42 protein-coding genes are annotated in these 53,642 nt (G+C 61.6%); 13 read left to right on the top strand and 29 right to left on the bottom strand.

The features are described 5' to 3' along the window. Positions 1–112: 112 nt before the first annotated feature. The 6 genes from GR183_RS12080 to GR183_RS12105 all read right to left on the bottom strand — a co-directional run bounded on the left by GR183_RS12080 (position 113) and on the right by GR183_RS12105 (position 5,693). Entirely contained in the window at positions 113–556 is a 444-nt protein-coding gene (locus GR183_RS12080; RefSeq protein ID WP_244313724.1) for a RidA family protein, read from the bottom strand. A gap of 46 nt (positions 557–602) precedes the next feature. Beyond that, positions 603–2,243: a benzoate-CoA ligase family protein gene (locus GR183_RS12085; RefSeq protein ID WP_160775906.1), complete on the bottom strand. Its 1,641-nt coding sequence runs from the start codon at positions 2,241–2,243 to the stop codon at positions 603–605. Between the two features lie 65 nt (positions 2,244–2,308). Continuing rightward, the gene (locus GR183_RS12090; protein ID WP_160775907.1) at positions 2,309–3,508 is read right to left on the bottom strand and encodes an acyl-CoA dehydrogenase family protein; all 1,200 of its coding nucleotides are present in this window, start codon (positions 3,506–3,508) and stop codon (positions 2,309–2,311) included. 1 nt (position 3,509) lies between these two features. Then, the gene (locus tag GR183_RS12095; RefSeq protein WP_160775908.1) at positions 3,510–4,370 is read right to left on the bottom strand and encodes an enoyl-CoA hydratase family protein; all 861 of its coding nucleotides are present in this window, start codon (positions 4,368–4,370) and stop codon (positions 3,510–3,512) included. After that, complete coding sequence (locus GR183_RS12100) at positions 4,367–4,900, bottom strand: MarR family winged helix-turn-helix transcriptional regulator (RefSeq protein WP_160775909.1); 534 nt, start codon at positions 4,898–4,900, stop codon at positions 4,367–4,369. Before GR183_RS12100 ends, GR183_RS12095 begins: the two co-directional genes overlap by 4 nt. 22 nt (positions 4,901–4,922) lie before the next feature. Further along, positions 4,923–5,693 (bottom strand): SDR family NAD(P)-dependent oxidoreductase, encoded by a 771-nt coding sequence (locus tag GR183_RS12105; protein WP_160775910.1) that lies wholly within the window; start codon positions 5,691–5,693, stop codon positions 4,923–4,925. A gap of 121 nt (positions 5,694–5,814) precedes the next feature. Here GR183_RS12105 and GR183_RS12110 point away from each other — a divergent pair, with 121 nt between their 5' ends. Further along, positions 5,815–8,154: a bifunctional salicylyl-CoA 5-hydroxylase/oxidoreductase gene (locus tag GR183_RS12110; protein WP_160775911.1), complete on the top strand. Its 2,340-nt coding sequence runs from the start codon at positions 5,815–5,817 to the stop codon at positions 8,152–8,154. 57 nt (positions 8,155–8,211) lie between these two features. Here the strand turns inward: GR183_RS12110 and GR183_RS12115 are convergent, their stop codons facing one another. Continuing rightward, on the bottom strand, positions 8,212–8,763 hold the full coding sequence (locus tag GR183_RS12115; RefSeq protein ID WP_160775912.1) for a hypothetical protein: 552 nt from the start codon (positions 8,761–8,763) through the stop codon (positions 8,212–8,214). Next, positions 8,753–9,061 (bottom strand): hypothetical protein, encoded by a 309-nt coding sequence (locus tag GR183_RS12120; RefSeq protein WP_160775913.1) that lies wholly within the window; start codon positions 9,059–9,061, stop codon positions 8,753–8,755. Before GR183_RS12120 ends, GR183_RS12115 begins: the two co-directional genes overlap by 11 nt. A 150-nt stretch (positions 9,062–9,211) precedes the next feature. Here GR183_RS12120 and GR183_RS12125 point away from each other — a divergent pair, with 150 nt between their 5' ends. Next, the gene (locus GR183_RS12125) at positions 9,212–9,691 is read left to right on the top strand and encodes a DUF1203 domain-containing protein (protein ID WP_160775914.1); all 480 of its coding nucleotides are present in this window, start codon (positions 9,212–9,214) and stop codon (positions 9,689–9,691) included. Positions 9,692–10,234: 543 nt separating this feature from the next. After that, positions 10,235–10,714 (top strand): GNAT family N-acetyltransferase, encoded by a 480-nt coding sequence (locus GR183_RS12130; protein WP_160775915.1) that lies wholly within the window; start codon positions 10,235–10,237, stop codon positions 10,712–10,714. Positions 10,715–10,979: 265 nt separating this feature from the next. Here GR183_RS12130 and ilvD read toward each other — a convergent pair whose 3' ends face one another. The 6 genes from ilvD to GR183_RS12160 all read right to left on the bottom strand — a co-directional run bounded on the left by ilvD (position 10,980) and on the right by GR183_RS12160 (position 17,709). Beyond that, positions 10,980–12,821, bottom strand: coding sequence for a dihydroxy-acid dehydratase (ilvD, locus tag GR183_RS12135; protein WP_160775916.1), 1,842 nt, complete (start codon positions 12,819–12,821; stop codon positions 10,980–10,982). Positions 12,822–13,082: 261 nt separating this feature from the next. After that, the gene (locus tag GR183_RS12140; protein WP_160775917.1) at positions 13,083–13,793 is read right to left on the bottom strand and encodes an ABC transporter ATP-binding protein; all 711 of its coding nucleotides are present in this window, start codon (positions 13,791–13,793) and stop codon (positions 13,083–13,085) included. Beyond that, the gene (locus tag GR183_RS12145; protein ID WP_160775918.1) at positions 13,790–14,542 is read right to left on the bottom strand and encodes an ABC transporter ATP-binding protein; all 753 of its coding nucleotides are present in this window, start codon (positions 14,540–14,542) and stop codon (positions 13,790–13,792) included. Before GR183_RS12145 ends, GR183_RS12140 begins: the two co-directional genes overlap by 4 nt. Continuing rightward, a complete protein-coding gene (locus GR183_RS12150) occupies positions 14,535–15,515 on the bottom strand; it encodes a branched-chain amino acid ABC transporter permease (protein ID WP_160775919.1) in 981 nt (326 codons plus the stop codon). Before GR183_RS12150 ends, GR183_RS12145 begins: the two co-directional genes overlap by 8 nt. Position 15,516: 1 nt before the next feature. Continuing rightward, positions 15,517–16,434 (bottom strand): branched-chain amino acid ABC transporter permease, encoded by a 918-nt coding sequence (locus tag GR183_RS12155; RefSeq protein ID WP_160775943.1) that lies wholly within the window; start codon positions 16,432–16,434, stop codon positions 15,517–15,519. Positions 16,435–16,548: 114 nt separating this feature from the next. Next, positions 16,549–17,709: an ABC transporter substrate-binding protein gene (locus GR183_RS12160; protein WP_160775920.1), complete on the bottom strand. Its 1,161-nt coding sequence runs from the start codon at positions 17,707–17,709 to the stop codon at positions 16,549–16,551. A gap of 318 nt (positions 17,710–18,027) precedes the next feature. Here GR183_RS12160 and GR183_RS12165 point away from each other — a divergent pair, with 318 nt between their 5' ends. Continuing rightward, positions 18,028–18,537, top strand: a complete 510-nt coding sequence (locus tag GR183_RS12165; RefSeq protein ID WP_160775921.1) for a hypothetical protein — start codon at positions 18,028–18,030, stop codon at positions 18,535–18,537. Here the strand turns inward: GR183_RS12165 and GR183_RS12170 are convergent. The 6 genes from GR183_RS12170 to GR183_RS12195 form a co-directional block, all read right to left on the bottom strand. Continuing rightward, positions 18,501–19,265, bottom strand: a complete 765-nt coding sequence (locus tag GR183_RS12170) for a DUF1194 domain-containing protein (RefSeq protein WP_160775922.1) — start codon at positions 19,263–19,265, stop codon at positions 18,501–18,503. The two genes, GR183_RS12165 and GR183_RS12170, sit on opposite strands and share 37 nt — an antisense overlap. Positions 19,266–19,507: 242 nt before the next feature. Continuing rightward, positions 19,508–20,275, bottom strand: coding sequence for a 3-hydroxyacyl-CoA dehydrogenase (locus tag GR183_RS12175; RefSeq protein WP_160775923.1), 768 nt, complete (start codon positions 20,273–20,275; stop codon positions 19,508–19,510). Between the two features lie 217 nt (positions 20,276–20,492). Continuing rightward, positions 20,493–21,902, bottom strand: a complete 1,410-nt coding sequence (locus GR183_RS12180) for an adenylate/guanylate cyclase domain-containing protein (protein ID WP_208999841.1) — start codon at positions 21,900–21,902, stop codon at positions 20,493–20,495. A 280-nt stretch (positions 21,903–22,182) separates the two neighbouring features. Further along, positions 22,183–23,007 carry an MBL fold metallo-hydrolase gene (locus GR183_RS12185; protein WP_312846825.1) on the bottom strand — a complete coding sequence of 275 codons (825 nt, stop codon included), beginning with the start codon at positions 23,005–23,007 and terminating at the stop codon, positions 22,183–22,185. A gap of 40 nt (positions 23,008–23,047) precedes the next feature. Beyond that, positions 23,048–23,506 (bottom strand): cyclic nucleotide-binding domain-containing protein, encoded by a 459-nt coding sequence (locus GR183_RS12190; RefSeq protein WP_160775924.1) that lies wholly within the window; start codon positions 23,504–23,506, stop codon positions 23,048–23,050. Positions 23,507–23,575: 69 nt separating this feature from the next. Next, positions 23,576–26,182, bottom strand: coding sequence for an ATP-binding cassette domain-containing protein (locus GR183_RS12195; protein WP_160775925.1), 2,607 nt, complete (start codon positions 26,180–26,182; stop codon positions 23,576–23,578). 380 nt (positions 26,183–26,562) lie between these two features. Between GR183_RS12195 and GR183_RS12200 the strand changes: the two genes are divergently transcribed. The 6 genes from GR183_RS12200 (at position 26,563) to GR183_RS12225 (ending at position 32,587) form a co-directional block, all read left to right on the top strand. Continuing rightward, positions 26,563–27,729 carry a glycosyltransferase family protein gene (locus GR183_RS12200; protein ID WP_376765766.1) on the top strand — a complete coding sequence of 389 codons (1,167 nt, stop codon included), beginning with the start codon at positions 26,563–26,565 and terminating at the stop codon, positions 27,727–27,729. 94 nt (positions 27,730–27,823) lie between these two features. Next, complete coding sequence (locus GR183_RS12205) at positions 27,824–29,047, top strand: glycosyltransferase family 4 protein (RefSeq protein ID WP_160775927.1); 1,224 nt, start codon at positions 27,824–27,826, stop codon at positions 29,045–29,047. Positions 29,048–29,052: 5 nt separating this feature from the next. Then, entirely contained in the window at positions 29,053–30,174 is a 1,122-nt protein-coding gene (locus GR183_RS12210; protein WP_160775946.1) for a glycosyltransferase family 4 protein, read from the top strand. After that, complete coding sequence (locus tag GR183_RS12215; RefSeq protein WP_160775928.1) at positions 30,171–31,325, top strand: glycosyltransferase family protein; 1,155 nt, start codon at positions 30,171–30,173, stop codon at positions 31,323–31,325. Before GR183_RS12210 ends, GR183_RS12215 begins: the two co-directional genes overlap by 4 nt. Beyond that, positions 31,322–32,107 (top strand): polysaccharide deacetylase family protein, encoded by a 786-nt coding sequence (locus GR183_RS12220; RefSeq protein WP_160775929.1) that lies wholly within the window; start codon positions 31,322–31,324, stop codon positions 32,105–32,107. The genes GR183_RS12215 and GR183_RS12220 overlap by 4 nt, the downstream gene beginning before the upstream one ends. 90 nt (positions 32,108–32,197) lie before the next feature. Next, entirely contained in the window at positions 32,198–32,587 is a 390-nt protein-coding gene (locus tag GR183_RS12225) for a YkvA family protein (RefSeq protein ID WP_160775930.1), read from the top strand. Positions 32,588–32,653: 66 nt separating this feature from the next. On the opposite strand, the gene GR183_RS12230 is transcribed toward GR183_RS12225, so the two are convergent. The 6 genes from GR183_RS12230 to GR183_RS12255 all read right to left on the bottom strand — a co-directional run bounded on the left by GR183_RS12230 (position 32,654) and on the right by GR183_RS12255 (position 41,904). Further along, positions 32,654–33,244, bottom strand: coding sequence for a class I SAM-dependent methyltransferase (locus GR183_RS12230; RefSeq protein ID WP_160775931.1), 591 nt, complete (start codon positions 33,242–33,244; stop codon positions 32,654–32,656). A gap of 29 nt (positions 33,245–33,273) precedes the next feature. After that, complete coding sequence (locus GR183_RS12235) at positions 33,274–34,467, bottom strand: ABC transporter permease (RefSeq protein WP_160775932.1); 1,194 nt, start codon at positions 34,465–34,467, stop codon at positions 33,274–33,276. After that, positions 34,464–35,489: an ABC transporter permease gene (locus tag GR183_RS12240; RefSeq protein WP_160775933.1), complete on the bottom strand. Its 1,026-nt coding sequence runs from the start codon at positions 35,487–35,489 to the stop codon at positions 34,464–34,466. The genes GR183_RS12235 and GR183_RS12240 overlap by 4 nt, the downstream gene beginning before the upstream one ends. Before the next feature lie 325 nt (positions 35,490–35,814). Next, positions 35,815–37,713 carry an ABC transporter substrate-binding protein gene (locus GR183_RS12245; RefSeq protein WP_160775934.1) on the bottom strand — a complete coding sequence of 633 codons (1,899 nt, stop codon included), beginning with the start codon at positions 37,711–37,713 and terminating at the stop codon, positions 35,815–35,817. Further along, positions 37,710–39,605, bottom strand: coding sequence for an ABC transporter ATP-binding protein (locus GR183_RS12250; protein ID WP_160775935.1), 1,896 nt, complete (start codon positions 39,603–39,605; stop codon positions 37,710–37,712). Before GR183_RS12250 ends, GR183_RS12245 begins: the two co-directional genes overlap by 4 nt. A gap of 394 nt (positions 39,606–39,999) precedes the next feature. Then, positions 40,000–41,904, bottom strand: a complete 1,905-nt coding sequence (locus tag GR183_RS12255) for an adenylate/guanylate cyclase domain-containing protein (protein ID WP_160775936.1) — start codon at positions 41,902–41,904, stop codon at positions 40,000–40,002. A 171-nt stretch (positions 41,905–42,075) separates the two neighbouring features. Here GR183_RS12255 and GR183_RS12260 point away from each other — a divergent pair, with 171 nt between their 5' ends. From GR183_RS12260 to GR183_RS12270, 3 genes are all read left to right on the top strand, one after another. Beyond that, complete coding sequence (locus GR183_RS12260; RefSeq protein ID WP_160775937.1) at positions 42,076–42,897, top strand: alpha/beta hydrolase; 822 nt, start codon at positions 42,076–42,078, stop codon at positions 42,895–42,897. A 143-nt stretch (positions 42,898–43,040) separates the two neighbouring features. Next, entirely contained in the window at positions 43,041–45,686 is a 2,646-nt protein-coding gene (gene pepN / locus GR183_RS12265; protein WP_160775938.1) for an aminopeptidase N, read from the top strand. A gap of 188 nt (positions 45,687–45,874) precedes the next feature. Beyond that, positions 45,875–48,241, top strand: a complete 2,367-nt coding sequence (locus tag GR183_RS12270) for an ATP-binding protein (RefSeq protein WP_160775939.1) — start codon at positions 45,875–45,877, stop codon at positions 48,239–48,241. Positions 48,242–48,331: 90 nt separating this feature from the next. Here the strand turns inward: GR183_RS12270 and GR183_RS12275 are convergent, their stop codons facing one another. The 3 genes from GR183_RS12275 to GR183_RS12285 are packed head-to-tail and all read right to left on the bottom strand — an operon-like array spanning position 48,332 to position 53,346. Then, positions 48,332–51,271: a bifunctional [glutamine synthetase] adenylyltransferase/[glutamine synthetase]-adenylyl-L-tyrosine phosphorylase gene (locus GR183_RS12275; RefSeq protein ID WP_160775940.1), complete on the bottom strand. Its 2,940-nt coding sequence runs from the start codon at positions 51,269–51,271 to the stop codon at positions 48,332–48,334. Further along, positions 51,261–52,682 (bottom strand): sensor histidine kinase, encoded by a 1,422-nt coding sequence (locus GR183_RS12280; RefSeq protein ID WP_160775941.1) that lies wholly within the window; start codon positions 52,680–52,682, stop codon positions 51,261–51,263. Before GR183_RS12280 ends, GR183_RS12275 begins: the two co-directional genes overlap by 11 nt. Continuing rightward, the gene (locus GR183_RS12285; RefSeq protein ID WP_160775942.1) at positions 52,666–53,346 is read right to left on the bottom strand and encodes a response regulator transcription factor; all 681 of its coding nucleotides are present in this window, start codon (positions 53,344–53,346) and stop codon (positions 52,666–52,668) included. The genes GR183_RS12280 and GR183_RS12285 overlap by 17 nt, the downstream gene beginning before the upstream one ends. Positions 53,347–53,642 lie beyond the last annotated feature (296 nt).

A 53,642-nucleotide genomic window follows, 5' to 3' on the forward strand; every position in this document is an offset into this window, starting at 1 on the left:
GGGGAGACCAAAACAAAAACCCAGCCAATAAAAAAAACCCCCCCCCCCCGGGGGGGGGAGGGGGGGCGGCAAGCGGCGGGGGGGGGGGGGGAAGTCAACTTCCTCTACCACCTTACCCCTTCGGGATGATCGCCGTTCCCTCGATCTCCACCTTCGCTTCCGGCTCGACGAGCGAGAGTACCTGCACCACCGCCATTGACGGGAAGTGCCGCCCGAGCACGGAGCGGTAGGCCGGCCCGAGGTCCTTCAGCGAATTGCGGTAGGCCTCGATGTCGGTGACGTACCACGTCAGCCGTCCGATATGTTCAGCCCGTCCGCCGGCCGCCTCCACCACCTTGACGACGTTTTCCAGCGTCTGGCGCACCTGCTCGATGAAGTCGGGTGAGAACACGCCGTCAGGCGTCCAGCCCACCTGCCCTCCGGTGAGCACGATCCGCCCCTCGCCCGCCATGCCGTTGGCGTATCCTCTGGGCTTCGGCCATCCTTCGGGAAGAAGCGTTTCAAGGCCGCTCGATGCGCCAGAATCCTTATCGGTGGAAATCTCGGTCACGCTCAAGGCGGTCACTCCCTTAAAAACATCTGCATCTTGTGAAACCACAGCGTCAGGACGCGGCGCGGTCGCCCGCCTCATCCGCTGCGATCGTGCGAAGCGCGAAGCGCTGCAGCTTGCCGGTTTCGGTGCGTGGAAGCCGGTCGACGAACTCCACCGCGCGCGGGTACTTGTAGGGCGCAAGCTCCGCCTTGGCGAAATCCTGCAATTCCTTGACGAGCGCGGCATCCCCGGTGTTGCCCGGTTTCAGCACGATGTAGGCTTTCACGATCTGCCCCCGGTCGGGATCGGGCTTGCCGACCACGCCGCATTCCGCCACCGCCGGGTGGGTCAGCAGCGCGCCTTCCACCTCGGGCCCGGCGATGTTGTAGCCCGATGAGATGATCATGTCGTCGGAGCGCGCCTGATACCAGAAGTAGCCGTCTTCGTCGCGGATGTAGGTGTCGCCGGTGACGTTCCAGCCGTTTTCAACGTATTTTTTCTGCCGCTCGTCCGCGAGATAGCGGCAGCCTGTCGGCCCGCGCACGGCAAGGCGGCCGGGCGTGCCGTCCGGCACGTCGTTGCCGTTCTCGTCGATCACTCTCGCCTCGTATCCGGGCACCGGCTTGCCGGTGGAGCCGGGGCGGATTTCCTCTTCCCGGGCCGCGATGAAGATATGCAGCATCTCGGTCGCGCCGATGCCGTCCATGATCGAGATGCCGGTCGCCGCCTTCCATTCCTCGAAGGTCGCCTTTGGCAGCGCTTCGCCGGCGGAAACGCATTTGCGCAGCGAAGAGATATCCGCCCCGTTGAGCTTCTGCAGGATCGCGCGGTAGGCCGTGGGTGCGGTGAAGACCACCGATGGCTTGTAGAAGGGAATCGCCTCCAGCAGGTCGTCGGGTCCGGCGCGTTCCAGCAGAATGGCCGTCGCGCCCGCGCGGAAGGGGAAGAGCACCAGCCCGCCAAGGCCGAAGGTGAAGGCGAGCGGCGGCGAGCCGATGAAGACGTCGCTCGGCTGCGGCTTCAGCACTTCTTTCGAGTAGCAGTCGCAGATCGCCAGCATGTCGCGGTGGAAATGCATTGTCGCCTTTGGCTCGCCCGTCGTGCCGGACGTGAAGCCGAGCAGGCAGACATCGTCCGTGGCCGTGTCGCATGCCGCGAAGTCTTCGGGCTTTTCAGCCATCTGCGCTTCAAGCGAGTCCGGCTCGCCGCTTCCCGAATAGATCACGGTTTTCAGGAAACCGGACTGGGCAAGCGTCTTTTCCATGTCTTCGGCAAGGCGGTGGTCGCAGACGGCGAGATCGATCTCGGCCTTTCGCGCGATCACGACAAGCTCCTTCGCGCGCAGGAGCGGCATGGTCGCGACCACGATGCCGCCGGCCTTCAGCACCGCGAAATAGACGGCCACCATCATCGGCGAGTTGGGAAAGCGCAGAAGAACCCGGTTGCCGGGCTTCAGGCCATGGTCCTCGCTCAGCACATGCGCGATGCGGTTGATCGTGTGCGCGAGCTCCGTGTAGGTCCAGCGCACGTCCTTCGAGATCACCGCATATTTGCCGCCGCGCCCTTCCACGATGTTGCGGTCGACCAGTTCGACGGCGCAGTTCATCCTCTCCGGATAGCCCAGCCGGTCGAGATTGATGAAGTCCGGCCATTGGTCCTTGGGCGGCAGGTTGTCGGCTGCGAATGTATCCACATGCGCTGATTTCGCCATCACTGAACCCCTCGATATTCCTGTCGTGCGGGCACCCGGGTCTGGGAGGACGGATGCCCGGCTGTTCATTCCGCCGCGATCTTCTTCGCTTTTCTCGCCGCGTGCTCGGCGACCGCCTGACGCGCGATCACCACCTTCTGGATTTCAGATGCGCCCTCGTAGATCCGAAGCGCCCTGATCTCGCGGTAGAGCGCTTCCGGCTTGGAGCCGATGGTCACCCCCTTGCCGCCGTGAAGCTGCACGGCGCTATCGATCACTTCCTGTGCGTTTTCGGTCGCGACGAGCTTGGCAAGCGCTGCCTCGCGCGTGACCCGTTCGGCCCCCTGGTCCTTCGTCCAGGCGGCGCGGTAGACCAGCAGAGCCGCCGCATCCACCTTGGCCACCATGTCGGCGAGCGTCGCTTGCGTCATTTGCAGGTCGGAAAGCGGCGCGTTGAAAAGCGTGCGCGTCATCGTGTGGCAGATCGTCTCGTCGAGGGCCGAGCGTGCGAAACCGAGCGCGGCCGCCCCGACCGTTGAGCGGAAGATGTCGAGCGTCGCCATCGCCACCTTGAAGCCCTCGCCCCCCTTGCCAAGCTGATGGGAAGCCGGCACGCGAACGTTCTTGAAGGAAAGCGTCGCCAGCGGATGCGGGGCGATCGTGTCGATCCGCTCCTTCACGGTCAGCCCCGGCGTATCGGCATCGACGACGAAGGCGGTCAGCCCACGCGCGCCCGGCGCCTCGCCCGTTCGCGCGAAGACGACGTAGTGATCGGCAATCCCGCCGTTCGAGATCCAGGTTTTCTCGCCGTCGATGACGACGTGGTCCGGCCCGTCGGGCTCCGCCGTCGTCGCGAGGGCGGCGACGTCAGATCCCGCTTCGGGTTCCGACAGCGCGAAGGCGGCGATCTTCTCTCCCCGCCCGACAGGCGGCAGGTAGTGCGCCTTCAATTCGTCCGAGCCGTAAAGCGAGATCGACCCGGTGCCGAGGCCCTGCATGGCGAAAGCGAAATCGGCAAGCCCGTCGAAGCGGGCAAGCGTTTCGCGGACAATGCAGAGCGAACGCACGTCGAGGGTGTCGCTCTCGCCGCCGTAAGCAGCGGGGATGGCGTGTTTCAGGATGCCCGCCTGCCCCATTGCCTCCACAAGCCTGCGACAGCTCCCGTCGATATCGTGGTGACTGACGAGCCCGCCGACATTCTCGCGTGCCCAGAGTTCGACGGCCGCCGCCAGCACCCGGTGGCGCTCTTCGAAAAACGGCCAGTTGAGGAAGCTGTTGTCGATCATCTCAGTTCCCCTCGAAGACCGGCGTCTCTTTATTGGCGAAAGCTTCGAAAGCGCGCCGGTAGTCCTCCGTCTTCATGCAAACGGCCTGCGCCAGTGCTTCGGCCTCGATGGCCTGGTCGATAGACATGTCCCATTCCATATGCATCATGCGCTTGGTCATGGCGTTGCCGAACGTGGGCCCCGCCGAAAGCTCCTCGGCCAGTTTTGTCGCCTCGCCCAGCACCGCTTCCGTCTCAACAAGCCGGTTGAAGAAGCCCCAGCGTTCCGCCTCCTCGCCCTTCATCACGCGACCGGTGTAAAGCAGTTCCGACGCCCGTCCCTGGCCGATGATCCGGGGCAGGATCGCGCAGGCACCCATGTCGCATCCGGCAAGGCCCACCTTGTTGAAGAGAAAGGCGACCTTGGCGTTCGCGGTGCCGATGCGCATGTCGGACGCCATGGCGATGATCGCGCCCGCTCCCACGCATATGCCATCGATCGCGGCGATGATCGGCTGCGGGCAGGCGCGCATCGCCTTCACCAGTTCGCCCGTCATCGTCGTGAACTGCAAAAGCCCCGGCATGTCGCGGGATAACAGCGGCTGGATGATCTCGAACACGTCTCCGCCGGAGCAGAAGTTGCCGCCAGCTCCGGTAATCACGATGGTCTTCACCTCGTCGTCGAACTGCAGCGCGCGGAAGAGGTCGCGCAACTCGGCGTAGGAGGAGAACGTCAGCGGGTTCTTGCGCTCGGGCCGGTTCAGCGTCACGGTCGCCGTCTTGCCCTTCACCTCCAGCAGGAAGTGGCGCGGCGTGTAGTTTCTGACCGGCAGCGTGATGTCGTAGCTTTCCCGGGCGCCTGAAAGGCCAGCCTGCTCGCTCATTCCTCGTTTCCTTGCTCGTCGCTTTGTTCCATCGCCCGGCGCACGGATGCTTTCGTGCGTCCCAGCAGGCGCATGAGTTCGCCCATGTCGCCGTCGTCCAGTTGATTGAAAAAATCGCCGATCCAGTCGCCGTGGGCTTCCGCCATGGTGGCGAAGCTTTCGTGGCCCTTCGCCGTCAGCTTGACGAGGGAGGAGCGCCGGTCGGCGGGTGCTGCGTGGCGTTCCAGAAGCCCGTCCTGCACCAGCCGGTCGACAAGGCCGGTGACGTTTCCGGCGGAAACCATCATTCGCCGTGAAAGCTCGCCGAGCGTCATTCCGTCAGGCGCCTTTTCAAGCTGCGCCATCAGGTCGAAGCGCGGCAGCGTGACGTTGAAGCGCTCGCGCAGCCGCGAGCGGATTTCGGCTTCGATCAGGTTCGTGCAGGTCAGCAACCTCAGCCACAGCCTGAGTTCGTCCTTGTGGTCGCCATGGCCGTGGGTGCGCGTTTCCGCGTCGATTGCGATTGCCTCGGCTACGTCCCGCTCGCTCATGCTCACCTCGATCAAGCTCGACTCACATCACTTCGCCGCCAGCAATCGCGATCGACTGGCCGGTCACGCTGCGCGCGCCTTCGCCTGCCAGCCACGCGACCGTGTCGGCGATCTCTTCCGGCTCGATCAGCCGCTTCTGCGGGTTGTCGCGCACCATTTCCGAAATCACCTCCGCCTCCGCGCGACCGGTCTTTTCCACGATGCGTTCAACGCTTGCCCGCAGGAGATCGGTATCGGCGAAACCGGGGCAGATGGCGTTCACCGTCACGCCCTTTTCGGCGGTCTCGAGCGCCATTGCGCGCGTCAGTCCAACGACCGCGTGTTTCGCCGCCACATAGGCGGACACGTAGCGGTATCCCTTCAGCCCGGCGGTCGAGGCGATATTGATGATCCGCCCATAGCCTTCGGCGATCATGCCCGGCAACACGGCCTGCGACGCGGTTACAACGCTTTCCAGGTTGACGCTCAGCATCCGCTGGAAAAGGTCCGGCGGCGCTTTCAGGAAAGGCGCGCTTTCCGCCGCCCCAGCGTTATTGACGAGGATCGCCACCCCCCCATGCACGTCCTCCGCCTCGGAGATAGCCGCTCGAAGCGCATCGCGGTCGGTCACATCTGCGGAGACGAAGCCATGCGCGCCGATCTCGTGCGAGACCTGCTCCAGCCGCGTCTGGTTGCGGCCGAGGATCGTTACCGTCGCGCCCTCGCCAACCAGGCGTTTGGCGATCGAAACGCCGATCCCGCGCGAACCGCCGGTGACCAGCGCATGGTGTCCGTGAAGGGGTAAAGCGGCCACGTGTTTTTCCCACCGTTGCGTCACGAATTATTTTAAGCTTAAAATATCTCGCAGAAGGACGCAAGCGCACCGAGGCCGGCAAAACGGATTGCCGGCCCGGAACAGGCAGGAGGTAAGGCCGATGCGGATCGAAGTGATCGGGGGCGGACCGGCGGGGCTCTATTTCGCCATTCTCATGAAAAAGCAGCGGCCGAACGCCCGCATCCGGGTGATCGAGCGCAACCGCCCGGATGACACCTTCGGCTTCGGCGTGGTCTTTTCCGACCAGACGCTCGACACGTTCGAGGAGTATGATCTTCCCAGCTACAAGGCGATTACCGAGAATTTCGCCTATTGGGACGACATCGAAATCCACTTCAAGGGTTCGCTTCACCGGATCGGCGGCAACGGCTTTTGCGGCTGTTCCCGGCGCACGCTTCTCCTGCTCCTGCAGGACCGCGCCCGCGAACTCGGCATCGAGATGGATTTCGAGACCGAGATCAAGAGCCTCGACGAACTGGCGGGCGCCGACCTCATCGTCGCAGCCGACGGCATCAACTCCTTCGTGCGCGAGCAGAATCGCGAGCATTTCCAGCCGCAGGTCGACCTTCGCCCCAACAAGTTCACCTGGATGGGCTCCACCAAGCCGCTAGACGCCTTCACGTTCTACTTCAAGGAGACCGAGCACGGCATTTTCATCGCCCACACTTACCAGTATGAGCCCGGCCGCTCGACCTGGGTGCTGGAAACCGATCCCGAAACCTTCGACAAGGCCGGCCTCGGCGACATGTCGGAGGAAGAATCGGCCCGTTTCCTCGAAGGTGTCTTCGCCGAGGAACTCGACGGTCATCCGCTAATGATCAACCGTTCGCTCTGGCGTCAGTTCCCGATGATCCGCAACAAGCGCTGGACCATGGACAACGTCGTGCTTCTGGGCGACGCGAAGTCGACGGCGCATTTCTCCATCGGCTCGGGCACGAAGCTCGCGATGGAGGATGCAATCGCCCTTTACGAAAGCTTCCGCCGCAAGGATACGGTCGAGGCCGCCCTTGCCGATTTCGAGGCGACGCGCCGCGAGGACGTGGAGAAAACCCAGCACGCGGCGGATGTTTCGCTCGTCTGGTTCGAGCACGTGAAGCGCTACTGGCCGATGGATCCGGTCACCTTCTCCTTCGGCGTGATGACGCGTTCAAAGGCGATCACCTATGACAATCTGGAGCTTCGCGCACCGGAGTTCGTGAAGGAGGCAAGCCAGGTCTTCGCCAAATCCGTGCGCGCCCAGGGCTTCGATGTGGATGTCGAAAACCCCGCGCCGCCCGCCTTCCAGCCGTTCAGGATGCGCGGAATGACGGTTGAAAACCGCTTCGTCGTCTCGCCCATGTGCATGTATTCCGCCAAGGAAGGCATGCCGACCGATTTCCACTTCGTCCATTACGGCGCACGCGCCGTTGGCGGGGCCGGCATCATCTTCACCGAAATGACCTGCGTTGCGCCGGACGCCCGCATCACCCACGGCTGCACCGGGCTTTGGAACGACGAGCAACAGGCCGCCTGGACGCGGATCGTCGATTTCGTTCATGCGAATTCGAAGGCGAAGATCTGCCTCCAGCTCGGCCACGCGGGCCGCAAGGGCGCCTCGAAGCTGATGTGGGAAGGCATGGACCAGCCTTTGCCGGAAGGTGAGGCATGGCCGATTATCTCCGCCTCGGCGGTTTCCTATTATCCCGAAAGCCAGGTGCCGCGCGAAATGACGCGCGAGGACATGGACCGGGTGAAAAGCGAATTTATTGCCGCCGCGAAGCGCGGCATAGACTGTGGCTTCGACATGCTGGAACTTCACTCGGCCCACGGATATCTGCTGGCGAGCTTCCTGTCGCCTGTCACCAACAAGCGGACGGACGAATACGGCGGGTCGATCGAAAACCGCCTGCGCTATCCGCTGGAGGTTTTCAAGGCGCTGCGCGAGGTTTGGCCGAACGACAAGCCTATGTCGGTCCGCATTTCCGCGACCGACTGGATCGAGGGCGGGATTACCGGCGACGATGCGGTGAAGATCGCCGAAGCCTTTGCCGATGCGGGTGCCGACCTTGTCGATTGTTCCACCGGCCAGACGGCACCGGAAAGCGCGCCGGTTTACGGGCGCATGTTCCAGACGCCTTACGCCGACCAGATCAGGAACGAAGGCGGGCTCGCCACAATGGCGGTCGGCGCGATCACATCCGCCGATCAGGCGAACACGATCCTGGCGGCAGGCCGTGCGGATCTTATCGCGCTCGGACGTCCGCATCTGGCCGATCCCTCCTTCACGCTGCGTGCGGCGGGCGAATACGGCGTCAGCGGCATCTTCGCCCCGGTCCAATACGAACCCGGCAAGGCGCAGCTCCTCCGGAATGCCGAGCGCGACCGCGAGGAGCTGATCGAGCTGAAGCTGAAGGCCAAGCCCAAGACCCACAATCCGGCCATGCGCGAAGCGGCGGAGTAACGACATTGAAAACCCCGCTGAAGCGGGGTTTTCTGAAATACGACCATTTCGATATATCTAGATGACGGCCACGCCATCCGGAAAGTGTGGCTCATCCCCTCTGCCGAATTTGGAGAGGCGATCCGCAATTAAGGCTCGCCTCTTTTCGTCGGACGCCAAATTGACGATGCTAATCTCCACGTCGAGACATCCATTCGGCCACCGCGTAAACATTGCAGCGATACCACTGGTAATGGCCTTGTTGAAGTTATCCGCCAGATCGGGCCTTCGCGATGCAACCTCTTTGAACTGAGCGTACCATTTCGGGCCTTCAGTTTCGTTTCTTGCGTCGATATCCAGGAGTTTGCGCTTAAACGCTTGGGATTTTTCCTCCGAGGAAATCGCTTCAGTCAGGAACGCCAATGCCCTTAATGCCTCGACTGGCACTTCTTCATCGTCAACGATCGCATTGACCGCATCATAGTGGGCTTCAAGAACGAGCTTAGCCGCCCTGAGTTCATGCGCTCTCTTGTGCAGCGCCAATCTGCGGTTTCGTATTATCGCCCCAAACGCCAGCCCTGCACTGGCCATAGTGATAAACCAAAGCAAGTCCGTCGATTCAATCGGCATCACTCGCCACCTTTCCGGCAATTCTCCGTTGCATGCGCTTCAGCGTCTCTCGCCCCTCTTGGGCTTCTACGCTCTCAACGTTCAATTCGGCCATTCGCCGGTCATGGGCCTCTTTCGACTTCATGCGTGTATTATATATGACGTATACGCATAGTGGAAATCCGCCTGCAAGAACGCCGTTAACGCCACTCGACAGCAAGGCTGCCCCGACGAGCAGGCAGGTCGCTCCAAAAACCGCTTCGGGGTGTCCCTTCAACGCTGTGAAGATTGACTTCCATACGCCGGCAAAGTCCTCCATTAAGACATCCTGAAACAAATAAAGCCAGTTTTTTCGCCTTCAGATTGCAGGAGAAATAATCCACCCGTCAACCTCCGCTCGCAAATCGGGTCGCGACGCCCTGTTCCACCCGATACTGGCTGTTTCCATCGAAAAACGAAGGAGACGCCCATGACGAAGATCCGCTTTCAGGCATTGCCGAGCGAAATCGCCCGCCACTACCGCGAGGGAGGCAAGGATGCCAACGGACATGTGCCGGAAAAAGGCGTATCGGACGGTCAGGCGCCCTGCCGCCATTGCCTGAAGGAAATCGCGGACGGAAAGCCGATGCTCATCCTCTCGCACCGCCCGTTTGACGAGGCACAACCCTATGCGGAGGTCGGGCCGATCTTCCTCTGCGCGGAAAACTGCGAGCGCCATCCTGACGCGGAAGATACGCCGGACATGTTCCTCGGCTGGGAGCATCTGAACGTTCGCGGCTACGGTGCCGACAACCGCATCGTCTACGGCACCGGCAGGATCGTGCCGACGGCGGACGTCTCCAAATACGCGGAGGAACTGCTGGAAAAGCCCGAAATCGCCTACGTCCACCTGCGCTCGGCATCCAACAACTGCTATCAGGCGCGGATCGAGCGGGACGCGGCGGACTGAACGGCCTTGCCGTCAGCAATATGCCACCAAATGCAATTGGGAAAATCCCATCTCAGACGTATTGTCCGGGCTAGACCCACTGCTGTTCGGTAAAGATATCTCATTGGGGCTTTTTTGCATGGCACTCGCCCACACTCCGCCGTCGCGCCCGCCTTGAGCGGGCGTCCAATCACGGTGCAACAGGCAAGAGCGGCATTGATTACAGTAGATGACTACCGCTAACTGCTTGATATTTCAATGCATTTGGCAATGTGGAATAGGCCCCGGATCAAGTCCGAGGCGACTCCGGGTATGAGGCATGGAGATTACCAATGTCCGGCGCCGTGTGCGCCGGATTCGGATATCATTGACCTTGCAGCGTGTCTTGTTCCAGAAATGATCCCAAATCGGCCAACCTTTCAACAGGCTCGCCAACAGCGAGCAATTTTAACTGGACAAGAGTGGGGCTAGACCCGGGCAACCATGTTAGATTTCATCCAGTGCTCGCTGATCAAGCCGCACTGGAAAAATCGTAATTTAAAGTCGTGAGTTACCCTCCAAACAATGAGCAAATCTTCAGCTGCCAATCTGAAATTCCGCATTGAGAACCTTGCAAACTACCCACAATTCATTCCCGTCGTTGCAAAATGGCTTTACGACGAGTGGGGGTATCGGCGTGAGGGCGCAAGCTTAGAGACATCAATTGAGCGCGTGTCTCAGCGATGCAATCTGCACGGCGTGCCAGTAATTTGGATCGCAATTTCTGCAACCGGCGTTCCGATCGCGACAATAAGCATTGTCGAAAAGGAAGATCCAACGGATGAGCCTGGCCCCTGGGTATCCAGCCTTTATACGGTTTACGTCGCACGAGGGCGAGGCTGCGGAGGCGCCCTTCTAAGTCACCTTGAGGAGTATGCTGCGGCTAAAGGATGTGCGCGCCTTCTCCTAACGGCGGCAACTCCCGATTTCTATGCAAAGCGTGGATGGCAAGAGACGGGCCGCATTAAGGGCGGTGAGCCGATCATGCAAAAGCGCATATCCTGAAGTCGACCGCGAACGTAAGCACGCTGATTGGACACTAGAGCATATTCCGTTCAGATTGAACCGATCTGAACGGCAAGAATATTCTCAAGGTATTGATTCTGGAGCGATTTCTTATCCTACAGGTGATTCCACCTGAAGGGAAAGCGCTCTAGATAAGCTTGTCATCCCCGCGAAAGCAGGGATCTCCCGTCATGCACGTCGAGATTCCCGCCTACGCGGGGCTTGTCCCCGTGGAGACGGGGAATGATAAGTGATCCGCCTTCCCTCAGTCCACCTTGCGGACAGCGCCCTTGGCCGCCGACGTCGTCAGCTTGGCGTAGGCCTTGAGCGCCGCCGTCACCTTGCGCGTGCGCTGCTCGGTCGGTTTCCAGGCCTGATCGCCCTTCGCTTCCATCGCCGCGCGGCGCTTTGCCAGTTCCTCGTCGGAGATGGCAAGGTTGATCGTCCGGTTCGGGATATCGATCTCGATCGTGTCGCCTTCCTCGACAAGTCCGATCGCCCCGCCTTCAGCCGCTTCCGGGGAAGCGTGGCCGATGGAAAGCCCCGAGGTGCCGCCGGAAAACCGCCCGTCGGTGACGAGCGCGCAGGCCGCGCCCAGCTTCTTCGATTTCAGGTAGCTTGTCGGATAGAGCATTTCCTGCATGCCCGGCCCGCCGCGCGGACCCTCGTAGCGGATGACGACTACATCACCCGCCTGAACCTGATTGCCGAGGATGCCGCGCACGGCCGAATCCTGGCTTTCGAAGACCTTCGCCTTGCCCGTAAACTTCAGGATCGAGTCGTCGACGCCCGCCGTCTTCACGATGCAGCCTTCCTCGGCGATATTGCCGAAGAGAACGGCAAGCCCGCCGTCCTGGCTGAAGGCGTGTTCCTTGGAGCGGATGACGCCCCTCTCGCGGTCGTCGTCCACGCTGTCGTAGCGGCAATCCTGCGAAAAGGCGACCTGCGTCGGAATACCGCCCGGCCCCGCCCGGTAGAAGTTGATCGCCGTATCCGAATTCGTGCGCTTGATGTCCCAGCGGTCGAGCGCATCGCTCATGGTTTCGGAATGAACCGTCGGCAGCGACGTGTCGATCAGCCCGGCCCGGTCCAGTTCGCCGAGGATACCCATGATGCCGCCGGCGCGGTGCACGTCTTCCATGTGAACGTTCGCGACCGAGGGCGCCACCTTGCAGAGCACCGGTACGTTGCGCGACAGCTTGTCGATGTCGCTCATGTCGAAATCGATTTCGCCTTCCTGTGCGGCAGCGAGAAGATGCAGCACCGTGTTCGTCGAGCCGCCCATGGCGATGTCGAGCGTCATGGCATTCGCGAAAGCCTGGCGGTTGGCGATAGCGCGCGGCAGCACGCTCTCGTCGTCCTGCTCGTAATGGCGCTTGGCGAGATCGACGATCAGGTGCCCCGCCTCGATGAAGAGCCGCTTGCGGTCGCCGTGGGTCGCCAGCGTCGATCCGTTGCCGGGAAGCGCAAGGCCCAGCGCCTCCGTCAGGCAGTTCATGGAGTTCGCCGTGAACATGCCGGAGCACGAACCGCAGGTCGGGCAGGCGGAGCGTTCGATCGTCTGCACGTCCTCGTCGGACACGCTGTCGTCGGCGGCTGCCACCATGGCGTCGACGAGGTCGAGCGCCTTTTCCTTGCCGGCAAGCTTCACCTTGCCCGCTTCCATCGGCCCGCCGGAAACGAAGACGGCGGGAATGTTGAGTCGCATCGCGGCCATCAGCATGCCGGGCGTGATCTTGTCGCAGTTGGAAATGCACACCATCGCGTCGGCGCAATGGGCGTTGACCATATATTCCACGCTGTCGGCGATGATCTCGCGCGAAGGCAGCGAATAGAGCATGCCATCGTGGCCCATGGCGATGCCGTCATCGACGGCGATGGTGTTGAATTCCTTGGCGATGCCGCCCGCCGCCTCGATCTCGCGCGCGACCATCTGGCCAAGGTCCTTCAGGTGCACATGCCCCGGCACGAACTGGGTGAAGGAGTTCACCACGGCGATGATCGGCTTGCCGAAATCGCCGTCCTTCACGCCCGTCGCGCGCCAAAGTCCGCGCGCACCGGCCATGTTGCGGCCATGGGTGGTGGTTCTGGAGCGATAAGGGGGCATGACGAAACCTCGGTATTTCTCTGCAAGCCGGCGAAAATCGACACCGGCCTTCGTGACCCGGTGTTTTGTCAGTTTTTTAGTGCGGGGGAAAGGGCGGAAAAGGCCGAAACGGTTCGCCGGGGGTCGTATTGACGATGGTGTTTATTGCCAAGATCCCCCTGTCATCCCCGCGAAGGCGGGGATCTCCCGCCGCTTTCCGTGGCCATACCGCGCGAGATGCCCGCCTCCGCGGGCATGACAAACACTAGTGTAGGCGCTCCCTCAAACGCTCAAATACCTCTCAAGCACGCCCCGGTCGGCCTTCAGCGCATCCGTGTCGCCGGTCCACACCACCTGCCCCTTCTCCACCACCACATGGCGGTTGGCGAGCGTTTCCAGCGCATCGATGTTCTTGTCGATGACGAGGATCGACTGTCCCTCCCCCTTCAGCCGGTCGAGGCAGGCCCAGATTTCGGCGCGGATCAGCGGGGCGAGCCCCTCCGTCGCCTCATCCAGGATCAGAAGCTTCGGGTTGGTCATCAGCGCCCGGCCGATGGCAAGCATCTGCTGTTCGCCGCCTGAAAGCTGATTGCCGAGGTTTTTCCGCCGCTCCTTCAGCCTTGGAAAGAACTCGTAGACCCGCTCAAGCGTCCAGCCCGGCTTCGCGTTCCGCCGGTTGGCGCTGGTGGCGATCAGGTTCTCCTCCACGCTGAGGGTCGGGAAGATCTGCCGCCCTTCCGGCACCAGCCCGATGCCCGCCTGCGCGATCCTGTAGGGCGGCGCGTTGGTCAGGTCCTCGCCGGAGAAGACCACCTTGCCGCCTTCCAGCTTCAAAAGCCCCATGATGGTGCGGATCGTCGTCGTCTTGCCCATGCCGTTGCGGCCCATGAGCGTGACGACCTCGCCCTCGCCGACCGCGAAACGCATGCCGTAAAGCACCTGCGCCTCACCGTAGCCCGCCTCAAGACCGGAGACTTCCAGAAGCGCGCTCATGCCGCCTCCTCGCCGAGATAGGCTTCGCGCACCTTCGGGTCGTTGCGGATTTCCTCGGGCGTTCCCGTCGCCACCACCGCGCCGTAGACAAGCACGGATATCCGGTCGGCAAGCGCGAAGACCGCGCTCATGTCGTGCTCGACAAGCATCATCGCGTAGCGGCCCTTCAGCCTGTTGAGGATTTCGACCAGCCGGTCGGTTTCCTCGCGTCCCGTGCCCGCCATCGGCTCGTCGAGGAGCAGCAGCTTCGGCTCGCTTGCGAGCGCAATGGCGATTTCGAGCGAGCGTTTTTCCCCGTGCGACAGCGCGCCCGCATGAACGTCCGCCCGGTTGCCGAGGCCAAGGTCGGTCAGGTAACGCCCGGCTTCCGCGTTCAGCGCTTCGTCCTTCGAGACGTTCTTCAGGAAATGGAACGAATGCCCCTGCCGCGCCTGAATGGCGAGCGCGACATTCTCTCGTGCGGTGAATTCGGGCAGGATCGTGGTGATCTGGAAGGAGCGGGCAAGGCCCGCCCTCGCGCGCTTGTCCATCGAAAGCTGCGTGACGTCGTGCCCGGCGAAGACGATCCGCCCTTTATCCGGGCGAAGCGAGCCCGAGATCTGGCCGATCAGCGTCGTCTTGCCCGCCCCGTTCGGCCCGATGACGGCGTGGATCTCGCCGGGCAGCACGTCGAGCGAGACCTTGTCGGTCACCCTTAGTGCGCCGAAGTTCTTTTCAAGCCCGTCAAGCGTCAGGATAGGCTCACTCATGGCGCTTGCCTCCCGGAATGAGGCCCATCAGCCCGCCGCGCGCGAACAGCACGACGAGGATCAGGAACGGGCCGAAGATGAGCCGCCAATGCTCGGTGACATGCGACAGCACCTCTTCCAGCACCAGATAGCCGGTCGCCCCCAGAACGGCACCGGCGAACGAGCCGAGCCCGCCAAGAACCACCATGAATATAAGGTCGCCCGAGCGGTGCCAGGTCATGTATGCGGGCGAGACGAACTCCGCCGCATTGGCGAGAAGCGCGCCGGAAATGCCGGCCAGCATGCCGGCGATCACGAATGCGACAAGGCGATAGGTGTAAGGCTCGATGCCGATCGCCTGCAGCCGCATCTCGCTTTGCCGCGCGCCTTGCAGCACCCGCCCGAAACGCGAATTGACGAGCGTCGCGCACAGCCACCACGCGCCCGCGAGAAAGGCGAGCACCACGTAGTAGAAGGTCGTGCGGTCGGAAAGCACGCTGGAGCCGAACACCTCCGTTCGCCCCCAGATCGTCAGCCCGTCGTCGCCGCCATAGGCCGAAAGCGAGGTCGCGGTGAAAAACGCCATTTGCCCGAAGGCGAGCGTGATCATGATGAAATAGACGCCGCGCGTCTTCAGGCTGATCGCGCCTGTGACCGCCGCAAAGAGCCCGCAAACGAGCAGCGTCACCGGCAGGCTTATGTAAAACTCCCAGATGCCGTTTTCGGCGAGGATGCCGACGCAATAGGCCCCGAGCCCGATATAGGCGGCGTGCCCGAAGCTTACCATCGCTCCGAAGCCGAGGATCAGCGCCAGGCTGACGGCGGCGATCGCGAAGATCATCACCCGGATCGCGAAGAAGACGAGGAAACTGTCGTCGAGCGCCATGGCAAGCGGCGGAAGAAGAGCGAATGCGGCGAGAATGATCGCCGGCAAAACGCGCGCTCGGAAAATCGGCGTCGCCACAGCTTGCTTGTCGGATGCTACTGCCGTCATATCAGCCCGCCCTCGCCGGGAAGAGGCCGCTCGGCCGGAAGAAGAGAACGGCCGCCATCAGGATATAGATCAGCATGGAGGCAACGGCGGGGCCGACGTCGTTGGCCGCGGCGGGCGGGAAGAGCAGTCGCGCGATGTCGGTCGCAAGCGAACGCCCGATGGTGTCGACGAGCCCCACGATAAGCGCCGCCATGAACGCGCCACGGATCGAGCCGATGCCGCCAATCACGATGACGACGAAAGCGAGGATCAGCAGGTTGTCGCCCATGCCCGGTTCCACCGCCAAAATGGGCGCCGCCATGATGCCGGCGAAACCGGCCAGCATCGCGCCGAAGCCGAAGACGAACATGAAGAGCCTGCGGATGTTGACGCCGAGGGCGGAGACCATCTGCGCGTTCGTCGCGCCCGCCCGCACCAGCATGCCGACGCGCGTCCAGCTTACGAGCACATAGAGAAGTGCGGCGACCGCCAGGCCGGAGACGATCAGCGCGATGCGGAAGACGGGATAGAGCAAGCCGTCGCTGATCGGGATCGAGCCGGACAGGATTTCCGGGACCGGCAGCGTCAGCGGCGATGAACCCCAGATCACCTTCACACCTTCGTTCAGGAACAGGATCACGCCGAATGTCGCCAGCACCTGGTCGAGATGGCTTCGGTCGTAGAGGTGGCGGAACACCAGCATCTCCAGAATGAGGCCGATGATCAGCGAACCGGCAAGCGCGAGCAGCATGGCGAGCCAGAAGGAACCTGTAAGCCCGTAGCCCGCGACCGCCAGATAGGCGCCCAGCATGTATTGCACGCCGTGGGCAAGGTTGATGAAATCCATGACGCCGAAAACCAGCGTCAGGCCGGCGGCGATCAGGAACAGCAAAATGCCGAGCTGTAGGCCGTTCAGTGTTTGAACGGCGAGCAGGGTCATGCTCACGGGGCTCGCCTCTTGGGTAGGTATCTCACGCGGCAGCACTTCGCCGCAGATAAAAACAAAAAGCCGGGCCGGAGAGTCCGTCTCCCCGGCCCGCGCTTGGTCGTCTGCTTACATCGGGCAATCGGCCGCGTAGGCGTCGCCCTGGTCGTCGAAAACCTTCTCGACGACATTGACGACGTACTTGCCGTCGTCGCGCTTGGCGCCTTCCACCACGTAGAAGTCCTGAATGGGGAAGTGGTTGGTGTTGAACTTGAAGTCGCCGCGCACGCTGTCGAAGGGGGCTTCGGCAAGGGCTGCCATAAGCGCTTCCTTGTCCTTGCCGCCGGCCTTCTTCAGCGCACCGTCGATGAGGCGTGCCGCGTCATACCCTTGCGAGGCGTAGAGCGAGGGAGCGTAGCCGTATTCCTTCTCGAACGCTTCGACGAAGTGCTTGTTCGCCGCATTGTCGAGGGTCGATGCCCACTGCGAGCCGGACTTGAGGCCGACGGCCTGGTCCTGGGTTGCCGGCAACGTCGTCTCGTCCACGGTGAAGGCGGAAAGGAAGGGGATCGTGTCCTTGAGGCCGGCTTGCGCGTATTGTTTGACGAGGTTCACGCCCATGCCGCCCGGCATGAAGGTAAAGATGGCGTCGGGCTTGGCGTCCGCGATCCGCGCGATTTCGGCAGAAAAGTCGAGCTGGCCGAGCTTGGTGTAGATTTCGTCCACCACCTCGCCGTCGTAGTGGCGCTTGAAGCCGGCGATGGAATCCTTGCCCGCCTGGTAGTTCGGCGCCATCAGGATCACCCGGCCATAGCCCTGTTCCTTGGCATATTCGCCCATCACCTCGTGGTTCTGGTCGTTCTGCCAGGAGGTGGAGAAGAAATAGGGCGAGCAGGCCTTGCCCGCGATCGGCGACGGCCCGGCGTTGCCGCTGATCAGGATCGTCTCGGATTCGATGACCGGCTTGTAGATCGCCATCATCACGTTGGAGAAAACGACGCCGGCCAGAATGTCCACGTTGTCGCGCTCAAGCAGCCCCTGCACCTTCGTGCGCGCCACATCCGGCTTCAGCTCGTCGTCGACGATCACCACTTCGGTATCGAGGCCGCCGAGCTTGCCGCCCGCTTCCTTGACGCCGAGCAGGAAGCCGTCGCGCATATGCTCGCCAAGGGCGGCTGGCGGGCCGGACAGCGTGGCGAGGAAGCCGATCTTCAGGCTTTCCGCCTGGGCGGACATGCCCGAAAGTCCCAGCGCGGCAGCCGTTACCGCTGCCGTCAGTAGCTTTTTCATTTTGTCACTCCCCTCTATGAGCGCGTTATTCCGTGCCCCCGCTCCCGGATTTCCGGTGCGCTTCATCTTGTTCGACAGGAATTAGTTTAAGCCTAAAATAATTCCTGTGTGAAGCCCTTGCCTGCGGGTTGGCAGAGTAAATCACGGCGGCCGGCATTTTTGAACGCAAAAGCCTGCCTCGCGCTTCGGTTTGATAGGCTGGTAACCATTTGATGCGAGATTTGTTTTTGCGGTCGCGGCGTAAGCGGCCGGATGACCGGCCGGTCTCCAGCTCTTTTTGCAAAGAGCCCGTCCGAACCGGCGAATCGGGAGCGCGACATGCGTCTCGCCTTGAAAAAATTGACGATGGCAGCCGTCCTCGCAGGTCCTTTGGGCCTTGCGATCATGGGCAGGCATTCGCCGTCATTTGCCGACTCCGTCCCGGAACTCGGCGCATGCGATGCCCCGGCGGCGGCGTATGCGGATCGTCACGCAGTCGCCGGGGCCGACCTGTCGGCGGGCGCGATAGAAGGCGGTATCGACGGCGCGGTCGTCGGCGGTTTGACGGGCCGTCGGCCCGGACCGGATGGCTGGAGCCCGCGCGGCGCGCGGCGGGGCGCAAGGGCGGGTGCCGCAATCGGCGTGCTCGATGCCTTGGGAACAGTCGATCCCGCCGAGTGGCAGGCCCTTTACGACCGTGCCTACGAGGCGTGCCTCACAGGCGCACCCTTGCCCCCGCCCTCAAGGCCCGAAGACTGTTCTTCCACGACGCGGGTTATCGAAGGCGCGCGCTCGCGCGACCGTGGCGGGCTCTATTCCGCGGGCTCTCGCCTTGACGGCTGCCGCTGAAACGCGAACGTTTCTCCCCAGCGTAGATCGGCGAAAGCCCCGCCGTTGATCTCGCGCAGCAATTTCCGCTTCATCGCCCTTGTATAGTCGCCATAGCCTCTAGCGACCTCGACGAACGCTCCCGGACCGCGCCTCACCTCGCGTCTGTAGTATTCCTCAGGGTCCGGGTCCGCCCCCTTCACCACCAGCCCGTTCACGGTCACACCGCTGAAATCGAAGGCGTTATACGCCTTGTCCGGCCCGAAGCCTTCATTGTTCACCCCGTCGCCGGAAACATCCACGACCTTGCGGAAACAAGGTTCCGGCACCCTCTTAAGGTGAACCGAGGCGTAGCCCAGCGCATAGCCGAGCGCGGTCGGAAATTCGGTCGAAGCGCGCTGCGTTTTCGCAAGGCGCGCCGCCGTCGCATCGATCAGCGCACCATCGTCGAGAAACACCCAGTCGACCTGCACGACATGCTTGTGCCGCCCGCTCCATTCGAAGCTCGAGAGCCATATCCCGCCTGTCGAAAGGATCGCGTCCTTCACTTCGTCGTCGGACAATGCGCGGGCGAGGCCCCTTGACTGGAGTTGGTATTCCTCGCTGTCGACGCTCGATGAAACGTCGATCGCAAGAACCAGTGCAAGCTGGCAAGCGCTGGCCGGGGATAACTCCGCCGCTGCGCCAAGCGCGCTCGCGAGGATAACTCCACCTGCGACCGCTTTTCGGAATTTTCCACCAAGCGCCATCCGCCTCTCCTTCGTCAGGCTCCTTATGATCGGGCGGAAAGCTTAAAAATCAAATCAATCTCTCACGAAGGCATCGAAAGTCACGCAGATCGCCATGAAAAGCGATCCTTTTCGCCTGCCTGGAATTCTCCTCGACGCAAAAAGCCCCGCCGAAGCGCTTTCCACGAAAGCGGGATGGCTTTCGTGACAAGAATTCGCTCAAGATGGCGAGGCTTCGGGATTGCGAATCCTGCGTTTCGCGATTATCGCGGCGCCATGCGGATCGCGCCGTCGAGGCGGATCGTCTCTCCGTTCAGCATCGGATTCTCGCAGATCGACTGGACGAGCTGCGCATATTCCTCCGGCCGCCCGAGGCGGGAGGGGAACGGCACCTGCTGGCCGAGCGAATCCCTGACCTCCTGCGAAAGCGCCATCAGCATCGGCGTTTCGAAAGTGCCCGGCGCGATCGTCATGACACGAATGCCGGATCTCGAAAGATCGCGCGCCACCGGCAGCGTCATCGCCGCGACACCGCCCTTGGACGCAGCGTAAGCGACCTGGCCTATCTGCCCGTCGAAGGCCGCGACGGACGCGGTCGAGACGATCACGCCGCGCTCGCCATCGTCGGTGAGCGGATCGAGCGTCGCCATCGATGTCGACGAATGGGCAATGCAGCGGAAGGAACCAACCAGATTGACGGCGATCACCTTCTCGAACATGTCCATCGGGTGCGGCTCGCCGCGCGATGTGGTCTTGGCGACCGGTGCGATGCCTGCGCAATTGACCAGAATCCGTTCGGGGCCGAAGCGGTCGCGCGCCGCCTTGAAGCCGGAGACCACGCTGTCCTCGCTGGTCACGTCCACCGCGACGAAGAGCCCGCCGATATCCCTGGCAACCGCCTCGCCCTTTTCCACGTTCATGTCGAAAATCGTGACATTCACGCCTTCGCCCGCGAGCCGGCGGGCCGTCGCCTCGCCAAGCCCCGACGAGCCGCCCGTGACGACGGCGGCGATATCCGCCCCAAGCTTCATGGAAATTTCCTCCGCTGGAGCATGTCCCCCAAAAGTGGATACCGGTTTTGGGATAAGGACATGCTGACTAAAAAGGGACAGAGCGCGTCGCGCGATCCTGTTCGAACAGGACGCGCTCTGATTTGAAAGCTTGCGCCGAAGCTAATCCCGGGCGCGGCGGCTCACAAGCCCGCCGAACGGACAGGTGACGGCTATTGTGCGGCCAAAGCGTTTTCCGTCACGCGATCGCGACAAGATCCAGGGTGTGATTCAATCCCGCCACGCTCTCGTTTCGCCTTGTCGAAAGGTCTTTCGCGTCGAAACCCTGCTCGCAGGCCACGCGATAGGTTTCCGCGTCCGTCAAAACGCGCGTGTTCTGCGCCTTGTTCGCGTCTTCAAGCTTGGATGCCAGATTGACGGGATTGCCGATGACCGTGAATTCCAGCCTGTCTTTCGCACCGACTACGCCGACCGTGACCGACCCGGAAGCGACCGCCGCACCCACCTTCAGTTCGCCCGGCCAGCCGAGCGCCTTGAACTCCTCGTTCAACGCGTCGACGGCTGCAACCGCCTCTCGCGCAGCCCTCAGAGCATCCGCTGCGTAACGCTCGCTTCTTTGCACCGCCCCGAAGGTCGCCAGGATGCCATCGCCCAGGAATTTGTCGATACGCCCGTTGTGGCCCTGGATCACCGGCAGCACGGCCTCCTGGTATTTGGCAAGCGTTTCCATAACCACCTGCGGCGGCAGGGTTTCGGCCGTGGAGGTGAAGGAGCGCACATCCACGATCAGGATCGCGGCATTGCGTATTTTGCCTTCGCCGGCTTTCGGCATCTTGTCTGAATCGGTAATCGAGCGGGCGACCTCGGGAGCGAAAAACCGCCGCAGATCCTCCGCCGCCGCATGATCGCGGATGGAATCGAACAGCATCTGCCGCCCGCGATAGAGCGCGAAAGACAGGATCGCCGTAACACCTAGGATGATGATCGTCTTGTCCAGTTCCGCGCCGATCAGTATCGCATTCGACGTAAGGTATTCGACATAGTTGCGGGTGATGTGCATGCCGCCCATTTCGCCGACCACCGCATATCCCACCAGCATGAGCCAGCCGATGATCGCAATCGCCCCGGTCGTCAGGACGAACCTCGGGTCGAAACGCAGCGCCCTGAGCGAAATGAAGATGAAGACATACATCAGCGTCGGCGCCTTGAGGTAGAACGCCGGATGCTGCGCATACTGAATGTGAAACGAGAAGATGAGCCCGCACAAGAGCGCGATATCGACGACGATCGAGGTAACGAGATACCACTCAGGCAGCACCATCCTGTAGGAAAGCCCAAGGCGCAGCACCGTAAACAGGAAGTATGCGGCAAGCGCGATCGGCACGAAATTGAAGCCGGAACCGCCCTCGGCTTTCGGCGCGATCGAGTAAAGCGTTGCGAAAAACACGACGATGCCAAGCTGCACCCAACCGATCAGGCGTTCCGCAGCGGCCTCGCGCAGCGCGATTTCCGCGCGCACGCGCGAGGGAATGCCGTCGTCCGTCGGTCCTCCCCTCAGGATGTAGCGCAAGGTCCTGCGGGACGCGCTCTCTGAAGACCTCGCATCCGCTTTCACGATCGATTTCATGCCGCCGTCAATTTCGGCCATATGTGCGCAAGCCTCCTGGAGCATATTCCGTTCAGATTGAACCAAACTGAACGGCAAGAATATGCTCAAGCTTTTGAATCTGAAGCGATTTCTTATCGATCGGGTGTTTCCACCCGACCGGAAAGCGCTTTGGAGCGACGATCATACGCCCGCCCGAAACGGCGGGACCATTTATCGAGCCTTCTGCAAGATGGGCCGTTTACGGTAAGCCGCAAGTATACAAAGCCGCAGCGTCACGCCTTGTTGACCGATCGTGACCGGATCCGGGGATACCACCGGCTCAGGGAGAGAGAACCATCCCCTCGCTCGCGACCAGCGTGCCGGGATGGCGTGCCCTTGCCGCTTCGCCGATCTCATCGAGCGCGTCGTCGTCGCGGCGCGGGTCATGGTGAAAAAGCACCGGCGTCTTGACGTTGGCATCGAGCGCGAGTTCCACCGCCTTTTGCCAGGTCGAATGGCCCCAGCCGACGAACTGCTTGTATTCCTCGTCCGTATACATGGCGTCGTAGATCATCACGTCCGCGCCTTCCACGAAGCGGCGCACGCCTTCGTCGATCTTCTTGTCACCATGTTCGTGATCGGTGATGATACAGATGGATTTCCCTTTTAATTCAAACCGATAGCCGCAAGCTCCACCCGGATGGTTCAGCTTTACCGTGCGGATTACCAGGTCGTCATCGCGCGGGATATCCGCGCCCGCCTTGAAATTCCTGAAGGTGACGGCCTTGAGCGATTTCGCGGCGACGGGAAAGATCGGTGGCGACATGATGCGGCAGATGATGTCCGCCAGGCCGCCTTCCGAGGCGAAATGGCCCGCCCAGGCGGAAATTTCAAAGCGCCCGTCGTAAGCGGGTGTGAAAAACGGCAGCCCGCAGATGTGATCGAGATGCGTGTGCGTGAAAAGCAGGTCGAATGGGCGCGGAGGAAACGCATGCAGGTCCCGGCCGAAGTTTCGCGCCCCCGACCCGCAATCGATCAGGACGAGCGAGCCGCCGGCGCAAAGCTCCATACAGGACGTCTCGCCGCCATACCGCAGCGTGGATGCGCCAGGCGTCGGCGTCGAGCCTCGCACACCCCACAGCTTTAGCGAAAAATCCTGCGCCACCAGCTTAGCCTTCCAATCTTCTTGCGTGGAATTTCGCTGCTCAAGCCGCGGAATTGCCCGCCTTCAGTGCCGCGAGGTCCTGCGTTGTCCTTTCAAGACGCTGTGCCAGCGTACGCATCACCTCAAGCGAAACTTCCGGAAATTCTTTCAGCAAGTTGAGGAAATCATCTTTCGAGACCGTTAAGACCTCCATATCGCCGTTGGCGACCAGTGTCGCCGTTCGCGGCACGTCGCACAAAATGGCGATCTCGCCGACGATCGCGTATTGACCGACTTTCGCAACGACTTTCTCGCCCTCGGGCGTATTGACGCGCACATCCGCCTCGCCATCCAGAATGATGAAGGCGCAGTCGCCCTCCTCGCCCTGATTGCAAAGGTGCTCGCCGTCGGCATATCGCGCGCGTTGGCTGATAAAGGCCAGCAGGCGCAGTTTTGTTTCGTCGATACCTCTGAACAGCGGCACGCGCCGCAGGGCTTCGACTTCCGTTTCCAGCGTCACTTTTCCTCCTTTTCCGTTCCCTGTGGCCAGTCTTCCCGCAGGCCATCCTTTCAAGTCTATCACACGGCGTCAGTTTGCCGCCGCAAGCTCCTCCTCCCTGGCTTCGACAATCCTCCCCTGGGTTAGAACAACACTATGCGGAAATTCCTCCGCCACGGCCATATTCGAGGTTCCGAACAAGAGCGTACGGCCCCGCAATTGCTCGCGGATGATCTTGCGCGCTTCCCTGTCCTCGTCGCTGAGGCCGGTCAGGGTTTCGTCCAGGACGAAGTAGGACGCGTTCTTCAACAGCGCACGCGCAAGCGCGACCCGCCGGCGCTGACCGGCCGAAAGGCGCGAGCCCGACACGCCGACATGGAAATCCAGCCCTGCGCGGGTAATCGGCAGGCGCAGGTCCATTTCCTCCACCAGCGAACGGATCAGCCGATCTATGCGCTCACGCGCATCGCGCCTGTCGACGCGCGGCCGGCCGAACAGGAGATTGCCCTCGATCGTCATCGGCGGCACGTACCGGTTCGGGTCGAACGTGACGAAACCCTTGCCGTTCTTCTCGATGCGTTCGCGGAAGACGTGGCGCGCCTTGACGATCTTTTCCTCCATGTCCTTGCTCAGGACGCCGAGGCGATGCCTTGCGGGGATCAGCTTGAAGGCGAGCCCGATCAGCCGCTCCCGATCGGCATCCTTGAGACCGAGCTTTTCGTTTTCCGAGCGCCCGGCCCGCACGATCCGCTCGAACTCCGGCAGTTCGTCGAGCGTGATGAACGAATAATTCCCGAGCAGGCCGGAATCGCCGCTGACGTTCGAGAAGAGTTCCACCATCGTTTCGGCGATGCGAAGCCCTATCGAGACGAGTTGAGGCTTGAGGTTCGTCTCCTCCAGAAATTCCACGACCTGCCTGTCGCCGGCGAGATCGTCGAAGCTCCTGGTCGGATCGGCCGGCGCGGCGAAAAGGATGTTTTCCACCAGCGTTGCACTGTGGTTGAAGCGGTCGACATTCCAAAGCTCGACGAGGCCATGCACCTGGCTGTCCTGCGCGACCCTGTCTGCAAGCGCATGCCTGACCGCCAGTATGCGTTCGGCAAGGTCCGCATCGCGCTTGGGATCGAGGCGTGATTGCAGGCCCATCCGGTAGACGTCGTTGGAAAGCCCGATCAGCTGAATGACGTTCAGCGCCCTGCCGTCAAGTTCCTCCTGATCCGCAACACCGGCAGCTTCCAGGTCTTCCCACACTGCTTCGAGATCGTATTCCGGGTTGGCCGTTTCGCGCGCTTCCATAAGCCGTTTGGCATATTCCGATTTCGCCTCGCCCACGCGCTCCGGCGAACGGATCGGACGATGGCGCAGGCCATAATAGAGATTGTCCCGAACGGTGCCGGTCCACACGTGCACCGACGCGCCCACGTAAGCGATCTCCCGGCCGAGCACCGATTCGGGAAGCTTGTCGAGGTTCTGCTCGCCGATCTCCACACGGCCCGAGTTCGGGCCGAGAAGGCCCGCGGCAAGCTGCAGAAGCTCCGAGCGGCCCGATCCGTCCTGACCGACAACCGCCCAGGCCGCACCCTCCGAAACCTTCAGCGAGACGTCGAAGAGTTCCTGCCCCGCAGCGCCACCCGAGAAGGAAACGTCCTTGAACACGATATCGCCATTCAGCGGCTCGATCTCGTCCGACGTGATACGGGAAACCGGATAGATGTCCGGCGGGTCGAAATTTTCGACGACGGTCTGGTACTTAACGTCGACGTCGGCCACCATCTGGTAATAGGCCAGCAGTTCCTTCCACGGCCCGGCGAGATCCTTGTAGGCGGCGATGACGGCCAGCAGCGCACCGATGGAAAGCTCGCCCTCGATCACCAGGTAGCCGCCGATCAGATAGAAGAAGAACGGCGTCAGCTGATTGAGGAAATTATTGAGAAACTTAATGAAATACTTCCAGTTGAAGATCTGGAAGCGGATCTGGTAATTCGTGTAGAGCCGGTCCGAAAGGTCCGCCGAATGCCAGGCGGAGGCATCGTTGGCGTGGATTTCGGGAATGCCGGTAATGCTTTCGCCCACCTTGTCCGCGACCGCGCGGATGTTCTTCACCCGCTCGCGCGACAGAAGCACGACCCTGCGCTGCAGTTTCGGGATGATGTAGGCCTGCAAGGGATAGGACGAGACCGCGGCTATGCCCAGAAGCGGGTTCTGCATGAAGATGAAGCCGATCTGAACGACCAGCATGCCGCCCTGATAGGCGGGAAGCGCGATCGCTTCGCCGATGAAGCCGCCGACGTCCTCCACCTCCGACGTGATCATGGGAATGATCTCGCCAGAGCTCACCTTCTTGAAATGCGGCAGGCGGAAGCGCAGCACCCGCTGGAAAAGCTCGAACCGCAGGCGGCGCAGCATGCGTTCGCCAAGCCTGCCTTTGTAGATATTGAGAACGAGTTTCAGCCCGTTGGAAACGACAACGAGGCCAAGGAACGCGATACACAAGAGCACCAGATAGGCGATCTGGTCGAATTCGAAGCCGAGGAATTCACGCGGAAAATCCGACCCCTGAATCGCGTCGTTGGTAATCTGCTTGGGCAGCTCCAGAAGGATATAACTGACAGGATAGGACAGGACGGTGATGAAGAGAATCACCATCTGCTGAGGCGCGCTGTATCGCCAGATGAACTTGAAAAGGCTTTTTTCCATCGTCTGTCGGGCGATAAAGGGTTTTTCCTGCGCGCGTTCGCCGACCATATTAACGATGAAATTGCGCGATGCCAGCAATCTATTGAAATGGCTTTCCAAACCGCTGCTCCAGCGCGGTATTCGGCGCCCGGCGATGGCCGCCATCAGCCCTGCCGGTCGCAATATATCGCAGCGGCCGGGTTGCCGGGCGGCTTGTCTGTAATGACTACGAAATTGGCCGACCTTGCAAGGCGGAGCCCGGCTGGCTACAGATAACGTTGCGTTTCGATGATCCGGCGGGGGCCGACCGGTTCATCTCCTCGAGATGAGAACGGGGCTGAATGCCGGAAGCGTCGCCTAAAGTCCTGATTTACAGCCACGATTCGTTTGGTCTCGGCCACCTGCGCCGCTGCCGCACGATCGCCCATTCGCTTGTCGAGCGTTTTCCCGGCATGTCGGTGCTGATCCTTTCGGGATCCCCGATCATCGGCAGCTTCGAATTCCGCTCGCGTGTGGATTTCGTCCGCATTCCCGGCGTCATCAAGCTCAGGAACGGCGAGTACACGCCGCTGTCCCTGTCTCTCAACATCGACCATACGCTGGCCATCCGCTCTTCCATCATCGAGCACACGGCCAAGGTGTTCGATCCGGATATCTTCATCGTCGACAAGGAGCCTCTCGGCCTGCGCGGCGAAATTCTTCCCACCCTTGAGATGCTGAAAGCCAAAGGCAATACGCGCCTCGTGCTCGGCCTGCGCGATGTCATGGACGATCCGGCGGTGCTGCGCGAGGAGTGGACGCGAAAGAATGTCGATCCCGCGCTGAAGAACCTTTACGACGAACTCTGGATCTACGGCCCTCCCGGCCTCCATAATCCGCTTGAGGGGCTCGGACTGCCGGACGAGGTTCACGACAAGGCGAGTTACACGGGATACCTGCGCCGCGAATTGCCGATGGGCGCGAAGATCACCGAACCGCTGCCCTTCGACGACGAGCCCTATATCCTCGTGACCCCCGGCGGCGGCGGAGATGGCGTGGAACTCGTCGATTGGGTGATGCGCGCCTACGAATCGCGCTCCCAGCCGCTGTTTCCGGCGCTGATCGTCCTCGGTCCCTTCATGTCCGCCTCCGCCGTGGAATCCTTTCAGGCGCGCGCGGAGCACCTTCGCGATGTGCATGTCGTGCGCTTCATCCCGACGATCGAACCCTATCTGGACGGCGCCATCGCGATCGTCGGCATGGGCGGATACAACACGTTTTGCGAGATCCTGTCGTTCGACAAGCCGACGCTGCTCGTCCCGCGCGTCATCCCGCGCCGGGAACAATCGATCCGCGCCATACGCGCCGAGGAAACCGGCCTTTTGAAGGTGTTGCCGATCGACCATTACCCGAATGTCGAGCTGATGCTGAATGCGCTGGTGGAGCTTCCCCGCTCCGCGCCGCCCTCCGATGCCGGGGTCGAAAACCTGCTTGGCGGCTTGACCGATATCGGCTGCAAGGTCGAACGAATTCTCGGATCGCGGGTGGAGGAAACAACCCGGGAAAGGCGGCTGGCCGCCGGTTCCTAGAGCGCCACGCCAAAACGCCGAAACCGGCAAGGCGCTTGAACTCATCGGCGCCGGCGCGCTATTCGATCTTGTCAGTATTCGCGTTCGAGGCCGCATGTCCCGCATTGCCATCATCGTCAAAGGCTATCCGCGCCTTTCAGAAACCTTTATCGCGCAGGAAATTCTCGGGCTGGAAATGCGCGGCATCCGCCAGTTGATCGTCGCGCTGCGCCGTCCTTACGATCCTTACATCCACGAGACGCACCGCAGGATCAAAGCCGATGTGCTCTACCTGCCGGAATATCTGAAGGATGATCCGGCCCGGGTTGCCGAGGCGCGCAAGTGGGCGCAAGACCAGCCGACCTACGAGGCGGCACGCGCGCTGTTCGAGGACGACCTTGAACATGACAACAGCGCCGGACGGCACCGGCGCTGGGGACAGGCCTGCGTGCTGGCCCGCGAACTGCCCGAAGACGTTTCGTGGATCCACACCCACTACCTGCACACGCCCTGTTCCGTGGCGCGGTATGCGGCGCATCTTTCTGGCCGCAAATGGTCGTTTTCCGCGCACGCCAAGGACATCTGGACGACACCCGAATGGGACCTCAGGACGAAGATCGACGATGCCGCCTGGGGCGTGACCTGCACCCGCGCCAACGCGGATTACCTGAACGCCCTTTCCGCTGACCCCGGAAAGGTGTCGCTCGTCTATCACGGGCTCGACTTCTCGCCCTTTGCGAAGTCGAACGGCGCGGCCCGCGCGGCCGACGGCGGCACGGGCGGCGAGGTGCGCATTCTTTCCGTCGGTCGCGCTGTGGAGAAAAAGGGTTATGACGATCTTCTCGCCGCCCTTGCGAAACTGCCCGGCGATCTGCGCTGGCATTTCGAGCATATCGGCGGCGGACAATTGGCCGACAAGCTGAAATCGCGCGCAGATGCGCTTGGCCTCAACGGCAGGATCACATGGCGCGGGCCGCAGCCGCGTGAGGAAGTGATCAATGCCGCCGAAGCGGCCGACCTTTTCGTCCTGCCGTCGAAAATCGCGAAATCGGGCGATCGTGACGGCCTGCCGAACGTATTGATGGAGGCGCAGGCGCTGGGGCTTTGCTGCCTTGCAAGCGATGTTTCGGCAATCCCCGAACTGATCACCCACGAAGAGACCGGCTGGCTGGTGCCGCCTGCCGACAGGAAGGCGCTGGGTCAGGCGCTGGACCGTCTCATCCGTTCGCCGGACACCCGCAAGCGCCTCGGACTGGCGGCGAGCGAACACGTCCGGCAAGCCTTCGCGACAGATCCCGGGCTCGACTTTCTGGCCGAGCGCTTCCGCAATCTCCCGTGAGCGCCATGAAAGTCGCGCTCGCCACGCCCATGAAATCCGTCGACGACCCCGTGCCCTCCGGTGAGCGCACAATGGCGCGCCTTATCGTGAAGGCGTTGCGGGCGGGAGGCCACGACATTGAAATCGCCACTAATTTTCGCGCCTGGCGGCGCGAAGGCGGAATCGAAAATCAAAAAGCGGTCGAGCGCGAAGCATTGGCTGAGGCCAACCGGATTGCGGACCATTGGGTAGCGGAAAACGCCGTTCCGGACATTTTTCTGACCTATCACCTTTATCACAAGGCGCCGGACTGGATCGGCCTTCACCTTGCCGACCGGTTTTCCATTCCCTACGCGGTCGTCGAAGCAAGCCGGGCGCCGAAACGCCGGGCGGGAGAATGGTCCTACGGGTTCGCCGCCGCCGACAAGGCTTTGGACCGCGCCGATGCGGTGGCCGCTCTCCACCGGGCGGACGCTGAATGCCTGAGCGCCGTTGTGGACGGGAAACGGCTGTCGATCCTGCCGCCGTTCCTCGACGCGGCTCCCTTCAGGGCGGCCGAGCGGGCACCCTTGCCGGATGGCGCAACGCCGCGCCTTCTTGCCGTCGGCATGATGCGCGAGGGCGACAAGGAAAGCTCCTACCGCATCCTCGCCGAAGCTCTTGGAAATATCTCCGACCTCGACTGGACGATCACCCTCGTCGGCGGCGGACCGGCAAGGGAGCGGATCCTAAGTTGGTTCCCTGCGGATCGAACGTCCCACCGCGGCGCCGTCGAAGCCGGCGACATGCCGGCCATCTACGCGGCACATGACGTGCTCGTCTGGCCCGCCATTCGCGAAGCTTTCGGCTTCGTCTTTCTGGAGGCCCAGGCGAGCGGCCTTGCGGTTGCTGGTGGTGCGACATTCGGCGTGCCCGACATCGTCAAGGATGGCGTCACCGGGCTTCTGTCTGCGGAAGGCGACGCAAAAGCGCTCGCCCAAAACCTGAGGCGAATCTTGTGCGAACCGGGATTGCGGGAAAGCCTCTCCGAGGCGGCATCCAGACATGTCGCGGCCGATCACGACCTTGCTGCTGGGACGGCGCATTTGAATTCGATCCTCGAGCGAGCCTCGCGGAACTTTGCCATGCGGGATAACGGCTTGCCATGAGTCTCAAGGCCTTCATCCATGTCCAGCACCTGCTTGGCACCGGCCATGTGGTGCGCGCCTCGGCGATCGGGCGTGCGCTTGCCGCCCGTGGGGTCGAAGTGACGCTGGCGACCGGCAACCGCATTCCGCAAACGGTCGAAACCGCGGGCCTGCGCATCGTGGACCTTCCGCCGGTGCGAACCGTCGATGCGCGTTTCAACCGCTTCGTCACGCCGGACGGGCGAGAAATCGATGACGACTGGAGGGCTGCCCGGCGTCAGGCCACGCTCGACGCATTCATGAGCGAGGATTTCGATCTTCTGCTGACCGAAACCTACCCCTTCGGACGGCGGCCCTTCGCCTTCGAACTCGACACGCTGGTGGAAGCTGCCAAATCGCTGCCGCGCCCGGCTTTCGTCGCGACATCGATCCGAGACATTCTCGTGCGCAAGCAGGAGATCCATAAGGAAGAATGGATGGCGAAACGCGCACTCGCCTCCTACGACCGGATCCTCGTTCACTCCGACCCGGAGTTCGTGAAGCTTGAGGCAAGTTTCCCCTTCGCGAAGGACGTCGACCATCTCGTGCGTTACACGGGCTACGTGGGTGGCGCGAATGCACCGGAAGCGCCCGAAGGATTGGGCGAGGACGAGGTGATCGTCTCCTGCGGAGGCGGCGCGGTCGGCCAGCATCTTCTGGAGGCGGCGGTCGACGCGGCGAGCCTTTCCCGGCGCGCGGAGGATACGACATGGCGCATCCTCGCAGGCCACGACATAGCCGATGACGTTATGGAAACGCTGCTGCGCCGTGCCCCTGCTCACGTGGCCGTCGAACGCGTTCGGCGCGACTTCCCTTCGCTTTTGAAGCGGGCGCGGGCTTCGGTCAGCCAGGCCGGCTATAACACCGTGCTCGATATTCTGAACGCCGGCATCCCGGCCGTATTCGTGCCCTTCGCCCAGATCAGGGAAACGGAACAGCAGCAACGCGCCGAAGCTCTCGCGGCGAAAGGCTGCGCCGTCGTGATACCGGAAAAGACCCTGACGCCGGAAGGGCTGGCGGCAGCGCTCGACGACGCTCTGGCGCTTCCGCGCAATCCCTTTCAGGTGCGCCTTGGCGGTGCGCAAGCTAGCGCCGAAATCCTTCTTTCCGACCTGAAGGAGCGCTTTTCGTGAGCAGGGCCGAACTCCGCTTCTTCCGCGATACGCTTCAGGCGCACCTCGACTGGTTTGCCGAACGCGGCCTGAAGGCGCGCTTCTGGTGGCGTGACGACGATGCCGCCGCACCGACGCCGGAGCTCGAACGTCTGCTCGAGATCGCAAGAAAATTCGACGCGCAGGTCGCGCTCGCCGTGATCCCATCCGCCGCGACGCCCGAACTTGCCGATAAGCTTAAAAGAGAACCGCAGGCGGTCGTCTTCCAGCATGGCTTTCAACATCAGAACCATCAACGCAAGGACAGGGGCGAGAAAGCGGCGGAGCTTGGCACACGGCGTAACCCGGATGAAGCCATCGCCGAACTGAGGCAGGGGCACGATATCCTCGGGCGGCTTTTCGGCGACAAATTCCTCCCCACTCTCGTGCCGCCGTGGAACCGGATCGCGCCGGCGATCGTGCGCCGCTTGCCCGAAGCGGGGCTATCGGGGCTTTCCACCTTCACCTGGATGCACCCCTATTCGCGCCACCAGCTTCAATCTCATGTAGACATCATCAAGTGGAAGAAGGGACGAAGCTTCATCGGCTACCATTGCGCCGCACTACGCTACGATTTGCAACTCACCCGCCGCCGAAACGAGCCGTCGGAACCTGTCGGCCTGCTGACCCACCATCTGGACCACGACGAAGCCTGTTTTGAATTTCTTATGGAACTTTTCTCGATTATCCAAGGACATCCAGGAGCGGAAATTCCGCCCGTCCGGGAACTGGTGCCGCCGATTGGGAAGACATTGCCGTACTGAATTCATATTTGGAATTAAATACGCAACATCATTATATTATTTCTGCTTTCCTCACGAAATCGGATCATGGCCGTAAAGGGCAGTCAGCCAATGTCGAGACGGCTCGATCGATTGAAATCATGGGCGAAGGGCATCAAACGCGACGTTATCGTCCTTTGGCTCGCCGCCGGGCACGGGCGCGTGCACTGGTCCGTAAAGGCAGCGGCCGCGCTGATTGCCGCCTATGCCCTCTCGCCCATCGACCTGATACCCGACTTCATCCCCGTCGTCGGATATCTCGATGATTTGCTGATTGTACCGCTCGGCGTGGTGCTAGTCGTCAGGATGATACCCTGTGATGTGATCCATGAACTGCGCATCCGCTCGGCGGCGATCACGGAACGGCCGATCAGCCGCGCTGGCGCCGTACTTGTTGTTTTGTCCTGGTTGGTGCTCGCCCAGGTCTTGGGGGCTGCCGCATGGACTGCGACGTTGGATTGAGGCTTGCCGAACGGGGCCACAAATGCCCGTATCTCTCGAAGTCCGCACCGGCCCGGCGCAAGCCCTTCAGCGCACCGGCTTCACAAGCCTCAACCGCCAGGTGACGCTTTTTCTGTCCGACGTCAGGCGATAATCGTCCAGAACCTCCCAATCCGGCCTGTCGGTCGCTTCCCATATCCGCGCAATCAGCCGATTTGCGCCTGAATCCAGGCGTTTCGGCGAATACATGGAAATCGCCATGACGCCGTTTTCATCAAGGAAGGGAACGTAACGCGCGATGACGGCTGTCGGGTCTTCGGCGAAATGCAGCACTTCATTGAAGACGATCGCCGAAAACGTTTCTCCCTCTTGCGGTGTAAAGGTATGCATGTCCCCTGCCCTGAGGCTTGCGACCGCCGGATCGACGTCGGCGAATTCAAATGCAGCCGGAGCAAGATCGACGCCGACATAACGCTTGATGCCCATGGGCTGCAGGCGTTCGTACAAAAGGCCTTCGCCGCAGCCGATATCCAGGACATTGTCCATGCAGTGGTTGAGCGAAAGCCACATGCCGATAATGCCGTAGCGCCCGCTTTCGGGAAGATCCCGCAGGAAAGCCCAGCGCCCGCCGCGATACTCCTCGTCCCAGCCTTCAGCCGTGCTCGCGTTTTTCGACATTCAATGCTCCAGCATTCGTTTTTGCGCGATCATTTGTAGGGATCGGCGGCATCCCGCAAACCGTCACCCAGGAAGTTGAAGGCGAGAACGACGATAATGATCGGCACGACGGGCGCCATCAGCCACGGATAGACCACGATGACTGAGATGTCCTGCGCCTCGTTCAGCATCACGCCCCAGGATACCGCAGGCCGCCGCAGGCCGAGATTGAGGAAGGAAAGCGCCGTTTCGCCCAGGATCATCGCCGGGATGGAAAGTGTGGCGGAGGCGATGATGTGGCTTGTGAAACCGGGAAGAAGGTGCTTGCGGATAACGCGGCCCGGCTTTGCCCCCATCAACACGGCCGCTCGCGCATATTCCTCTTCGCGCAATGCCAGCAGCTTCGAGCGCACCGCACGCGCAAGCCCCGGCCAGTCGAGCAGGCCGAGAATGACCGTAATCCCGAGGTATATCCAAACCGGCGACCATGTCACGGGAAGGGCTGCGGATAGCGCCATCCAGAGCGGCAACTCCGGCAGGGAGCGCAGAATCTCGATCATCCGCTGGACGACACTATCTATGAGCCCGCCGAAATATCCTGCGATTCCGCCGAAAAACATGCCAAGCACGATGGATATCGTCACGCCGATGATGCCGACGGTCAACGACAGGCGCGCGCCGTAAATCAGGCCGGAATAGACGTCCCGGCCCAACCTGTCCGTGCCGAGGAGATAGAGCGTGCCTCCTTTCGCTGGACATATCACATGGAAATTCCACGGCACGAGCCCCCAGAAATCATACTCCGATCCCCGGCAGAAAAAGCGGATCGGATAGACCTGGGTACGATCTTCGGTGAAGACCCATTTGACCGTCTCGATATCGATTTCCGATGTCATGCCGTAGACGAAGGGGCCTACGAATTCTCCTTCGTGAAAAAAGTGCACCTTTTGGGGCGGTGCGAAGAGGTGGTCGTTGGAGCGCTCGTTCGCCGTATAGGGGGCGATAATCTCGGCAAACGGGACGTTGAGATAGAACAGGATCAGAATGACGCCCGACCACAACGCAATCTTGTGGCGGCGGAATTTCCACCACATGATCTGCCATTGAGACGCCTGATAGTAGCGCTCCTGCTCCGGTGTCAGCATTTCCACCGACGCGGGGTTGAACGGCTCCGGATTGACGTAATGGCCGGAGTCCGGATCGGCAATGTCCGTCGCGGCGTCTTTCTCGCGCGCACTGCTCATGACGAGACCCTTCCGCCGAGGCGAATGCGCGGGTCGAGAACGGCGAGAAGCAAATCGGACACGAGCATGCCCAGAAGTGTCAGGATCGCCACGAATAGCAGGATGAAACCGGAGAGGAACTGGTCCTGCGACTGCAAGGCATTCAGCAGGATCGGCCCGACCGTCGGAAGGTTGAGCACAACGGAAACAATGACTGAGCCCGAGACGAGCGAGGGGATGAGGTTGCCGATGTCGGCGATAAACGGATTGAGCGCCATCCGCAGCGGATATTTGACCAGAAGATGCGTTTCGCGCATGCCTTTCGCGCGCGCGGTCGTCACATATTGCTTGTGAAGTTCGTCGAGAAGGTTTGCGCGCAACCTGCGAATCATCGCCGCCGTACCCGACGTACCGATGACGATGGTCGGCACGATGAGATGCGCAAGCACGGATAGCGCTTTATCGACGCTCCAGGGCTCTCCGATATATTTCGGATCCATCAGCCCGCCGACCGACAGGCCGAACCAGCGGTTGGCGAAATAAAGCATTATAAGGCCGAGCAGAAAATTCGGCGTGGCAAGCCCGATGTAACCCAGGAACGTGAAGCCGTAGTCGCCCCAGGAATATTGCCTCGTCGCGGAATAAATGCCGATCGGGAATGAGACAACGTAAACGAACAGTATCGTTGCGGTATTGAGAATGATCGTGAGCGGCAGCGTCGGCCCGACGACCTGCGACACCGGGCGGTCGAACTCGAACGACCAGCCCCAGTTGCCCTGTATAAGGCCGTCGAAACCGTGCGGGCCCGGCCACAGCCCGACCCAGATCAGATATCGCTCCAGAAAAGGTTTATCGAGCGCGAATTCCTGGCGCAGGAACTCAAGCTTGGCGATCGATGCGCTCTCCCCCGTCGCCCTGAGCGCGGCGATCTGGTTGGAGATGTAGTCGCCGGCGGGAAGCTCGATGATGAAGAACGTCAGGAAGCTGATCACAAGTAGCGTCGGGATCATCGTGAAGATCCGCCGCGCGATGTAATAAAGCATACCCAGACGTCCCTAGGTCGTGGTGAGGATTTAACGTTTAGCAGCGTTGGAGGCCAAAATCGTTCCTGAACAGAAGCAAAGCGCAAGGAAGTGTCGTTTACTTTCGAGCATTTGCGCCGCATTCAGGAGCGATTTTGGCCCAACCCGCTTGGGCCGTGGAGAAAATGCGCCATCTTGTCGTCGCTCGTCGTCGAATATGCCCGGCATGTCCTTCCTCCTCACTCCTAAATCTGACGCATTTTCTCCACGGCGCTGCAAAGCGTAAAATCATCACCACGACCTAGGATCGTCGCGCAAGCCACCCGCCAGGCGGGCGTTTCACGCTTTACTGGAAGAAAAATTCGTCCATGCGATGTATTCCGAAGTGCGCCCCCGGATCCCAGCCGTAGATACCTTCCTTTGGGACATTCTCCAACCCCTTGACCACGACGGGCTGGCGCACTTCCGAAACGAGACCGATATGGATCGTCTCGTTGGCGTGAATATCAAGCATTTCCTTCCAGATCTTTTCACGCGCTTCCCGAGAGGAGGAAACGAGCCAGGAATTGTAAAGCTCGATCAGGCGTTCGGCCGGCGCCCAATCGGGTTCTTCACCCGTCTTGCCATCCGTCTCGTAGTAGTCGCCCCACAGCGCCCAGGACAGGAAAACCCCCTGCGTCGGCGCATAATCCTCCGGCGGCATGTCCGGCGTCGGAATGCCGTTCTCGAACCCCGACCAGACGGACATGACGAGATCGCCCGACATCGCCCGGTCGCGGATCGTGTCGCGCTGGCTGGGCTTGGCAAAAAGCTTCACGCCTATGCCCTTCCACGTCTCGGCGATGAGTTCGAGCGCATCGAGCTGCGTCTGGTCCTCGCCCGCCGTCTCGACGATGATTTCGAGCGGACGGCCGTCGGGAAGCAGGCGGATACCGTCGCCGCGCCGCTTCGTCAGGCCGATTTCATCCAGCAGGGCATTCGCCTTTTCCGGGTCGTATTCGGCCCAGTCGGTACGGTAATGATCCTCGTACAGCGGACTTAGCGGCAGCACGATGTCATTGCCGGGCCTGCCGAAGCCGAAATAAAGCACCTTGTTTATTAGGTCTCGATCGATGCCCAGGGACAACGCATGACGGAAGCGCGTATCGCGGTTCAAATCCCGCCACACCGGGTCCTTCACCGTGAGATTTGGCAGGAGCGATATCTCCGAGCCTTTTGAAATCGGCCAGAGATAGGTCTTGTAGCCCGACTGGGCCTCGCCCTGCTTGAGCACGGTAATGTCCGAAAAGCCGATATTCCTGGCCTGAAGCTGAACCTCCCCCGCCTGCGTCTTGGCGGGAATGATCTTGCCGTCGGCAACGGTCATGATCACTTCATCCACATAGGGGAGTTGCTGTCCGGCCGTATCGACGCGGTGGTAATAGGGGTTCCTGACGAGCACGAACCGCCGTCCTTCCTCGCCGCCGCTTTTTCGTACCCACGGCTGCAGGCTCGGCAAATCCGCATTCATCGCGTCGTACATCTCGTCCTTCTTGTTGAAGAGAGGCGCCCATCCGCGAACCTTTTCCGCCTCTGCCATGGCTTTCAGCTTCGCGGGGTCTGCGTATTTGGCATGAAACTGCTTCAGATAATGCGCCGGCCTGTAGATGAACGGCGGGCGCGACTTGGCCAGTTCTGGAAGGAAGAGCGGATTGGGCTCGTCCCATGAAAAGCGCACCGTGGTCTCGTCGACGACCTCGAACGTCGGCGGTTCATTTCCCGAAAGCATGAAACGCGGCAGGCCGGACGGCTGAAGGTCCGGATTGGTCGCGATATCCTCGTACCAGAAACGGATATCCTCGGACGTGAAGGGATGTCCGTCCGACCATTTGTGGCCCTTCCTCAGGTGCAGCGTATAGACCTTGTCGTCCTCCACCTCCACATCGCGAAGGATGTCGGGCTTGAGTTCCAGCTGCTCGGTATATCCCACAAGCCGCGCATAGCCCCACACGTTGATGAGGCGAACATCCTTGGCCCTGCCGATCAGCGTGTCGATGGCGCCGCCAGGCTTGCCTATCTTCCTTCCCCGCTCCTCCAGTTCGACCACCAGAGGCTCCTGCGGCACGCGCTCGCCGACAGGCGGCAGGTCCTTGCCCACCCTCCCCGAAAGCGAAGGCGTTTCCTTGAATTCCAGCGCTCCCGCCGGGAACGCGATTGCCGCCGCCAGCAAGGCGCCGGCTGCAAAGTGACCGATGACGCGGATCATAGAACCGCCTCCTCCAATGCAGTTTTGTGTGTTTCTTTCGCAAAGGCAGGCGCGCAGACGAAATGGCCGGGCTCTTCCTCGACGAGCAGCGGCACATCATCGTCGCGCAATGTATAGGGCTCCGGCCACAGGGCAGGCTCCGACGCCTTGTTCGCATCAAGCTCCGCGAAATCGAGCCGAGCGTCCAGGTCGGGTTCCGGCACAGCCGTCAAGAGCGCCTTGGTGTAGGGATGCAGCGGATTGTCCACGACCTCCCGGGTCGGACCGACTTCGACTATGCGCCCGCGGCACATCACCGCGATCCGGTCCGCGATATAGTCGACCACCGCGAGATTGTGGCTGACGAAGAGATAGGTCAGGCCGAATTCGGACTTCAGATCCTTGAGAAGATTCAGGATCTGCGCCTGCACCGAGACATCGAGCGCCGACGTGGGCTCGTCGCAAAGGATGAATTCCGGATTGAGCGCGAGCGCGCGGGCGATGCCGATACGCTGGCGCTGCCCGCCGGAGAAAGAATGCGGATAGCGGCGCAGATAACGCGGGTCGAGACCGACGAGCCGCATCAGCTCGCGAACGCGTTCCGCCCGCTCTTCCGCCGTGCCGATTTTGTGGATGAGCAATGGTTCGGACAGGATGTCGTTCACCGTCATGCGGGGGTTGAGCGAGGAAAACGGATCCTGGAAGATGAGCTGCACGCGCTGGCGATAGTCCAGAAGCTTCTCGCGATCGAATTCGGCGACATCGGCGGGACCGTCGCCGCGATCGTAGAGAATTCGCCCTGCGTCGATCGGCAGCGCGCGCAGGATCGCCTTGGCGGTTGTCGTCTTGCCGGATCCCGATTCCCCGACAAGGCCCACGCACTCCCCGCGATTGATCGTGAGGTTGATGTCGTCGAGCGCGAGAAACTCCCGTGCCTTGGACGAAAACAGGCTGCCCTTGCGGGTCAGGAAGCTCTTGGAGACGTGCTGAAGCTGAACGAGCGGCTTGCCTGCAGCGATGGTCTTGCGCCCGCCGCCCGTCAGCAGATCGCCCGCCTCCATCTCGATCGGGCGGATCGGCACCAGACGCTCCCCCGGTTTCATGTCGAAACGCGGCACGGCGTGCAGCAACGCCTTGAGATACGAATGACCCGGCGTCTTGAAAAGCGACCGCGCATCGCCTCTTTCCATGATCCGGCCATGGTAGATAACCACCACTTCGTCGGCCATGTTGGCCACCACGCCGAAATCATGCGTGATGACGAGGACGGACATATGCAACTCCTGCTGCACGTCCTTTATGAGCTTGAGGATTTCAGCCTGGATCGTAACGTCGAGCGCGGTCGTCGGTTCGTCCGCGATCAGAAGCGCGGGACGGCAAATCATCGCCATGGCGATCATCGCGCGCTGGCGCAGGCCGCCCGACAGCTCGAACGGATAGGCATCGAGCGCGCGTTTGGGATCTGGAAAACGCACGAGGCGCAGCATTTCCTGCGTAAGCTCGCGCGCCTGCGTCGCATCGACGTTGCGGTGGAGTTCGGCAGCCTCGCCGATCTGGTCGCCAATCGTGTGAAGCGGCGACAACGACGTCATCGGCTCCTGGAAGATGATCGCGACACGATCTCCCCGAATTGCACGCATCTGCGGGCCCGCGGGATCCAACTGTGCGATGTCGACCGGCTCTATACGCGAATCGGGGTCGTGGAGGACGAGTTTTCCCGAGACGATGCGGGCGGACTTCGGCAGAAGCCCCATGATCGCCTGCGAAATCACGGTCTTGCCGGACCCGGATTCTCCGACCAGCGCGACCGTCCGGTTCTGCGGCACGGCAAACGACACGTTGTCAACCGCGCGCGTCGTGCCTTCCCCGGTTTGGAAATCGACGGTCAGACCGTCGATCGTCAGCACATTCACTTGCTCCGCCCTCCTCCCGGCGGCGCATGCCGCGACGGGAAAGCACCCAGGGTGGTGAATTTGAAATACACATTGTCTTTGCAGCCGTCTGCTAAGCGTATTTCAAACTCGAAAACCACACTAGAAACACGAACCAGGCCGCCACCCTGTTTGAATTCGAAGTTCGTTCGAAGCATGCTGCAAATAGAGACGAACTTCGGACCCTGGTGACCAGCCCGAAGAAGCAAATCCGTCCCGCGGGTTCCCCGTCCACGTTGCGGATCGCGCCTCAGACTATCCGCCAAAACGTCAAATCACAAAGTGATAATGACCTCGTAACGATACGTTATTTTTGAACGCCGCGACGCCGTTGGCGGACATCCGCGCAAACCGCCCGGCGCGCAGGTGGGAACCGTCAGGCTACGCCGCGCTGTCCTTGCGCGAATATGCGGCCTTCAGCCGGCCAGGAGGCGTTCGAGTGAACGCGCCAGACCTCGATATTCGCCTCGCGCCCACGCAGATGCTGTTCGCCGACCGGCTCCACGCCCGTAATTCCCGGAATGCGAGCGAGCGTGTCTGCGCTGGCAAGGATAACGGTATCGTCTTCCGTCACCACCGTGCGCCCGAGCGCCTGCAGCCGCTCGCAGGTGTTCACCGCATCCCCGACCACTGTGTAGTTCCAGCGGTCGTGCGCGCCGACGTTGCCTACAACCGCCGTGCCGGTGTGAACGCCGATACGCAGCCTCAGCACCGGTTTGCCAAGCCGCATCGCTTCCTCATTCGCCTTGTGCTGGGCGTGCGCCATTTTCAGGCAGGCGCGCAGCGCGGCCTGGGCATGGTCCGGCCGTGCATCGGGTGCGCCCCAGAACGCGAGCATGCCATCGCCAATGAACTTGTCGACCGTACCGCCTTCTTCTTCCGCGGCTTCCACAAGAAGGCGGAAATGCGCATTCAGCACGTCCGCCGTTTCCACCGCCGACATTTTTTCCGAAAGGGATGTGAAGCCGCTGATGTCCGTAAAGACGAATGTCAGCTCCGCCTCGCGAGCCTTCGAGGCGCCATCGAAGCCAAGCCGCATGAGCTTGTTGAAGAGCGTGCGCGGCACGTAGGTGTTCATGGCCCGAAGGCCTGACACCATGGCGTTGAACGCAAGTGAAACCTGGTCGAGTTCGCGTATGCGGCTGCGCGGCAGCGGGTTGACCTGCTCGAAATCGAGCTTTCCGACATATTCGGCGCGCGCGGCAATTTCCCGAAGCGGCCGCGCGGAGCGGCGGGCCAGCCACACGGCGACGAGAAAGGCAAGGAGAACGGCGCCAAGCCCGATTATCGCCGATCCCCTCAGGCGATGCACCTCGCGAGAAATGCTGGTCGACCTGACATATTCTCCCACCAGCCAGGGCTCGGTGCTGTAGCCCGAAATCGTCGCCGTCATGGCGATGTAGTTCGAATGTTCGGGGCCGTCTCCGATCCGGCGCACATCGACGCCCGCGTCCTCCGCCGCCTTGAAGTCCCCCATCACCGGCGTCGAGGAAAGCCGCAACAATACCGGATCGGCAAGATCGGCGATCGTGGTCGGCAGAACGATTTCCTTCTTCCGGCCCGCCTGCAGGTCATCCGTATCGGAATGCGAGATGACGGTGTCTTCATCCGTAATGATGAAGACCGTGGCATCGCTGCCTTCATCGAGTTCCTGCACGGCCTTGCCGATCTCGTCGGTGGAGACGGCAGCCGTCAGATATCCCGCCAGCTTCCCCCCTCGCACCAAGGGCACGGTAACGTTTGCGTAGACGCGCCCTTGAGACTCGATGAGCGGCCCCCAGGTGGGCGGGGCGTCGGGCTCCAGCTTGGGCAGAACGTAGCGCTGGGCGATCTCGGGCGTGGGATTGCGCCGAAACGGCCATAGCTTGCCGTTTTCATCCTGATAGATGCCCGACTCATTCTGCTCCGTGTCGGTAAAGACGATGACATCGATCGAGGGGTTCGACAGGATGGCGCCGGAAAGCGCAAGACGCATGAGATTGAAATCCGCCCCGGAAATATCGCCATCCTCGAACATGCGCTTCAGCGCCGCCACCGACTTCCCGACCGGTTCGAGGTGGCTTTCCACCCTTTCCTTGAGAGCGCGGACGATCAAAACGGTCTTGTCGTTGAGAAGTGAAAACGTGTTTTCGCGGTTCGCCATGACAGCGAGATAAAGTACGAGCAGCATCGACACCGCGACGAGCCCGCCAAATGCGGACGCGACGATGGTGGCCAGTGACATCCGGCCTGTCTTTTTGTCCTTCAAGGCGCTTACGGCCTGACGTCGCCTGCTTTTCATTCGCGCGAACACCTCTTCGTCCGCCGCAATATATGCGAATTGTGACGTAACGCGAGCATCACCGGCAAATCCGAGCGACAGGCCTATTTTCACAACAGGCCGCGCAGCGCGGGTTGTTTCCGCGGCGCCATCGGCATTAAGAGGGTGTAAGACATTCGATGAGAGGGCGATATGAGCGGTCTCGACTACGAGAGCGAATACAACAACCGGGCCCGGGTGCCGGAGCACCCCGAGATCATTGCCGGATGGCAGCGCGATGCCGCCGCCTTTCGCGATGCCGCCAACGGCCAACTCGACATTTCCTACGAGTTGTCGCCACGCGCGACATTCGACTTCTTCACACCCGAAGGCGGATTGGAAGGCGCTCGCGCCGTCGCCCTATTCATTCATGGCGGCTACTGGCAGGCGTTCGACAGCAAATACTTTTCGCATATGGCCGCCGGCCCGATCGCGCGCGGGCTTCCTGTGGCGGTCGCCAACTACGATCTTTGCCCGGCTGTAAGGGTCGGCGACATCGTGGAGGAAATGCGCAGCCTGGTCGGCGTCCTGTGGGAGCGTTACAGAAAGCCGGTACTCGCATACGGCCATTCGGCGGGAGGGCATCTGACCGCAGCCCTGCTTGCAACGGACTGGACGAAGCGCGGCCTGCCGCCGCTTCTGGTGCCTGCGGGCCTTGCCTTGTCCGGCCTGTTCGATCTTCAGCCGCTCATCGAGACGACCGTCAACGAAAAACTCGGAATGGACCGGGCCGAGGCAATCGCACTTTCGCCGATCGCGATGTCCGCGCCGCGCGGCACGGAATTGATCGCCGCCGTCGGAGGGGCGGAGTCGTCGGAATATCTTCGACAGTCCCGCGTGATCGCGGACATCTGGGGCCGCGGCGGGGTAACGACGCATCTCGATATTCGAAGCGACGACAACCATTTCACGGTGATCGGCCCGCTCACCTCGCCTGACAGCGATCTTACAAAATCGCTGGCCGCACTCGCGTAGGACCGCGGATACGCAAATTTTCACGCTGAATTGGCTATGCGGATGAGACGGATCAATGTCATCTGTCCCGTGACGCCCGAATATCGAAACAGGATTTGTCCGCCCCCCGGGTCAAGGCACCTGCTGCCGACAGGAAACCGACAATGCGCACCGAAACCGCAGGCGGTGTACGCCTGGAAGACTACCAGCCAGCCCCGTATACGATCGACCGCGTCGACCTCAACATTCGCCTCGCGCCGAAAGCGACACGCGTCAGCGCAAGGCTTGCGATCCGGCGCGGCGACAACACTGCCCCCGGAACGGCACTGGTTCTGGACGGCGACGACCTGAAGCTCACAGGCCTGCTTCTCGACGGCTCCGCCCTCACCTTCCAGGACTACGAAGCGAGCCCGAACCGCCTGGAAATTCCGGCCCCCCCGTCAGAGCCTTTCGTGCTTGAGATTTCAACCGAACTCGATCCCGACGCCAATACCAAGCTGATGGGCCTTTACCGCTCGCAAGGTACATATTGCACCCAGTGCGAGGCGCAAGGTTTCCGCCGCATCACCTACTTCCTCGACAGGCCGGACGTTCTTGCCGTTTACTCGACGCGTATCGAGGCACGGAAGGGCGAAGCTCCGGTCCTGCTTGGAAACGGCAACCTTATCGAAACCGGCGACGTCGCCGGCACCGATCGTCACTTCGCGATCTGGCACGACCCCCATCCCAAGCCATCCTATCTGTTCGCCCTGGTCGCGGGCGACCTTGCCCGTGTGCCGGGAGAATTCACCACGGCGTCCGGGCGGGAGGTAGAGCTTGGCATCTATGTGGAGCACGGCAACGAGGACCAATGCGGCTGGGCGATGGATTCGCTCAAGCGTTCCATGCGCTGGGACGAGAAGGCTTTCGGCCGAGAATACGATCTCGACGTTTTCAACATCGTCGCCGTTTCCGACTTCAACATGGGCGCGATGGAAAACAAGGGTCTCAATATCTTCAACGACAAATACATCCTTGCCGATCCCGATACCGCGACCGACCAGGACTATGCCAACATCGAGGCGGTGATCGCCCACGAATATTTCCATAACTGGACGGGCAACCGGATCACCTGCCGCGACTGGTTCCAGCTTTGCCTCAAGGAAGGCCTGACGGTTTTTCGTGATCAGGAGTTTTCGGCGGACGAACGCTCAAGGCCGGTGAAACGCATCAGCGACGTGCGCCTTTTGAAGTCGCATCAGTTCCCCGAAGACGCGGGTCCCCTTGCCCATCCCGTGCGGCCGCGCTTTTACCAGGAGATCAACAACTTCTACACCGCCACCGTCTATGAGAAGGGGGCGGAGGTCGTTCGCATGATCAAAACGCTTCTGGGCGAACAGGCGTTCAGGGCTGGCATGGACCTCTTTTTCGAGCGCCACGACGGCGGGGCGACGACTGTCGAAGCCTTCCTCGATTGTTTCCGCGATGCCTCGAACGAAGACCTCGACCAGTTCGCGCTCTGGTACGAGCAGGCCGGCACGCCGACGATCACCGTGAAATCGGATTACGACAGCAAGGCGAAGGTCTTCACGCTTTCCTTCAGCCAGTCCGTCCCGCCGACGCCGCGCCAGGCCGACAAGAAGCCGATGACGATCCCGGTCCGCTTCGCCCTCGTCGGCGAAGACGGTTCGGACCTTGCCTATGAGACGGTTTCCGGCGTTGAAGTGAAGGGCGATGTCCTGAAGCTCCAGGCCCCGGAACACAAGGTGACGATTTCGGGCGTCAACGAGCGGCCGATCCCTTCGCTCCTCCGCGGCTTTTCCGCTCCCGTAATTCTGGAAAGCGACATTTCGGAAGAAGATTATCTGCACCTTGCAGCAAGGGATGGCGATCCGTTCAACAGGTGGCAGGCATTGCAGACGGTGGCGTTGTCCTCGCTCACCGCAGGGATGGAAGCCGCAAGAGATGGTGCCGCGATAGAAGTCGACGGACTGTTGGTCCACGCGCTCGGCACGGTTGCGGAAGATGAAAGCCTCGATCCCGCGTTCCGCGCCTTGGCGCTGCAACTGCCCGCAGAGGCCGACATCGCCCGCGAGATCGGCTCCGATGTCGATCCTGACGCTGTGGCGGCCGCCCGCAACCACCTGCGAAGGACCATCGCACGGGAAAAGGGAGCGAGTTTCGCGCGGCTCTATGAAAGCCTTGAAATCGACGGCCCTTATTCGCCCGACGCCGCATCCGCGGGCGTTCGCGCGTTACGTAACACTCTTCTGGAATATCTGGCACACTCGGGCGCAGACGGCGATGCCGAGCGTGTGCGCGACCATTTCGCCAAAGCGGACAATATGACCGACCGGCTGGCGGGCCTGACGCAGCTTGTTCATGCCCGCCTCGAAGGCGCGGAAGATGCGCTTGCCGCCTACTACGAGCGTCACAGCACCCACCCTCTCGCGATCGACAAATGGCTCACCGTCCAGGCGACCGACGGGCACCCGGAAGCGCTCGAAAAAGTCCGGGCGCTGACGGCGCATCCGGCTTTTTCATTCGCCAATCCCAATCGCCTGCGTGCGCTCGTCGGCGCATTCGCCACCGGCAACCAAACACAGTTCAACCGTGCGGATGGGGCAGGCTTCGACTTCGTCGCCGACACGGTACTCGCGCTCGACGAAAAGAACCCGCAGGTCGCCGCAAGGCTGTTATCCGCATTTCGGTCATGGCGTGCCCTAGAGGCAACACGTCGTAAACTTGCGGAAAATGCTCTTCGTCGCGTTGCGGAAAAGGCTGATCTTTCCCGTGACGTCAAAGATATAGCGGAAAGATCGCTTCAATAACGAAAGGCAGGCATTTTCAACCGCGCCAATACTGCCACACAACATCCCGCGAAATTAACGCTCCATTAACCAAATTTTTCCTTCGAAGGACTGGACAGACTCTTCGAATAAGATTCAAATGTGAATGATTCGAACGAGCGGCGTGTATCGAATCATCGGCGGAAATCAACACTTTGGGGGCCAACAGGATGGCGCGGGCATATATTGCCAACGCGTCCGCGCGCCGATTCGCGGACTTCATAAAAAGGCAGAAGGGCGCGGCCTCGCTAACGGGGCATATTCGGCTTCTCGCGCAACCGGCCTATCACCGCCTCCTCGCGTCGGAACCGCTATTCCGCCGTCTTATTCCGGCTCTGTCGGTTATATTCATCGCTTCGCTTGCCATCTACCGGGCGCTTTCGATTTCCTACGACCATCAGGAAATCGCCACGCGTGCGCGGGACGACCTGTCCATGATCGCAACGTCGCTTTCGGCGCGGCTTACGCTTGCCGAAAGCGAATTGCCCGACATTGGCTTCGCCACGGCCTTGCAGACGGCGCTCTCCGACAATCTTCCTCCGCGCGCGACCAGCGGCGGGCGGCAGATTTTCGTTGCAGATGCGGACGGCACCATCGTCGCGAGCGCGCCTATCCGGCCCGGGCTGGAAGGCCGGCCCCTGGCCGGGCTGCTCGGCGCCGGCCAGCCACTCACCGTTTTCGGCGAACGCGCGGGCGTTCTCACTATCCATGAGGGAAGGGACAACGCCGCCCTTGCCACGGTCCATCATCTGGCCGGGCGCCTCGGCATGGTGGCGGTGATCCAGGCGGAAGATGCCGTTTTTGCTGACTGGCGCGCCGACGTTTCGGCGAATGTCACCCTTTTCGTCGGCACCGCCGCGGTTCTTATCGTACTGATCTACGCCTTTTTTTCCCAGGCAACCCGCGCCGAGCAGGCCGACCAGATTTATGCCGCCACACGGGGGCGGATCGATGCCGCACTCAACCGCGGACGATGCGGCCTGTTCGACTGGGACCTGTCGCGCGGGCGGATCTTCTGGTCGGCGTCGCTTTATGAAATGCTCGGCCAGGAACCGCGCGACGATATCCTGGGCTTTGCCGAGATCACGGCGATCGCCCATCCCGACGACATCGATTTCTATGAACTTGCCGAAACGCTGCTTGAGACCGGTGAAACCACGGTGGATCGCATGTTCCGCATGCGCCACGCCAACGGCAGCTGGGTCTGGCTGCGCGCCCGCGCGGAGGTCCAGTCGGAGCCCGGCCTTGCGGAACCGCACCTGATCGGCATTTGCATCGACGTTACCGAACAGAAGAAACTCGCCGAGGAAAGCCGCACCGCGGACCTGCGCCTGCGCGATGCGATCGAGACCATATCGGAAGCCTTCGTGCTGTGGGATTCCGAAAACCGCCTCGTCATGTGCAATTCCAACTATCAGACACTGCATGACCTGCCGCCAAGCCTAATCCGCACCGGCACGCCCTATACGCAGGTAATGGCGACGGCACGCCAGCCCGTCGTCAATACCAGTGCGATCGGCGCGACCATCAACGACGCTTCATCGAGCTACGAAGCCCAGCTGGAGGATGGCCGCTGGCTTCAGATTTCAGAGCGCCGCACCAAGGACGGGGGGTTCGTCTCGGTCGGTACGGATATCACCGCGCTGAAGCGGCACGAAGAAAAGCTGATGGAAAGCGAGAGGCGGCAAATCGCGACGATCGCGGATCTTCGCCAGTCGCGCCAGAAGCTCGAGGTTCAGGCTCAGCAACTTGTCGAACTGGCCGAGAAATATTCGGAAGAAAAGACCCGCGCCGAGGATGCCAACAAGGCGAAATCCGAATTCCTCGCCAATATCTCGCACGAGCTTCGCACGCCGCTCAACGCGATCATCGGCTTTTCGGAGATCATGAACCAGGAGATGTTCGGCAAGCTCGGCTCCGACAAATATCAGGAATACTGCAAGGATATCCACGAAAGCGGCCGCTATCTGCTGAATGTGATCAACGACATTCTCGACATGTCGAAGATCGAAGCCGGCCGCATGGAGCTGAAGAGCGAAAAGGTCGATCTTGGCGAGATCGTTCAGGAAGTCACGCGCATCATCACCCCGACTGCGAAGGAAAAGCACATCGTCGTCGAGGCGCAGGCCGATGAAGACCTGACGCTCTCCGGCGATCGCCGCGCGCTGAAGCAGATCCTTATCAACCTCATGGCTAACGGCGTTAAATTCACGCAGGATGGCGGCACCGTAAGGATCGAGGCATCACGCACGGACGAGACGTTTGATGTCGTCGTCACCGACACTGGCATCGGCATAGCGCGCGAACATGTGCCGATGCTCGCCCAGCCGTTCGTGCAGGTCGAAAACCAGTTCACCAAGACGCACAAGGGATCCGGCCTCGGGCTCGCCATTGCCCGCTCGCTCACGGAACTGCATGGCGGCAGCATGGATATCCAGTCCGAGGAAGGCGTCGGCACGCGCGTTCACCTGCGCCTTCCCGTTAGCGGGCAGCCGCCGGCAGATGGCCAGTCTGCAGCGGCCCCTGAAGAAGCCTGAGCCAGCAGCAGGCCTTTTCATCCGCCAAGCGGCAGACAAACGGGTTTTTCGCGCCAGACGCCCGTAAGCCACCAAACCGGGCGCCGAAAATCAATCCTCGACGCGTACGGGGCCGACGATCTTTTCAAATGTCGATCTTACGCTTGCCTGCATGTCTGCAAGCTTCGCCTGAAGCCGCGCGAAATCCGGTTCGCCGCTCGCGCGCACCAGAAGGTCGATCACGCCGCGCGGAGCTTCCTCCGGTTTGAAGGCCCCCTCCATCGCAAGCCTCAGCACCTGCGTCAGCGCGTGATACATGCGGATCGCCGGCACCAGCACCTCGGCATCGCCCGGATCAAGCACGCCGGCCTCCGCCGCCTTGCCAAGGGCGGTTTCCGTCGTCTGGTTCAGCATATCCGGGCAGGCAGCAGCATGAACGAGCTGCAAATACTGGGCGATGAACTCGATATCGACCAGCCCGCCGGCCACCTGCTTCAGGTCCCAGATGTCTTTCGTGCCCTTTTCCTTTTCGATGCGGGCACGCATGCTGGCAACCTCGCCCGCAACGGTCGCCAGATCGCGTGGCTTGCAGAGCGTGTCGCAGATCGATCTTTCGATCTTTTCGCGAAATTCATCGCTCGACGACGCGATCACCCGCGCCCGCGTGAGCGCCATATGCTCCCACGTCCATGCGCGGTTCGCCTGATAGTCCTCGAAAGCTGAAAGCCTTGTCGCCAGCGGCCCCGCGTTTCCGGACGGGCGCAGGCGAAAATCGACGTCATAGAGCTGGCCTTCGGCGGTCGGGGCGGAAAGCGCGGTGACAAGACGTTGCGTCAGGCGGATATAGTACGGACCGGGTTCCAGCGGGCGCTGACCATCGGTCTTCTGAACGCCTTCGTCGAAATCGTAAAGCAGCATGAGATCGAGATCGGAGGACGCCGTCATTTCCCGCCCGCCGAGCTTGCCCATGGCGACGATCGCATAGTCGCCGCCCTGCAGCATGCCGTGGGTCTCGCCAACGTGCTCGACGACGCGCTCCATCAGCATCTGTACGACCACCTCGGCAAGCCGCGCCTGCGCGTGGCCGACCTGCAGGGCGTTCAGCGTATCCGACAGTAGCCGCAGGCCGATGAGGAACTGCTGTTCTTGCGTGAAGATGCGCGCACGGTCGAGTGCATCTTCATAAAACCGCGCAAGTTTGAGTGTTCGTTCAAGCCCTGCCCGAAATTCGGCAGCGCGCGGCATCGCATCGAAAAATGCCGGATCGAGCACCGCATCGAGCACATGAACGCGGCGAGAGACGACCTGCGCAAGCCGTGGCGCGGCCCCCATCACCGTCGCCAGCAGGTTCAACAGCTGCGGATTGGAGCGCAGCAGTGAAAAAAGCTGCACCCCCGCCGGCAGCTTCGACAAGAAGCCGTCGAAGGCGATCAGTGCCTGATCCGCGTTGTCCGTGCGCGCCAGCGCGTCGATCAGCAAAGGGTGAAGTTCGGTGAGCCGTTCGCGCGCCTTGGTGGAGCGCACAGCCGGATATCGCCCGAAATGCCAGGACTTGATGATACGGCAGGCATCTTGCGGCCGTTTGAAGCCAAGGCGCGACAGCGTTTCCAGCGTTCCGGGATCGTCGTCGTCGCCGGTGAAGACGAGATTGCCGAGGTCGGAGGCAAGCTCCGGCTCATCCTCGAACAACGCGGCATAGTGGCCCTGAACGGCGACGAGCCGCGCCCTGACTGCATCCTTGAAATCGGCGATGTCCTCGAAGCCCATCAGCGCGCCTATCCGCGCAAGGCCCGCATCGTCGGAAGGCAGCGTATGTGTCTGCTCGTCATTGACCATCTGGATGCGGTGTTCGACGGCGCGCAGGAAGACATACGCCTCCTCCAGTTCGGCACGCGCGCTTTCCTCGATCCAGCCGAGTTCGGCAAGTTTTCCAAGCGTATCAAGCGTTCGCTTTCCCCGCAGGTCCGGAATGCGGCCGCCGGCGATCAGCTGCTGTGTTTGCGCGAAGAACTCGACCTCGCGGATGCCGCCACGTCCAAGTTTCACATTGTGGCCGGCAACCGCGATCCGCCCGTGCCCCTTTTGGGCGTGGATTTGCCGCTTGATCGAATGGACATCGGAAATCGCCGCGTAATCCAGGTACTTGCGCCAGATGAAGGGAGAGATCTCGCGCAAGAACCCCTCCCCCGCCCGGATATCGCCCGCGCAGGCACGCGCCTTGATGAGCGCGGCCCGCTCCCAGTTCTGCCCCATGCTCTCGTAGTAGACCAGGGCGGCCGGAACGGCCATGGCAAGAGGCGTCGCGCCGGGATCGGGCCTGAGCCGCAAATCCGTACGGAAGACATAACCATCGCCCGTTCGCTCGCTCAGGATCTTCACGACACGCTTTGTCAGCCGGACGAACTCGACCGGCGCCTCCGCACTTCCCGCAAGCGGCGCCTTGTCCGGATCGTAAAGCGCAATCAGATCGATATCGGAAGAATAATTTAGCTCGAAGGCGCCGTATTTGCCCATGGCGAGCACGATGAAGCCGCTGTCGGCTTCGGGCATATCCGGGTCTTTCGGATCGAATTTCCCGCGCCGCGTCAGGTCGTCAAGACAGAAGCGGATAGCCGCGTCGAGGGCGGCATCGGCAAATCGGCTCAGGCCTCCGGTAACGTCATCGAGCGAAATCGCGCCGCCGATGTCGGCAAGCGCCAGCGTCAATGCAAGTTCCTTCTTGAGCTTGCGCAACTCCGCCATGAGGTCCGCTTCGTTTTCGCTCCTGAGGTTCCTGGCGCTCTCGACGAGCGTGCGTGAAAGCGCGACCGGGTCGCTGTCCATGATCGCCAGCAACCGCTCCTCGTCGGCAAGGCCGATGTCGCGCAGGTATGGCGCGTTGGTGAAGACGCCAGCCAAAAACGTTTGGATTTTTTCGGGGGAAGCGGCAATCAGCGGCGCGTCCGCGAACAGGCGCTCGCCGCTCTCGGTATCGCGCGTCGGCGGGATGATGGTCACACGATCGGCAAGCTTTCCCGCCCCTTGTGCCGGTTGCGCGCGCTCATCCCTCATGTTCCTTCACCCCCGATGCGCCGTCCTTGAGCGGCAAACGCAACACGGCCTTGAGCCCGGGTTCGCCGTCTTTCAGCTCCAGTTCCCCGTGATGCAGGTGCGCCACCGCCTGCACAAGGGAAAGGCCGAGGCCGGATCCCGGCTCGGAACGGCTTGCCTCCAGCCTCACGAAGCGGCGGGCGGCACGGTCGCGATCGGCTTCGCCTATCCCGTCCCCCTTGTCCCTCACGTAGAGACATGCCTCGCCTTTGTCTTGTTCCACGCCGATGACGACGCTGGCAATCCCCGTCTCGGAATCCTTGCCGTATTTGAGCGCATTTTCTGTGAGATTGACCAGTGCCTGGGCAAGAAGCTCCCTGTTTCCACTCACTGTCAGATCCTGCGAGGGGCCGAGTTCGAGTGTTGCGCCCTCGTCCTCCGCCAGGGGCTCGTAGAGCTCCGCGATCTCGCCAGCAAGGGCGCCCAGGTTCACGTCGTGCATCTCTGCGTCGGAAGACCCTGCCTCGACCCGGGCGATCCGCAAGAGCGCGTTGAAGGTTCGGATCAGGTAGTCGCAATCCTCGATCGTCGCTTCCAGCGCCTGTCTCGCACCGGCGCCGTTTTCGTCCGTGTTCTCGCGCAGTGCGCTCTCGACGCGATTGCGCATGCGCGTCAGCGGCGTTTTCAGATCATGCGCGATATTGTCGGAAACGTCCTTCAGCCCGTAAAGCAGCGCTTCGATGCGCTCCAGCATTTGATTGAGGCTCGTCGCAAGGCGGTCGAATTCGTCACCGCTGCCATCGACCGGCAAACGCTCGCTCAGGTCACCGTTCATGATGCGCCTGCTCGTCGCCGCCATGGCGTCTATGCGCTTGAGAACGCGCCGGCTGACGAAAACCCAGGTGAGTAGCCCGAGCAGCACCACGACGACAAGCCAGTAGCGTAGTGATTCCGCCAGCACGCCGCGGAAATACTGCTGTTCGGCAAGGTCCCGGCCAACGAGGATGCGATATCCCCCCGTCAGCCCGAACACGCGCACCAGGGCTTCGTAGGATTTTTCGTTCTCGAACCGGGTGTAGCGCACCCGCTGTATCTGGCCGTCGGCTTCGGCGAGGACGGCGGAGGAAAGCTGCTGGATGTTGCCGGCAAGCGAATTGCCGGCAAAATCCGTCACGAGGTAGAGGCTTGCACCCGGCTGGCGGGAGCGCGCGTCCACCGCGGCAACCAGCCGGCGAATGCCGCCAATCCGGTATTGATCGGAAAGTCCGGTAATCTCCGCGTCGACCGTTTCAACGATCTGGTCGCGCATCACGCTTGCCGTTTGCTGGGATACATAGACGAGCAGCACCGCGGATGCGGCGGTAAGGACGCCGAGATACATCACGGCGAGCTTGATCGCCGTCGTTCGAAGAAGTTTACCCAGCGCCGTCACGTATCGAGTATCCCGCCCCGCGGATCGTGTGAAGCAGCGGCTTTTCGAACTCCTTGTCGATCTTGGACCTCAGCCGCGAAATATGCACGTCGATCACGTTCGTCTGCGGATCGAAGTGATATTCCCAGACGTTTTCAAGCAGCATTGTCCGCGTCACCACCTGGCCGGCGTGCTGCATGAGATATTCAAGCAGTTTGAATTCCCGTGGCTGAAGCGGGATTTCCTGCCCCTCCCGGCGCACCGTGTGGCTGAGTCGGTCGAGCGTCAGCCCGCCGACGCTGTAACTCGTCTCCAGAGCGCCCTGCTTCGTCCTTCGGCCAAGCGCCTCGACCCGGGCCAGCAGTTCGGAAAACGCATAGGGTTTGGGCAGATAGTCGTCACCGCCCGCGCGAAGTCCCTTGACCCGGTCGTCGACCTGGCTCAGGGCGGACAGGATCAGCACCGGCGTATTGTTGTCGCGCTCGCGAAGTTCCGAGACGACGGACAGCCCGTCGCGTTTGGGCAGCATCCGGTCCACGACCAGCACGTCGTAGTCGGTGTCGAGGGCAAGCTCGAACCCTTCCTCGCCATCTGCGGCATGGTCCACCACATGGCCAGCCTCTTTCAGCGCCTTGACCAGATAGGCCGCAGCTTCCCTGTCGTCTTCGATGATCAGGATCCGCATGAGTCTGCTCGCTGGTTGACGGAGCATATCCACACGAAGCGCAATTCGCTCCGTAAATCAAGAATATGCTGCAAAATTCAAGCTCCAGCCCGCTTTCTTGCCTTGAAACCTTGTGATTTCATGAAGCGCTTGCGCGGGGCCGGAACGTAAAATCCGGCGGCAGTTCGATCTGCCGCCGGGTGGGCCGGTTGCGTCGGGGCGACAATTGTCAACAACCGACATGGCGGGGGGGGCCGGCCCGGGGGGGGGCCGGGGGCGCCCCCCCGCACCCAGGCGCGGCGCCTGGCGGCCGGGGG

The sequence above is a fragment of the Stappia sediminis genome (assembly GCF_009826895.1).
In the GTDB taxonomy this organism is placed as follows: Bacteria; Pseudomonadota; Alphaproteobacteria; order Rhizobiales; family Stappiaceae; genus Hongsoonwoonella; species Hongsoonwoonella sediminis.

Excerpts from the sequence above, each read along its gene's own strand:
- GR183_RS12085 (WP_160775906.1), bottom strand. The coding sequence starts at position 2,243 with ATGGCGAAATCAGCGCATGTGGATACATTCGCAGCCGACAACCTGCCG.
- GR183_RS12090 (WP_160775907.1), bottom strand. The coding sequence starts at position 3,508 with ATGATCGACAACAGCTTCCTCAACTGGCCGTTTTTCGAAGAGCGCCAC.
- GR183_RS12095 (WP_160775908.1), bottom strand. The coding sequence starts at position 4,370 with ATGAGCGAGCAGGCTGGCCTTTCAGGCGCCCGGGAAAGCTACGACATC.
- GR183_RS12100 (WP_160775909.1), bottom strand. The coding sequence starts at position 4,900 with ATGAGCGAGCGGGACGTAGCCGAGGCAATCGCAATCGACGCGGAAACG.
- GR183_RS12110 (WP_160775911.1), top strand. The coding sequence starts at position 5,815 with ATGCGGATCGAAGTGATCGGGGGCGGACCGGCGGGGCTCTATTTCGCC.
- GR183_RS12115 (WP_160775912.1), bottom strand. The coding sequence starts at position 8,763 with ATGCCGATTGAATCGACGGACTTGCTTTGGTTTATCACTATGGCCAGT.
- GR183_RS12120 (WP_160775913.1), bottom strand. The coding sequence starts at position 9,061 with ATGGAGGACTTTGCCGGCGTATGGAAGTCAATCTTCACAGCGTTGAAG.
- GR183_RS12125 (WP_160775914.1), top strand. The coding sequence starts at position 9,212 with ATGACGAAGATCCGCTTTCAGGCATTGCCGAGCGAAATCGCCCGCCAC.
- GR183_RS12130 (WP_160775915.1), top strand. The coding sequence starts at position 10,235 with ATGAGCAAATCTTCAGCTGCCAATCTGAAATTCCGCATTGAGAACCTT.
- ilvD (WP_160775916.1), bottom strand. The coding sequence starts at position 12,821 with ATGCCCCCTTATCGCTCCAGAACCACCACCCATGGCCGCAACATGGCC.
- GR183_RS12140 (WP_160775917.1), bottom strand. The coding sequence starts at position 13,793 with ATGAGCGCGCTTCTGGAAGTCTCCGGTCTTGAGGCGGGCTACGGTGAG.
- GR183_RS12145 (WP_160775918.1), bottom strand. The coding sequence starts at position 14,542 with ATGAGTGAGCCTATCCTGACGCTTGACGGGCTTGAAAAGAACTTCGGC.
- GR183_RS12150 (WP_160775919.1), bottom strand. The coding sequence starts at position 15,515 with ATGACGGCAGTAGCATCCGACAAGCAAGCTGTGGCGACGCCGATTTTC.
- GR183_RS12155 (WP_160775943.1), bottom strand. The coding sequence starts at position 16,434 with ATGACCCTGCTCGCCGTTCAAACACTGAACGGCCTACAGCTCGGCATT.
- GR183_RS12160 (WP_160775920.1), bottom strand. The coding sequence starts at position 17,709 with ATGAAAAAGCTACTGACGGCAGCGGTAACGGCTGCCGCGCTGGGACTT.
- GR183_RS12165 (WP_160775921.1), top strand. The coding sequence starts at position 18,028 with ATGCGTCTCGCCTTGAAAAAATTGACGATGGCAGCCGTCCTCGCAGGT.
- GR183_RS12170 (WP_160775922.1), bottom strand. The coding sequence starts at position 19,265 with ATGGCGCTTGGTGGAAAATTCCGAAAAGCGGTCGCAGGTGGAGTTATC.
- GR183_RS12175 (WP_160775923.1), bottom strand. The coding sequence starts at position 20,275 with ATGAAGCTTGGGGCGGATATCGCCGCCGTCGTCACGGGCGGCTCGTCG.
- GR183_RS12180 (WP_208999841.1), bottom strand. The coding sequence starts at position 21,902 with ATGGCCGAAATTGACGGCGGCATGAAATCGATCGTGAAAGCGGATGCG.
- GR183_RS12195 (WP_160775925.1), bottom strand. The coding sequence starts at position 26,182 with ATGGAAAAAAGCCTTTTCAAGTTCATCTGGCGATACAGCGCGCCTCAG.
- GR183_RS12205 (WP_160775927.1), top strand. The coding sequence starts at position 27,824 with ATGTCCCGCATTGCCATCATCGTCAAAGGCTATCCGCGCCTTTCAGAA.
- GR183_RS12210 (WP_160775946.1), top strand. The coding sequence starts at position 29,053 with ATGAAAGTCGCGCTCGCCACGCCCATGAAATCCGTCGACGACCCCGTG.
- GR183_RS12215 (WP_160775928.1), top strand. The coding sequence starts at position 30,171 with ATGAGTCTCAAGGCCTTCATCCATGTCCAGCACCTGCTTGGCACCGGC.
- GR183_RS12225 (WP_160775930.1), top strand. The coding sequence starts at position 32,198 with ATGTCGAGACGGCTCGATCGATTGAAATCATGGGCGAAGGGCATCAAA.
- GR183_RS12230 (WP_160775931.1), bottom strand. The coding sequence starts at position 33,244 with ATGTCGAAAAACGCGAGCACGGCTGAAGGCTGGGACGAGGAGTATCGC.
- GR183_RS12235 (WP_160775932.1), bottom strand. The coding sequence starts at position 34,467 with ATGAGCAGTGCGCGCGAGAAAGACGCCGCGACGGACATTGCCGATCCG.
- GR183_RS12240 (WP_160775933.1), bottom strand. The coding sequence starts at position 35,489 with ATGCTTTATTACATCGCGCGGCGGATCTTCACGATGATCCCGACGCTA.
- GR183_RS12245 (WP_160775934.1), bottom strand. The coding sequence starts at position 37,713 with ATGATCCGCGTCATCGGTCACTTTGCAGCCGGCGCCTTGCTGGCGGCG.
- GR183_RS12255 (WP_160775936.1), bottom strand. The coding sequence starts at position 41,904 with ATGAAAAGCAGGCGACGTCAGGCCGTAAGCGCCTTGAAGGACAAAAAG.
- GR183_RS12260 (WP_160775937.1), top strand. The coding sequence starts at position 42,076 with ATGAGCGGTCTCGACTACGAGAGCGAATACAACAACCGGGCCCGGGTG.
- pepN (WP_160775938.1), top strand. The coding sequence starts at position 43,041 with ATGCGCACCGAAACCGCAGGCGGTGTACGCCTGGAAGACTACCAGCCA.
- GR183_RS12270 (WP_160775939.1), top strand. The coding sequence starts at position 45,875 with ATGGCGCGGGCATATATTGCCAACGCGTCCGCGCGCCGATTCGCGGAC.
- GR183_RS12275 (WP_160775940.1), bottom strand. The coding sequence starts at position 51,271 with ATGAGGGATGAGCGCGCGCAACCGGCACAAGGGGCGGGAAAGCTTGCC.
- GR183_RS12285 (WP_160775942.1), bottom strand. The coding sequence starts at position 53,346 with ATGCGGATCCTGATCATCGAAGACGACAGGGAAGCTGCGGCCTATCTG.